General features: G+C 59.6%; 50 protein-coding genes and 2 tRNA genes (2 of these 52 cut by a window edge). 30 read left to right on the forward strand and 22 right to left on the reverse strand.

Annotated elements, in window-relative coordinates; translation table 11 throughout:
* The 7 genes from BEQ56_03475 to BEQ56_03505 all read left to right on the forward strand — a co-directional run.
* A protein-coding gene (locus BEQ56_03475) for a dehydrogenase (protein ID AOH42618.1) crosses the window boundary here: on the forward strand, positions 1-3 show its 3' end. 840 nt of this gene lie to the left of the window's left edge; the window shows 3 of its 843 coding nt (coding positions 841-843); the start codon falls outside the window, past its left edge; it ends in the stop codon at positions 1-3.
* A gap of 65 nt (positions 4-68) precedes the next feature.
* A complete protein-coding gene (locus BEQ56_03480) occupies positions 69-1,085 on the forward strand; it encodes a 3-dehydroquinate synthase (GenBank protein ID AOH44386.1) in 1,017 nt (338 codons plus the stop codon).
* Positions 1,086-1,112: 27 nt separating this feature from the next.
* Positions 1,113-2,390 (forward strand): 3-phosphoshikimate 1-carboxyvinyltransferase, encoded by a 1,278-nt coding sequence (locus BEQ56_03485; protein AOH42619.1) that lies wholly within the window; start codon positions 1,113-1,115, stop codon positions 2,388-2,390.
* A complete protein-coding gene (locus BEQ56_03490; protein AOH42620.1) occupies positions 2,371-3,462 on the forward strand; it encodes a chorismate synthase in 1,092 nt (363 codons plus the stop codon). The genes BEQ56_03485 and BEQ56_03490 overlap by 20 nt, the downstream gene beginning before the upstream one ends.
* A 6-nt stretch (positions 3,463-3,468) precedes the next feature.
* Positions 3,469-3,777, forward strand: coding sequence for a hypothetical protein (locus BEQ56_03495; GenBank protein ID AOH42621.1), 309 nt, complete (start codon positions 3,469-3,471; stop codon positions 3,775-3,777).
* Positions 3,765-5,006 (forward strand): hypothetical protein, encoded by a 1,242-nt coding sequence (locus BEQ56_03500; protein AOH42622.1) that lies wholly within the window; start codon positions 3,765-3,767, stop codon positions 5,004-5,006. The genes BEQ56_03495 and BEQ56_03500 overlap by 13 nt, the downstream gene beginning before the upstream one ends.
* A complete protein-coding gene (locus BEQ56_03505; GenBank protein ID AOH42623.1) occupies positions 5,003-5,473 on the forward strand; it encodes a 3-dehydroquinate dehydratase in 471 nt (156 codons plus the stop codon). Before BEQ56_03500 ends, BEQ56_03505 begins: the two co-directional genes overlap by 4 nt.
* A gap of 17 nt (positions 5,474-5,490) precedes the next feature.
* On the opposite strand, the gene BEQ56_03510 is transcribed toward BEQ56_03505, so the two are convergent.
* The 9 genes from BEQ56_03510 to BEQ56_03550 form a co-directional block, all read right to left on the reverse strand.
* Positions 5,491-6,540: a nicotinate-nucleotide--dimethylbenzimidazole phosphoribosyltransferase gene (locus BEQ56_03510; GenBank protein AOH42624.1), complete on the reverse strand. Its 1,050-nt coding sequence runs from the start codon at positions 6,538-6,540 to the stop codon at positions 5,491-5,493.
* A 76-nt stretch (positions 6,541-6,616) separates the two neighbouring features.
* Positions 6,617-8,371 (reverse strand): hypothetical protein, encoded by a 1,755-nt coding sequence (locus BEQ56_03515; protein AOH42625.1) that lies wholly within the window; start codon positions 8,369-8,371, stop codon positions 6,617-6,619.
* A gap of 21 nt (positions 8,372-8,392) precedes the next feature.
* Positions 8,393-9,460 (reverse strand): hypothetical protein, encoded by a 1,068-nt coding sequence (locus BEQ56_03520; GenBank protein ID AOH42626.1) that lies wholly within the window; start codon positions 9,458-9,460, stop codon positions 8,393-8,395.
* Entirely contained in the window at positions 9,453-11,285 is a 1,833-nt protein-coding gene (locus tag BEQ56_03525) for a hypothetical protein (protein AOH42627.1), read from the reverse strand. Before BEQ56_03525 ends, BEQ56_03520 begins: the two co-directional genes overlap by 8 nt.
* Positions 11,282-12,010, reverse strand: a complete 729-nt coding sequence (locus BEQ56_03530; protein AOH42628.1) for a hypothetical protein — start codon at positions 12,008-12,010, stop codon at positions 11,282-11,284. Before BEQ56_03530 ends, BEQ56_03525 begins: the two co-directional genes overlap by 4 nt.
* The gene (locus BEQ56_03535; protein ID AOH42629.1) at positions 12,007-14,625 is read right to left on the reverse strand and encodes a hypothetical protein; all 2,619 of its coding nucleotides are present in this window, start codon (positions 14,623-14,625) and stop codon (positions 12,007-12,009) included. Before BEQ56_03535 ends, BEQ56_03530 begins: the two co-directional genes overlap by 4 nt.
* Positions 14,622-15,269 carry a hypothetical protein gene (locus tag BEQ56_03540; protein AOH42630.1) on the reverse strand — a complete coding sequence of 216 codons (648 nt, stop codon included), beginning with the start codon at positions 15,267-15,269 and terminating at the stop codon, positions 14,622-14,624. Before BEQ56_03540 ends, BEQ56_03535 begins: the two co-directional genes overlap by 4 nt.
* A gap of 4 nt (positions 15,270-15,273) precedes the next feature.
* Positions 15,274-16,038, reverse strand: a complete 765-nt coding sequence (locus BEQ56_03545; GenBank protein AOH42631.1) for a hypothetical protein — start codon at positions 16,036-16,038, stop codon at positions 15,274-15,276.
* A gap of 307 nt (positions 16,039-16,345) precedes the next feature.
* A tRNA-Leu gene (locus BEQ56_03550) sits at positions 16,346-16,429 on the reverse strand.
* A gap of 56 nt (positions 16,430-16,485) precedes the next feature.
* Between BEQ56_03550 and BEQ56_03555 the strand changes: the two genes are divergently transcribed.
* A complete protein-coding gene (locus BEQ56_03555) occupies positions 16,486-17,562 on the forward strand; it encodes a redox-regulated ATPase YchF (protein ID AOH42632.1) in 1,077 nt (358 codons plus the stop codon).
* On the opposite strand, the gene BEQ56_03560 is transcribed toward BEQ56_03555, so the two are convergent.
* Genes BEQ56_03560 through BEQ56_03575 form a run of 4 tightly spaced genes read right to left on the reverse strand, consistent with a single transcriptional unit; the run spans position 17,555 to position 22,897 of the window.
* On the reverse strand, positions 17,555-18,364 hold the full coding sequence (locus BEQ56_03560) for a hypothetical protein (protein AOH42633.1): 810 nt from the start codon (positions 18,362-18,364) through the stop codon (positions 17,555-17,557). The genes BEQ56_03555 and BEQ56_03560 overlap by 8 nt on opposite strands.
* Complete coding sequence (locus tag BEQ56_03565; protein AOH42634.1) at positions 18,361-18,996, reverse strand: hypothetical protein; 636 nt, start codon at positions 18,994-18,996, stop codon at positions 18,361-18,363. Before BEQ56_03565 ends, BEQ56_03560 begins: the two co-directional genes overlap by 4 nt.
* A gap of 28 nt (positions 18,997-19,024) precedes the next feature.
* Positions 19,025-21,823 (reverse strand): DNA polymerase I, encoded by a 2,799-nt coding sequence (locus BEQ56_03570; protein ID AOH42635.1) that lies wholly within the window; start codon positions 21,821-21,823, stop codon positions 19,025-19,027.
* Positions 21,824-21,826: 3 nt separating this feature from the next.
* The gene (locus BEQ56_03575; protein ID AOH42636.1) at positions 21,827-22,897 is read right to left on the reverse strand and encodes a GDP-mannose 4,6-dehydratase; all 1,071 of its coding nucleotides are present in this window, start codon (positions 22,895-22,897) and stop codon (positions 21,827-21,829) included.
* Positions 22,898-23,185: 288 nt separating this feature from the next.
* On the opposite strand from BEQ56_03575, the gene BEQ56_03580 reads away from it, so the two are divergent.
* Positions 23,186-23,512 (forward strand): hypothetical protein, encoded by a 327-nt coding sequence (locus tag BEQ56_03580; protein ID AOH42637.1) that lies wholly within the window; start codon positions 23,186-23,188, stop codon positions 23,510-23,512.
* A gap of 271 nt (positions 23,513-23,783) precedes the next feature.
* Here the strand turns inward: BEQ56_03580 and BEQ56_03585 are convergent, their stop codons facing one another.
* The 5 genes from BEQ56_03585 to BEQ56_03605 all read right to left on the reverse strand — a co-directional run bounded on the left by BEQ56_03585 (position 23,784) and on the right by BEQ56_03605 (position 30,509).
* Positions 23,784-26,066, reverse strand: a complete 2,283-nt coding sequence (locus BEQ56_03585) for an alpha-galactosidase (GenBank protein AOH42638.1) — start codon at positions 26,064-26,066, stop codon at positions 23,784-23,786.
* A gap of 333 nt (positions 26,067-26,399) precedes the next feature.
* Entirely contained in the window at positions 26,400-27,758 is a 1,359-nt protein-coding gene (locus BEQ56_03590; GenBank protein ID AOH42639.1) for an adenosylmethionine--8-amino-7-oxononanoate transaminase, read from the reverse strand.
* Between the two features lie 40 nt (positions 27,759-27,798).
* Positions 27,799-28,494: a dethiobiotin synthase gene (locus tag BEQ56_03595; protein ID AOH42640.1), complete on the reverse strand. Its 696-nt coding sequence runs from the start codon at positions 28,492-28,494 to the stop codon at positions 27,799-27,801.
* On the reverse strand, positions 28,487-29,458 hold the full coding sequence (locus tag BEQ56_03600) for a biotin synthase BioB (protein ID AOH42641.1): 972 nt from the start codon (positions 29,456-29,458) through the stop codon (positions 28,487-28,489). The genes BEQ56_03595 and BEQ56_03600 overlap by 8 nt, the downstream gene beginning before the upstream one ends.
* A 16-nt stretch (positions 29,459-29,474) precedes the next feature.
* On the reverse strand, positions 29,475-30,509 hold the full coding sequence (locus BEQ56_03605) for a biotin--[acetyl-CoA-carboxylase] ligase (protein ID AOH42642.1): 1,035 nt from the start codon (positions 30,507-30,509) through the stop codon (positions 29,475-29,477).
* Between the two features lie 133 nt (positions 30,510-30,642).
* Between BEQ56_03605 and BEQ56_03610 the strand changes: the two genes are divergently transcribed.
* Genes BEQ56_03610 through BEQ56_03620 form a run of 3 tightly spaced genes read left to right on the forward strand, consistent with a single transcriptional unit; the run spans position 30,643 to position 34,957 of the window.
* Positions 30,643-32,439: a hypothetical protein gene (locus BEQ56_03610; GenBank protein ID AOH42643.1), complete on the forward strand. Its 1,797-nt coding sequence runs from the start codon at positions 30,643-30,645 to the stop codon at positions 32,437-32,439.
* A 39-nt stretch (positions 32,440-32,478) separates the two neighbouring features.
* Positions 32,479-33,951 carry a hypothetical protein gene (locus BEQ56_03615; GenBank protein AOH42644.1) on the forward strand — a complete coding sequence of 491 codons (1,473 nt, stop codon included), beginning with the start codon at positions 32,479-32,481 and terminating at the stop codon, positions 33,949-33,951.
* A gap of 1 nt (position 33,952) precedes the next feature.
* The gene (locus BEQ56_03620; protein ID AOH44387.1) at positions 33,953-34,957 is read left to right on the forward strand and encodes a hypothetical protein; all 1,005 of its coding nucleotides are present in this window, start codon (positions 33,953-33,955) and stop codon (positions 34,955-34,957) included.
* 25 nt (positions 34,958-34,982) lie between these two features.
* Here the strand turns inward: BEQ56_03620 and BEQ56_03625 are convergent, their stop codons facing one another.
* Together BEQ56_03625 and BEQ56_03630 are read right to left on the reverse strand one after the other, a co-directional pair.
* Positions 34,983-36,302, reverse strand: a complete 1,320-nt coding sequence (locus BEQ56_03625) for a transcriptional regulator (protein ID AOH42645.1) — start codon at positions 36,300-36,302, stop codon at positions 34,983-34,985.
* A gap of 156 nt (positions 36,303-36,458) precedes the next feature.
* Complete coding sequence (locus BEQ56_03630) at positions 36,459-37,010, reverse strand: TetR family transcriptional regulator (GenBank protein ID AOH42646.1); 552 nt, start codon at positions 37,008-37,010, stop codon at positions 36,459-36,461.
* A gap of 171 nt (positions 37,011-37,181) precedes the next feature.
* Here BEQ56_03630 and BEQ56_03635 point away from each other — a divergent pair, with 171 nt between their 5' ends.
* From BEQ56_03635 to BEQ56_03655, 5 genes are all read left to right on the forward strand, one after another.
* A complete protein-coding gene (locus tag BEQ56_03635) occupies positions 37,182-39,077 on the forward strand; it encodes a copper-translocating P-type ATPase (protein AOH42647.1) in 1,896 nt (631 codons plus the stop codon).
* Positions 39,078-39,247: 170 nt separating this feature from the next.
* Positions 39,248-41,407, forward strand: a complete 2,160-nt coding sequence (locus tag BEQ56_03640) for an alpha-glucan phosphorylase (protein AOH42648.1) — start codon at positions 39,248-39,250, stop codon at positions 41,405-41,407.
* Between the two features lie 230 nt (positions 41,408-41,637).
* Complete coding sequence (locus BEQ56_03645; protein AOH42649.1) at positions 41,638-42,339, forward strand: hypothetical protein; 702 nt, start codon at positions 41,638-41,640, stop codon at positions 42,337-42,339.
* Entirely contained in the window at positions 42,336-43,421 is a 1,086-nt protein-coding gene (locus BEQ56_03650) for a nucleoside triphosphate pyrophosphohydrolase (protein AOH42650.1), read from the forward strand. Before BEQ56_03645 ends, BEQ56_03650 begins: the two co-directional genes overlap by 4 nt.
* Entirely contained in the window at positions 43,408-44,076 is a 669-nt protein-coding gene (locus tag BEQ56_03655) for a hypothetical protein (GenBank protein ID AOH42651.1), read from the forward strand. The genes BEQ56_03650 and BEQ56_03655 overlap by 14 nt, the downstream gene beginning before the upstream one ends.
* 7 nt (positions 44,077-44,083) lie before the next feature.
* On the opposite strand, the gene BEQ56_03660 is transcribed toward BEQ56_03655, so the two are convergent.
* Positions 44,084-44,156 (reverse strand) — tRNA-Met (locus tag BEQ56_03660).
* A 97-nt stretch (positions 44,157-44,253) separates the two neighbouring features.
* Here BEQ56_03660 and BEQ56_03665 point away from each other — a divergent pair.
* The 6 genes from BEQ56_03665 to BEQ56_03690 all read left to right on the forward strand — a co-directional run bounded on the left by BEQ56_03665 (position 44,254) and on the right by BEQ56_03690 (position 51,928).
* Positions 44,254-45,426 carry an N-acetylglucosamine-6-phosphate deacetylase gene (locus BEQ56_03665; GenBank protein ID AOH42652.1) on the forward strand — a complete coding sequence of 391 codons (1,173 nt, stop codon included), beginning with the start codon at positions 44,254-44,256 and terminating at the stop codon, positions 45,424-45,426.
* A gap of 82 nt (positions 45,427-45,508) precedes the next feature.
* A complete protein-coding gene (locus BEQ56_03670; GenBank protein ID AOH44388.1) occupies positions 45,509-46,774 on the forward strand; it encodes a UDP-N-acetyl-D-glucosamine dehydrogenase in 1,266 nt (421 codons plus the stop codon).
* Complete coding sequence (locus BEQ56_03675; GenBank protein ID AOH42653.1) at positions 46,771-47,748, forward strand: nucleotide sugar epimerase; 978 nt, start codon at positions 46,771-46,773, stop codon at positions 47,746-47,748. Before BEQ56_03670 ends, BEQ56_03675 begins: the two co-directional genes overlap by 4 nt.
* An 8-nt stretch (positions 47,749-47,756) precedes the next feature.
* A complete protein-coding gene (locus BEQ56_03680) occupies positions 47,757-49,136 on the forward strand; it encodes a hypothetical protein (GenBank protein ID AOH42654.1) in 1,380 nt (459 codons plus the stop codon).
* Positions 49,133-50,269 carry a hypothetical protein gene (locus BEQ56_03685; GenBank protein ID AOH42655.1) on the forward strand — a complete coding sequence of 379 codons (1,137 nt, stop codon included), beginning with the start codon at positions 49,133-49,135 and terminating at the stop codon, positions 50,267-50,269. The genes BEQ56_03680 and BEQ56_03685 overlap by 4 nt, the downstream gene beginning before the upstream one ends.
* Before the next feature lie 57 nt (positions 50,270-50,326).
* On the forward strand, positions 50,327-51,928 hold the full coding sequence (locus BEQ56_03690; GenBank protein ID AOH42656.1) for a hypothetical protein: 1,602 nt from the start codon (positions 50,327-50,329) through the stop codon (positions 51,926-51,928).
* A gap of 295 nt (positions 51,929-52,223) precedes the next feature.
* On the opposite strand, the gene BEQ56_03695 is transcribed toward BEQ56_03690, so the two are convergent.
* Positions 52,224-52,727, reverse strand: coding sequence for a hypothetical protein (locus BEQ56_03695; protein AOH42657.1), 504 nt, complete (start codon positions 52,725-52,727; stop codon positions 52,224-52,226).
* Between BEQ56_03695 and BEQ56_03700 the strand changes: the two genes are divergently transcribed.
* The 7 genes from BEQ56_03700 to BEQ56_03730 all read left to right on the forward strand — a co-directional run.
* Positions 52,708-52,995 carry a hypothetical protein gene (locus BEQ56_03700; protein ID AOH42658.1) on the forward strand — a complete coding sequence of 96 codons (288 nt, stop codon included), beginning with the start codon at positions 52,708-52,710 and terminating at the stop codon, positions 52,993-52,995. The two genes, BEQ56_03695 and BEQ56_03700, sit on opposite strands and share 20 nt — an antisense overlap.
* A 53-nt stretch (positions 52,996-53,048) precedes the next feature.
* Positions 53,049-54,005 carry a manganese transporter gene (locus BEQ56_03705; GenBank protein AOH42659.1) on the forward strand — a complete coding sequence of 319 codons (957 nt, stop codon included), beginning with the start codon at positions 53,049-53,051 and terminating at the stop codon, positions 54,003-54,005.
* 6 nt (positions 54,006-54,011) lie between these two features.
* A complete protein-coding gene (locus BEQ56_03710; protein AOH42660.1) occupies positions 54,012-54,764 on the forward strand; it encodes a hypothetical protein in 753 nt (250 codons plus the stop codon).
* Positions 54,764-55,675, forward strand: a complete 912-nt coding sequence (locus tag BEQ56_03715; GenBank protein AOH44389.1) for a zinc ABC transporter permease — start codon at positions 54,764-54,766, stop codon at positions 55,673-55,675. The genes BEQ56_03710 and BEQ56_03715 overlap by 1 nt, the downstream gene beginning before the upstream one ends.
* Positions 55,672-56,826, forward strand: coding sequence for a zinc ABC transporter permease (locus BEQ56_03720; GenBank protein AOH42661.1), 1,155 nt, complete (start codon positions 55,672-55,674; stop codon positions 56,824-56,826). Before BEQ56_03715 ends, BEQ56_03720 begins: the two co-directional genes overlap by 4 nt.
* Complete coding sequence (locus tag BEQ56_03725) at positions 56,823-57,032, forward strand: hypothetical protein (protein AOH42662.1); 210 nt, start codon at positions 56,823-56,825, stop codon at positions 57,030-57,032. Before BEQ56_03720 ends, BEQ56_03725 begins: the two co-directional genes overlap by 4 nt.
* Before the next feature lie 84 nt (positions 57,033-57,116).
* A protein-coding gene (locus BEQ56_03730) for a molybdate ABC transporter substrate-binding protein (protein AOH42663.1) crosses the window boundary here: on the forward strand, positions 57,117-57,671 show its 5' portion. Its footprint extends 288 nt past the window's final position; 555 of the gene's 843 nt are visible here — the first part of the coding sequence; its start codon is at positions 57,117-57,119; the stop codon falls past the right edge of the window.

Below are 57,671 nucleotides of genomic sequence, written 5' to 3' on the forward strand. Positions count from 1 at the left end.
TGAGCGCGGGCGGGGAAGAGGCCCGGACGCGGCGGGTCCCGGTCGAAACGTCGCAGGGGGCTTATGAGGTGACGATCGGGCGCGGGTTGACCGCCCGGCTGGGCGCAATGATCCGAGAGCGGTTCGGCGCGCCGCGGATCGGCGTTATTTCCGATTCGACGGTCGCCTCGCTGTATCGGGAAACGCTGAGCGCGTCGCTGGCGGAAGCGGGATTGGACGTCCGGTTTTTCGATTTTCCTGCGGGTGAATCGCGAAAGACGTTTGAAACGGTCGGCGCGGCGCTCGATTTCCTGGCGCGGGAGCGGTTTACCCGAAGCGATTTCGTTCTGGCGTTCGGCGGCGGCGTCCCGGGCGATCTGGCTGGCTTTGCCGCGGCGATTTACCTGCGCGGGGTCCGTTTTCTTCAGGTCCCGACGACGCTCCTGGCCGCGGTCGATTCGTCGGTCGGCGGGAAAACGGGCGTCGACCTTCCGCAGGGTAAGAATCTCGCCGGCGCATTCTGGCAGCCGTCGGCGGTGTACTGCGATCCGGATTTCTTCCGGACGCTTCCGGACGAACGGGTCGCCGAAGGTTACGCCGAGATGATTAAGCATGGCCTGATCGCCGACGAAGCGTACCTGCGGCGTCTGGAGACGCTCGGTCCGGGGGATGGGATCGAGGAGATAATCGCGCGATCTGTCGAGATCAAGGCTTCGTTCGTCGCCGCCGATACGCGCGATACCGGGCTGAGGCAGACGTTAAATTTCGGTCATACGTTCGGTCACGCGATCGAAAAGGTTTCGGCCTACAGCGTCAGCCATGGCTCGGCGGTGGCGATCGGGATGATGATGGCGTGCCGGGCGGCGGATCGGCTTGGGCTTTCCGAATCGTCGATGACGGCGCGGCTGGAAGCGCTGCTGCGGCTGTACCGCCTCCCAACCGGGACGGCTTACGGGGCGGAGGAGCTCGCCGGCGCGGCGCTTAGCGATAAAAAGCGGAGCGGCGAGACGATTCAATTCGTTTTTCCGATCCGCGCCGGGGCGGCCGCGCTCGTTCCGGTCCCGGCCGCCGATATCCCGCGGGTTTTCCGGCTGGGGCTCAGTTAGAGGAGAAGGACGATGACAGCTTCTGTGATGGTTATTCAACCAGAATATTTATCCGGTTCGGTTCAGGCGATCCCGTCGAAATCGGACGCTCACCGGCGGCTGATCTGCGCTGCGCTCTCGGATAGCGAGACGGCGATTACGATCGGCCCCGATCCGCTTGGCGATGATATTCAATCGACGATTCACTGCTTACGGGCGTTGGGCGCGCGGATCGTTCGTGCCGACGACCGTCGGATCGTCGTTTATCCGGTCCGTCACGACTTGAGCGAGCATGAGGAAGTGATTCTGGACTGCGGCGAGAGCGGGTCGACGCTTCGCTTTATCCTTCCGATCGCGGCCGCGTTGGGCCAGAGGGCGACGGTTATCGGGCATGGCCGGCTCCCAGAGCGTCCGATCGACGAGCTGATAGCTTCGCTGGCAGGGAACGGCGCGGTTTTTTCCTCGGATCGGCTTCCGCTGAAGATTGGCGGCCAGCTTCACGCGGGGTCGTTCCGGCTCTCGGGGGGTGTTTCTTCGCAATACGTTTCGGGGCTCCTTTTCGCGCTGCCGCTCCTTTCCGGACCGTCCCGGATCGAGCTGACGACGCCGCTGGAATCGGTGGCATACGTCGATATGACGCTCAGGACGCTTCGCGAGTCCGGCGTCCGAATCGAAGTTGACGCGAACGATTACCGGATCCCGGAGGGTCAGAAGTTCGACATGCCGGAGCAGGTCATGATCGAAGGCGACTGGTCCAACGGGGCTTTTTTCCTGGCGGCCGGGGCGATGAATACGCCGGTTAATGTCGCGGGGTTGTCTCCGACGTCGGCACAGCCGGACGTGAAGATTATCGAGGCGATTAACGATTTCGGTTCGGACGCGATCCGGGTCCGAAATGGCTATTCGGTGTTCTCCAGGCCGATGCGCGGGATCGTTTTTTCGGCGCGCAATACGCCGGATCTGGTCCCGATCATTTCGGTTTTAGCCTGCGCGGCGCAGGGGACGACGCGGATTATCAACGCCGGACGCCTTCGGTTTAAAGAGTCGGACCGGCTTCGGACCGTCAGCGTGAACCTCCGGGCGTTGGGCGCGGAGATTGAGGAGGACGCCGATTCGCTGACGATCCGTGGCGGGGGGACGCTCCGCGGCGGCGAGGTCGACGGAAGCGGGGACCATCGGATCGTTATGGCGATGGCGGTTGCGTCGACGATCTGCGAAGAGCCGGTTGTGATCCGGGGGTGGGAAGCGGTCGAAAAGAGTTATCCGACCTTTTTTGAGGATTTTAGGAGTCTGGGCGGGGTGGCTGATGTTCTCGATCGGGAGTAGGTTCAGGCTGACGATTTTCGGTCAGTCGCATTCGCGGGCGATCGGCGGCGTCGTCGAAGGGATTCCCGCCGGGACGCGGCTCGATCTGGACGCGATCCGCGCTTTTGCGGCGCGCCGGGCTCCGGGCCGGGAGCTGACGACGCCGCGAACGGAAGCGGACGAACCGGTTCTGCTGTCGGGGGTCGATGAGCGGAATGTCTGCTGCGGCGCGCCGCTCGCGTTCCAGATCGAAAATACAGATACGCGGCCGCGCGATTACGCCCGTCTCCGGGACGTCCCGCGCCCGATGCATTCCGATTACGCGGCGGCGGTCAGGTACCATGGGTTTAACGATATCCGCGGCGGCGGCCAGTTTTCCGGACGGCTGACCGCGCCGCTCTGTTTCGCCGGGGCGATCGCGGCGGGGCTGTTATCCGAACGCGGGATCGCCGTCGGTTCGCATGTGGCTTCGGTCGGGCCGGTCGACGACGAGCGCTTCGATCCGCTGAACGTCGGCGCGGAACAGTTGGCGTCGCTGCGGAAGATGACGCTGCCGGTGCTGTCGGAGAGGGCGGGGAACGCGATGCGCGCGCTGATCGAGGAGGTCCGCGCGGACGGGGATTCGGTCGGCGGGACGATTGAATGCGCCGCAGTGGGCCTTCCGGCGGGCTGGGGCGATCCGATTTTTGACGGCGTTGAAAATCTTCTAGCTCGGGCGCTTTTCGCGATTCCGGCGGTTAAAGGCGTCGAATTCGGCGCGGGGTTCGACTCGGCGCGGATGCGCGGGTCGGCGCATAACGACGCTTTTGAGATCGGCGATGCCGGTTCGATCCGGACGCGTTCGAACCGGCATGGCGGTATTTTGGGCGGGATCACGACCGGAATGCCGCTCGTTTTCAGGGCTGCGATAAAGCCGACGCCGTCGATCGCGATCGAACAGGATTCGGTCTCTCTTTCGCGGCGGGAAAACGTAAAGCTGACCGTCGCGGGGCGGCACGATCCCTGTATCGCGCTGCGGGCTTATCCGGCGGTCGAGGCGGCCGCGGCGCTCGTTTTAGCCGACCTGATGACAGACGGCGGAAAGGCGGGGTAGAGGAAAATGGACCTTCAGCGCACGCGATTGGCGATCGACCGGATCGATCGTGAAATGGTCGGGTTGATGTGCGAGCGGATGCGGCTTGCGGCGGAGATTGCCGCCTATAAACGGGAAAATGGCCTTCCGGTCGGCGATCCGGCGCGGGAGCGGGAAATTCTGGAGCGCGCCGCCGCGCAAGCCGGGCCGGAGCTGGCGCGGTATATCGAGGCTTTTTACGCGGCGGTTTTTGAAATCAGCAAGGGCTATCAGACGGAGCTGATCGCCGCGGCTCCGCCGCTCAGCGGCCCGGAAAAGGGCGCATGTACGGATTAATCGGGCGCCGGCTGGGGCATAGCTATTCCGCACCGATCCATCGCGCGCTGACGAACGGCGCGTACGATTACCGGCTGATCGAGGTCGAGCCCGACGCGTTAGCGGATTTCCTCAGGTCGCGGGAATTCGACGGCCTGAACGTGACGATCCCGTATAAGCGGGCGGTGATCCCGTTTCTTGACGCGCTGACTCCGGACGCGGAACGGATCGGCGCGGTGAACACGATTTTCCGCCGCGGCGACCGCTGGATCGGCGATAATACCGATGCCGCCGGGCTGCGGTACGCGTTGGAGCGGATCGGTTTGGATCCGGGCGGGAGACGCTGCGTTATTTCAGGGAACGGCGGGACGTCGCGGACGGCGGCTGTGGTCCTGAGCGAGCTGGGCGCGGCGTCGGTTCGGCTTGTCTCCCGGCGGGAGGGGACCCCGTTTGAACGGGCGGGGACGCTTGATGATACCGAGCTGATCGTCAACGCTACGCCGCTCGGCATGTCGCCGGAAACGGACGGCGATCCGCTCGATCTGACGCTGTTTCCGAAGCTGATCGGCGTATTCGACGCGATTTATAATCCGCTTTCGACCCGCTTTTTGCAGCGGGCGCAGCGGCTGGGCCTGATCCAGGGCTGCGGGCTGCGCATGCTCGTCGCGCAGGCGAAGGCGGCGGCGGAACGGTTCCTGGACGCTCGGTTGGATGACGGGGCGATCGAGCGCGTTTATCGGGAGCTGCGCGCCGGGACGGAGAACCTGATTCTGGTTGGAATGCCCGGGGCGGGGAAGACCGCGGTCGGACGCGCTCTGTCGGCGCTGTCGGGGAAGCCGTTCGTCGATCTGGACGCGGTTTTTGTCGAGCGCGCCGGGATGCCGATCCCGGAGTATTTCGCGCGTTTCGGCGAAGCCGCTTTTCGTCAGGTTGAAGCTGAGCTCTGCGCGGAGGTTGGGCGGAAGACCGGTCAGGTCGTCGCGACCGGCGGCGGCGTCGTTCTTCGCGAGGAGAACCGGATTCATTTGCGGCTGAATGGGTATGTCGTTTTTTTGGAACGCGAGCTTTCGAAGCTTCCGACCTCGGGACGTCCAGTGTCGCAGGCGGCCCCGTCGCTGCGGGCGTTATACGAAGAGCGGCTGCCGGCGTATCGCGCCTGCGCCGATGTCAGCGTCGTGAACGATGGATCAAAGGCGTCCGTCGCGGCGCGGATTCTTGAACTTTATCGGGAAAGGCTGGGAACGCTATGAAAATACTGGTGATCAACGGACCGAATCTGAATTTTCTCGGGATCCGCGAGCCGGAAATCTACGGCGCGACGCGTTATGAGACGCTGGTTGAGATGATCCGGGCGCGGGGCGCGGAACTGGGGCTGGAGACCGTTTTTTTTCAATCGAATCATGAAGGCGCGCTGATCGATCGGATCCAATCCGCGTATTCGGACGGAACGGACGGGATATTGATCAATCCGGCCGGGTTCACGACGACGAGCGTCGCGATCCTGGACGCGCTGAAAGCGGTCGGGCTTCCCGCCGTCGAGATCCATCTCAGCAATATTTTTGAGCGGGAAGCCTTTCGGCAGGATTCGCTGATTCGGCTGGCCTGTTTCGCGACGGTCGTCGGGAAAGGAATTCCCGGTTATTTCGAGGGACTTGCGCTGCTGAAAGAGCGGCTGACCGAAGGGAAGGCTCATTCGGAAACGCCCCGGACTTCGTAAAGGGTCCTCTGACGGCGTTATCCGTTCCTGCCGCTGACGTTCGCGGATTCGAACGTCGCCATGTCGCGCAGCACGTTCAGCGCCGCGTCGATCAGCGCGAACGACAGCGCCGCGCCGGTGCCTTCGCCGACGCGCATCTTCAGGTTTAACAGCGGCTGCCGCTCCAGCAGGGTGAGCAGCGCGGCATGGCCGACTTCAACGGATTGGTGCCCCGCGATCAGGTAGTCGCGAACGCCTGGGTTGATTTCGGCGGCGAGCGCGGCCGCGACGGTTGAGATCAGTCCGTCCATGACGAGCGGGACGCGGTTAGCGGCGGCCGCCAGCGTTACGCCGGTCATCCCTGCGATTTCGAATCCGCCGATTTTCATCAGGATATCAAACGGGTCGTTCCGGTCGGGGCGATTCACGGCGAGCGCGCGTTCGACGACGGCGATTTTCCGCGCCAGTCCGGTTTCGTCGACGCCGGTCCCGCGTCCGGTGACTTCCGCGGCGGGTTTCCCGGTCAGGACCGCGGTAATCGCCGCTGAAGGGGTTGTATTCCCGATCCCCATTTCGCCGGTCGCGGCCAGCTGGACGCTGGAACGGAACGCTTCTTCGCCGATCTCATATCCGACGGTCAGCGCCTGATCGAGCTGCGCGGCGGTCATCGCCGGTCCGATAGCAATATTCATCGTTCCGCGGGCGACTTTGCGGTGGGTAATGGGGAGCGACGGATCGAAGTCGTACGCGACGCCGATATCGGTAATCCGGACTTCGGCGCCGAGCTGCCGGGTCAGTACGTTAATCGCGGCTCCCTGGTTCAGGAAGTTCATGACCATTTGCGGCGTGACGGACTGCGGATAGGGGCTGACCCCCTCGGCGCAGACGCCATGGTCGGCGGCCATCAGGAAGACGGTTTTCCGTTTCAGGTCAGGGAGCGGGTCGCCGGTCATTCCGGCAATCTGAATGGAGAGCGTTTCGAGATCGCCCATGGATCCGAGCGGTTTAGTCAGGGTTTGCTGCCGCGCGGCGGCCTGATCGGCCGCTTTGCGGTTGAACGCGGGGATATGGACGTTTTTGAAATTCATTCTATCTCCCTTTTCTGGAGTGGATCTGATTTGTTGATCTGTCTTTTGCTCTCCGGCACGAACCGCCGTCGGCGTTTTACTTCCGTTGGCGCCGCGTTCGTGCGGCGATCATGATCAGGAATAGCAGGAGCAGCAGCGCGCCCATCCGCCAGAGCTGGAAATCGTCGCCGATCCCGGTATTCGGAAGCGCGGTAGGGATCAGGTGCGCCTGATGATCCGGAAGCCCCGGATCATCCTCGCTGTCTCCGATCAGCGGCGCTTCGAACGTCGCGGTTGCGGCCTGAAGGGGCCGCTGCGTTGGGATTTGGGCGAGGGCCTTCGTTGCGGTCGCGCGGTTGAACGGGAGCGGGAGAATCGGGCGCGTCGGGACCGCCTGCGTCACGATCGGGAGACCGATCGACTGGGTCGCAGTGACGCTGAGCGGCGGGGCGGGCTGAATCGGCTGATTCCCTGCGGGGATCAGCGTCGGAGGGTTTGGGATTTCCGAGGTCACGAGGTAAAACGGTTCTTCGCCGTTTTCAGCGTACATCGGCTCGTCGTCTAAATCGCTCTTCGCCGTCGGCGCAGCGTTTTTCGCGTCCGCTTCTCCCTGAGACGGGAGCGGCAGGACGGCTTCCGGCGTCCGCGTTGGAAGCGGGGTTTCGGTGGGTGGGAAGAAGAAATTCGCGATAGACGCGAAAAAACCGCCGTTCGGTTCGGCCGTCGGAGAAACGGGAAGCCCGTCCGGGAACGCGTTTTCGGCGAGCGGGATCCCGTTTCCGTTCGCGCTCGTCGGAACGGAGACGGATGGCGTTTGAGTCGCTGGCGGGCCGGCGAAGAAGATACGGATCGATTCGAAAAAGCCGGGCGTGTCGGTCTCGGTCGGTTGGAGCGCTGGCACGTCCGGTTCTCCGCTCGTCATGAACGGATCGGACGCGGCGGTTGGAAAATCGGTATGGGCCGCGTCTATGAGCGGCGCGGCTGCCGTGGTTGGATCCTCCGCCTGCGTCGCGCTCGGACTTTCGGCGAGGCTGCCGGTCGGCGCGCTGAACTCGGCCGCCGCCTGAGCGGTCTGGCCGGCGGGCTCTTCGGACGGGATTTCGTCTGGATCCGTTTCGTCCAACGTCCCGTTGACGGTCTTGTTGCCTGAGAAAAAAGCGGCGATCCGTCCGAAGAAGCCGGGTTCCTCGGTCGCGGTCGGGACTGGGTGGGCTGCGCCGTCGGCCTTCGCCGCGTCGATGCGTTCCGGCGCGTCGGTCGCTTCGTCCGGAACCGGTTCGGATGGGAACGGTTCGGAAGGCAGCGTTTCGGAAGGGAGCGCGACGGTCGGATTCGCGATCGAGACAGGCCGCGCGGTTCCGTTCAGCGGGTTCGGGTTGGCGTTGACCGGCGCGTTGGTCGGAACGGCCGGGTCTCCGGCGAACTCGAGCTGGGTCGGAAGGAGCGGCCGAGTCCCCGCGGATTCGGTTCCGTCCGCCGGGGCTGCTTCGGTCTCGTCCGCTGCCGGTTGGGGCGTAGCGGTCGGATGCGCCGCGCGCAGGGCGGTAAAACGATCAAAAAACGACGGAAGCGCTGTCGCGGGGACGCTCGTGACCGTCGCTTCGGGCGCGGATTCGGTTCCGTCGGCATCGAGTTCGCCAAATGGGGCGGCGTCGCTCGCGATCGGGACCGCGGACGTTTCTTCCGGCGTACGGATGTCCTGGCGCCGGGTCCCGAAATAAACCGCGGCGCAGCCGATCAGGACGACCGGAATGACCCACCATGGGAATCGGTTCCCGGGCCGTTTTTTATTTTCCTTTCGGTTAAACTCGTTTTCAAACGTTTCGAAAACCTCATTTTCGTCATAGCTCATGGTAATCCTCCGGTTTGCGCCTTATCGCTCGGAATCGTCGAGGCGAACGCGCTCAACGTTATGAATCGGCAGCGCCAATTCGGTATCCTGGTCCAATCGGACGCGGACCTGCTCAAATTCGGCGTTCTGCGCGTCAGGATTGACCAGCTCGCTGATCACGCCGATTTCGCCGCCGTAAAAACCGTCGATAATCCGGACCGTGTCCCCGATTTCGAGCGGCTCGACGGGGCTGCTTTTCTGCGGTGTGTATTCGTCTTTGGGGATGACGATTTCCGGTTTGCGCGGATTTCCGTAACGGCTCGACAGTCCGGTCAGATAGGCGAACCTGATAATATTTTTCCCCAGCGCCAGCTGCGCCGGCGTCGCCATCCGGCCGCTGCCGATTCGATCGGTCAGGATGACCGGGATCGGCAGCGATTCCGCAATCGGGAGAAGATCGGCGGGGAGCGACCCGAGGATCAGTCCGCCCATCGATACCTTGACCGCGCGCTGGAGCGCCTTGGGGTCATGACAGGTATTCGCGAATACGACCGCGCCGGCGAAATCGAGCGTAATCGATTCGTTCGTGAGCGTTCCTTCTTCGCGATTGAAATCAACCGACATCAGGATACCCTGACCAAATTTCCCGTTCCCCCAGACGCCGCGGACGAGCGTCCCCTCCGTTTCGAGGCGGGCTCCGCGGTATGGGAGGATTTCGGTTACGATCCCGGGAAATCCGGCGACGCAGCGTTCCCGGTCGCGCGGAACGAATTCGAAGATCAGCTTGTTCGCTGAAAGGCCGAGGAATCGGCCCGACTTTTTCGCCAGAACGGTCCGCGTTTTACGTCCTTCGCGTTGGGCGACCGTGTCGCCGATGGAAACGAAGTCGCCGTCCTTAATCGTCAGGCAGGGACGAATGGGTTCGCCCGGGCTGAGTCCCAGCGCGTCGGAAAGCGAAAGCGCTTCATGCCGCGTCCAGACTTTCCGGTATGCGATAACGGTCGACGGATCGGTCGCCTGGCCCGGGTAGGCGACGACGGTCCCGTTTTCGGAAAGCGCGCGCGCCGTCCGGATCGTTCCCTGATGAATCGCGTCGCTTACGTTAGCCATCCAGTCTTCCTCCTTCGCCGATACGCCAGTCGCCGAGCTGTTTCTTTTCCAGTCGGAGGCGTTCGATTTCCGCCGCGCGGTCGTCTTTTTTATCAGTTCCGCGCTCGCCGCGCAGGTCGAAAATCAGGCCGAAGCTCCCACTTTTGAAGCCGAACGGGAGAAACGGCTGAATTCCCGGCGTGTCGACGCCGCGCGGAATCGAGAGCCATTCCAGCCGGTAGTTCTGACCGTAGTTCAGCGGGATCCGGTAGATTTCGCCAAACGGGATCAGGTACTCTTTTTTATCGCCGCCGGTGTTCTGGATACTGATCCGCATGGGAGCGGCGTTCTTCCGCGTCCAAAGCGAACGGTCGAGGACTCTCGGGCGGATGACCTTTCCCAGGTTCAGGTAGGTTGAGCTGTCCATGATATCCGCGGCGAGCTTCGGGTTGACATGCATGACGGTTCCGATCACGGCGGCGAGCCCGTTCATGTCGAGCAGGTAATCGATCGCGCCGTACGGACGAATCGCGTTCATCGCCGCCCGCAGCGACGCGCCCGGATCTTCAACGTTCCGCAGCCCTGATCCGGTCAGCAGGACGGCCGATAACCGGCCGGACGGCGGGAGCGAGAGGAAGCCGGAACGGAAAAGCGCGATTCGGATCAGCTCCTCCTTCAGCGCGATCTCGATCTCAGCGGCGTAGCGGTTCGCTGGGACGAGCTCGGGATAGAGCGATTTATTCAGGATATAATCGCGAATTTCGCCGGTTCTGATCTGGAAATCGATATGGGCCCGGATCGATTCGGCGTCGGTTTCCGAAAGAATTCCGGGAAGCGTTTTCCCCAGTCCGATCGGAACGGTTTTCAGCTTCAGCCTCAGGTCCATCGCCTGGGCGATCAGCGTCCGGTCGGCGCCGATATTGACGCCCAGAACGACCTGATGTTTCCGGATCAGGCGCGACAGGAGGCGGACGGAACGCCCGAACGCGAATTCGCCGGGAATGAACGAGGCGTTCGTCTGTTTTCGGAGCGTCTCGAATCCCGGGGCGCGGAGCGAAGCGTCCTTCCGGATCGTTTTCAGCAGGCAGTTCAGCGCGGGTTCGTCGCCGGGCTCGGTTTCCATGACGTTCGAGCCGAACGCGATATCGGAGATTTTCGCGAAGACGCGTTCGATTTCGACGCGCGTTTCGCTGTTTCCCAGGAAGAGGAGCAACGGCCGCTGTTCCCTGGTCAGGCTTTTACAGTACAGGAGGATCGTTTCGCCGATCCGATAGACGGCCCGACGCGCGCCGTTTTCGGTCCCGCCCGCGAAGACGATGATCCGCGGAGCGGCGGCGGTCAGGCGATCGAGCTGCTTCGCGGTCGAATATCCGTCGTCCAGCGCGCATTCGAGGATCGGGGTCGTTCCGAGCCGTGCGCAAAGCGAACGCAGCGCCGGGAGGCTCCCCGCCTCGCTCAGTCCGAAAATCGCGATCGCGGGATCGGCGATACAGGTATAAGAGGCGGCCGCCTGGTCGATCCCGCTGAAATCCGTCGCCATCGGCAGGATAAAATTCCCATCCGCGTCGAGGATTCTCTTTTTGACGTTTTTTTCGAGCTTTCGGACCGCGGCGGCGATCCCGACGAATTCGGAACGCTCGTGGTTCAGGTGCGTCGTTCGATCCGAGGCGGACCCGATAAAACGGTATTTCCCGGCACGAATCTCGAATAAGCAGGCGCGCGTATTGACCGTTCCGATGTCGATCGTCAGGACCGATTGCGGCAATGCGTTTGCAGCCGCCGTTTCGGGGTTTTCGACCGATTCCGGCGGTTGCTTCAGGACTCCGGGGCTCATGACGCGCTTCATGGCAGCAGGCCTCCCAGGATCGTTCGTCCCTCGCTCAGGAGCAGGTCCAGCCGATCGATCAGAACGATCGCCGACGAGATAAAAACGCCGGCGAAAATCGCGCCGAAAGCGGCCGCGACGAAAATTTCGCCGATCCGCTCCAGTGCAAAAAGCAGCTTGCCGCCGAAAGGTTTCCCTTTCAGGTTCGAAAAGACGCCTGGCGCGTCGCTGCGTTCCGACGCGACTTCCCGCGACCAGATCAGCGCGGTTATGACGCCAGCGAACGCGGCGATCGCTTCCGCCCATTGAACGCCGTTCCCGGCGGCGCTCGGCCCGCTCTTCGCGAACGGCGCGATCGTCGCCCCGAGAAGCGGAAGGAGCGTCCCGCTTATGGCGCCGGCTGACGCGACCGCGGTCAGCGCGAAAAAGCCGATTGTCAGCCATGGCGGATTCGCCGGCGCGTTCCTGTCGCGGTAGTGGGTAAAAATCAGGATCAGGATAAGCCCAACGCAGATTACGCTGACGATTCGCAGCTCAGGCTCAGCCCGATCGTCCAGCAGCGGCAGGATCAGGTACGGCGAGAAGACTTTTTCAATCAGGATCAGGATCAGCCCTGCCGCGATCGCGCCGCTTAAGATCGAACCGGCGAAGCGGAAAAGTCCGTTGTCGCCGAAGATCAGGCTGAAAATCAGGATCGACAGGATAAAACCGGCCAGGGTCATTATCCATTCCGCGGAGATCATCATTCGGCTCGATCCTCCTTCGATGGATTGGGTTTCTCGTCCGCCGTGTCGGAAAGGGCGTCGCCAGGCAGGTTCCGTTCGTCGGAATCGACGGTAATCGCGGAGGTCAACGGGATGCGGGCGGCGGAACCGATGAGGATTGCGCTCAGCGCCAACGCGATCAGGAACCACAACGCTGTCAGGCGCGCCGCGTTCGGATCCAGTTCGCCGCGGTAGGCGGCTTTCTCTTCCGGCGTCAGGAGCGACGCGGTCAGGACGCCGGCGCGTTGGAAGGGCCGCAGGATCGGCGCGGCCTGAGCCGAGCCGACGACGAGCAGTTTCGTTTCGGGTCGAAAGATACGGAATGCCTCGATCCAGCGCTGCGCGCGGGCCGCGTCCGCGACGATCAGGATGGCACCGGTCGCCGCGCCCTGACCCAAGTAGTCGCCGGAAGTCAGCGTCATCGCGCCGAGCGCCGCCGGGACGTACGAAACCGGAAGCGCGACGCCGTCGTCTGAATTCATGAAGAACGAGCGCGCGATCAGATACGCCGAATCGTTCGCGGCGATTAACGTTGGAAAAGTGTCTTTTCCGGTCAGCTCGTTGATGATCGACTGCGTTGTTGCGTTCAGCTCCGCCTCGTCGGCGAATCCGTAATCCAGGATGATTTCAAGGCGGCTCCCCGCGGGAAACGCGTTGAGCGCGTCATGAAAAGCGGCGCCGGCGGCGGCCCGTTCCGGCCGAATCGCCGGGAGTTCGATTTTCCCGCCGGAAACCCCGGATAAGATCAGCAGGACCCCGGCGATCGCGATCAGCGCGAACAGAACCATTGCCAGTCGGTTTTTCGTTCGGATCCGCGGACTGACGAACCCGCGGGTCCGCCGCTCTGAGTAAAAAACTTTTTGCAGGATAGACGCGACCATACGCTGCTGATAATCGGAGGGAACGGCGGTCGATTTGGGGACGCTCGACGCGAACGAAACGCCGACCACGCCCGGAACCGTCGGAAATTTCATGTCGCCGGTTTCAAAGAGGTTCCAGGGGATTTCTTCGCGGCTGTCGTTCGCCGGCGGCATGGGGATAAACGAATCGGGTTCATCCGGCGTTCTTCCGGGCGAAGTCAGCGGTTCCGGCGAACTGACGCGGTTTTCGTTTTCGATTTCAGCGCCGCGTTCAACGAGAACGCCCGGGCTCAGCGATTCGGCGTCGTTCAGGCTTGTCGAATCCGACGACCAGCTTTCCGCGATCGAATCGTAGACGGTCGGAGTGTTGTCGTCCGTGTCCGCCGCCGTTTCATGGAAAACGGCTGAAAACGGCGCGGCCGGTTCGACGGGACCGTCGTCTGGTGAGGACGCCGGCTCGTCCGCTTTGTCGGAGAATCCTGGTGTTTCGGTCGTTTTTTCGCCCGTCAGGCTGTCCAGGAAATCGTTGACGAGCGACGGCCCGTCGGAAGCGGCCGCCGGCTGCGCTGGACTCATCATCGGATCGCTTTCCGTTTCGGCTTTCGCCGAAACCGCCGGTTCGGGTTCGAGTTTGTCTTGCGGACGGTGGACGCTGAAATCGACAAATTCGCGTTCCTCGCCGCGCGCTTCCGCGGCGTCCCCGGCGCTTTCTCCGCTTCCATTTTGGAGCTCGCTCTGACCGTCAAGAAGCTTGGCTTCGCTTTTCGTCCCGGCTCCGGGATCGGCGTCGTCCCATTTCCGCTGAGGCCGGTAGCGGGAAAAGTCTTCGTAGTCCGCTTCCGGCGCGGCCGGATCCGGAGGCTGCGCTTTCGGCGCGGGCGTTCGATCGTTTCCCGCCGCGTGCGCCGGATTGAAGCGCGATTCGGAAACGGGTTTCAGCTTCCATTCCGGCTTTTTAGCCGGAGCGGAAGCGCTCGCTGACGGATTCGCGGACGCGTCGTCCCATTTCCGCTGCGGACGGTGAAGCGTGAAATCCGCGTAGTCGTCTTCGGACGACGCCGTTTTTCCGTCCAGCCGGACTTCCGCCTTGATTGTCTCGGACTTCGTTTCAGGTGTCGGATCGTCCTCCGGAAGATCTTCGCTCTTGCCGGCGGCTCCGTCAGGCCCGGACGTCTGGCCCGGCGGCGAAGGGATCGGCGTGTCGTCCCATTTCTGCTGCGGGCGATGCGTTTCGAAGGTCCCGAATTCGTCTTCGGTTTCGAGTTCGGCGATTTTCCGGTCCTCTTCTTCGATGTCTTCCGGGGAGGCGGCCGCGATTGGCGCCGCGTCCGGCGCGTCGGCGTCCTGAGGCGCGGCGGTTTTCTCGTCAGACGCGCTCGGCGCATGAATCGGACGGTTGAACGGCTGGTTGATCGTTTCCTTGATTTCCGGGAAGAGTTCGCCGAGGAGATCCGGCGCAGCCTCGCCGGAATCGCTCGCGGGAAGCTCCTGCACGGACGTTTCGCCGTCCGGTTCGGCTTCGGATTCAACGCCGGCGTAAAATTTTTTAAGCCAGTCAGGCGGCGAGCTCGCCGCTGACGACGAGGCCGGGACAGCGGAAGCGGCGGCAGGTTCCGAGCCGTTTCCGGTCGGGCGGAGGTCTTCGGGGAGCGTCTCAAAATTCGCGCCGCAGGTGGAACAGCGCTGCGCGCCGGGATCGTTCGTGCCACCGCAGACGCGGCAAATTAGTTTCATCATTCCCGTTCTCCGTATCGGCGGTTTTCCCCGGCCGGCGCGTTGGCGAAGAAGAGAACGCGGACTGAGCTGACGATCGCGCCGATCGCTAATCCGATCAGCAGCCCGGTAACTGCGCCGGTTGGCAGTGAGATCATGAACGACAGGGCTTTTTCGACCGGCTCCGGAAGCGCGAACCGGTCAAAGACGCCGCTGAAAAGGATCAGGAAGACGGCAGCGCTGATCAGGAACGTGGTTCGGAAGAGATTCGGCCTGGACTTCGCCGTGACGAAGAGGCCATAGATGAGCGACAGGCAGATCATTCCGGCGCAAACAGGTTCAATCGAGCGCCGGAGTGTCAGCAGGACTGACTGCAGGCCCGGATGATCGAACTGTTTTGTCAGCCCAATGATCAGGATGACAGTAAAAACGGTCAGCGTCGTGAACCGGTGAAGGAAGTTGGCGTTGCGTTCGCCCAGTTCGCGGACCTGAAAGCGCAGGAAATCGAGAACGCGCAGGAAGGTTACGGCGGCGATCAGCAGCGTTACGCCGCGAAGGAAGAGCTGGCGCGCGGCGACGACTTCCGGCGCGGCCGCGTAAAACGACGCCAGCGTCAGCAATCCGGCAGCGCCGCAGAGAAGAAGGCCGAACGAAGCAATTCTTTTCATGCGCTTATCCGAAGACCCGGAGAAAGACGACGCCGATGATCAGCGCGGCGATGACGATCCAGCGCATCGCGTCCATGACGATCAGCGTTCGCAGCGCGAACGGTCCCGCCGTCCGGTCAGCTTTCCGGACCAGCGCCGGCAGCGCGTAAACGCGTTCGCCGATAAACGTTTCTTCCGCGGCGACGATGCCGGCTGCCTGCGCCTGAAGGTTGTCTCCGGCGATCAGGACGCTTTCATTCGCCGCGAACGAAAAATCCTGAAGCGCGATTTCCGCGCCGGCGCTCCCGACCGACAGGTGCATCGGTTCATGCGTTTCGTCGATCGCGGTCAGCGTCACGGCCTGATGGCTGATCGCGTCGTTCCCGGCGGTCCGGACAGTCGTCGGCTCATATTCGGCGTCTGATTCAACGGCCCGGTATCCGGAACGCACGGCGCGTTCCAACAGCGCGCCGCCGAAACCATCGTCTGCGGTAAAGACCGGCGCGCTGTCGGCGGCGGCGACGCGGCGGGCGATTTGGTTCGCGCTTTCCAGCCCCGGAATCGCCGTCGCGGAGAACATTGTCGACGAACCGGAGCTCAGGTCAAAATGCGCTGCGTCGCCGCGTTCGAGCGATTCGGAAAGCGCGCCGGTCAGCGTTTTCCCGCATGCGCGCGCGGTAAACGAAGAGCCGCGGCGGCGAAGTTTCGCGAGCGTAGAGGTAAACGTCAGCGCCCCGGTCAGCAAAGCAGCCGTAAGAATGATAATGATTGAAAGCGCCGATAGTACCATGCGATTTTTAAGCTCCACAGGTTCCAACGGATTTTGAAACCTTGTTAATTATAAAGGGAAAGTATAGCATATCCTGACTGGAGCGACTTTGACAGGAATCACGGGTTCAGTATCCGTCTTGAGGGAAATGGCGGAATGTAATCAAAAAGAACTGACGCGTCCGGTATTTAAGATGATATTCGGTCTTCGGGCGATTCGCGTAGCCGGGATTGAAGAAGACAAAAAAAAGAACCCCGTCCGATTCTTCTCCGCTTTGAGCCGCGATCTCCGCCGGATAGACGAGGAAAACTGCCCGTGTTATAATTTTTTGTGCCGAAGGTGGGAATCGAACCCACATACACAAGGTACACGATTTTGAGTCGTGCGCGTCTGCCAGTTCCGCCACTTCGGCTCTGATTTTTTATTGTACACAAAAACCGAATTCGGGTCAAGGAGATTTGTCGTTCCATGAGATTAGGGATTATCGGATTGCCGCAGAGCGGAAAAACAACGTTATTCAACGCCGTAACCCGCGGATCACAGCCGACAGGCGCAATTACCGGGAAAATCGAGATCCACGACGCGGTCGTCGACGTCCCGGACGGACGGGTCGACGCTCTGACGGAGATGTTCAAGCCGAGGAAGAAGATTTACGCGAAGGTGAATTATGCCGATATCGCCGGGCTCGACGGGAGCGCCGGGAAGAGCGGGATCTCGGGCGAGCTCCTGAACAAATTGGCGCAGATGGACGGGTTTATTTTAGTCGCGCGTGCGTTCGAAAATGATCAGGTTGTCCATCCGGCCGGTTCGGTCGATCCGGAACGCGATATTCGGACGATGGAGGGGGAGTTTATCCTGAACGATCTGGTCGCCTGCGAAAAGAAGCTGGAGCGGCTGAGCGACGAGCGTCGAAAGGGCGGCGGCCGGGATAAGGCGCTGATCGATCGGGAGATCGAACTTTTCGGACGGCTCCGCGGGACGCTTGAGGAGGAGAAGCCGCTGCGCGGATTGACGCTGACCGCGGACGAGGAAAAAACGATTTCGGGCTACGGACTGCTGTCGCGGAAGCCAGTCCTGATTCTTGTTAATTTGGACGAAACGCAGCCGGTCCCCGTAATTTCTTATCGTCAGGATCAGACGCGGATCGACTTTTTCCGCGCCAAGATTGAAATGGAACTGGCCCAGATGGCCCCGGAGGACGCGGCGATTTTTATGAACGAGTATGGAATTGCTGAACTGGGGCTGGATCGGGTGATCAGGCTGTCTTACGACCTGCTGGATCAGATGTCGTTTTTCACCGCCGGTGAGGATGAGTGCCGTGCCTGGACGGTCCGGAAGAACGCGACCGCCCCGGAAGCGGCCGGCGTGATCCATACGGATCTCCAGAAGGGATTTATCCGCGCGGAGGTCCTGGCGTACGACGACCTGATGACGCTTGGGAGCTACGCGGAAGCGAAAGCGAAAGGAAAACTCCGGCTGGAGGGAAAAGAGTACCGGGTTAAAGACGGGGATATCCTGAATATCCGCTTTAACGTATCTAAATAGGGAGTTTCCTTCTCGACAGCGTCAGGATCGTCCAGACGAGCGATACGGCGAGAACGCCGAACAGGATCTTCCGGATCGTATCTACGGGCAGCGGCTTCGGATTCGGAACAAAAGCGCGTTCGAGCTCGGCGGCCATGATTTCCTCCTGATTTGAGGCGTTTAATTCTTTTTCCGCGAGCTCGACGGCCGCGGGATCGTCCGCTCCGTTAGGGCCAAGTCCGGTCCGGTCGTCCGGAAATTTCCGCTCCGCGAGGAGGAGAACTTCCATTTTCGGCGTTCCGCCGCGGACGCCCTGGGATGAAAAGTATTGCGGTTCGGCGGCGGTTGGTTCAGCCGCGTTTTCGATCGCGGCGGAGACAGCCCCGGACGCGACGCTTTCGAGCGAATAATCGACGACGTCGTCGTCAGGCGGATCGATTGATTTGGAGACAAGTTCGACCGGTTCGCCGGCGAACGGCAGTACGGTTTCCCTCGGGGAATTTCCCGCGAATGGGAAAACGGTCAGGATGACGATCGCCAACGCCGCCGCAGCCGCGCTGGCGCGGAAGAGCGGGAAAAGCCGTTCGAGAAGGTTCGGTTTCCGGGCCTGCGCCGCTTCGGCGCGCGTCAGGATATATTTCCTCGGCGCTTTGGTTTCCCTGAGCGCGGCAAATTTGGATTTGACCGCGATCAGTTCGTCCAGTTCGGCGGCTAACGACGGATCCTGAGATAAACGCTGCGCAAAGGTTAACATTTCCGAATCGTTCAGTTCGTGATCCAGATAGCTGTTCAATAAAATCAGGTCTTCATCTTTGCGTTTCATATCGATCCATCCGTCCTCTCATGATTCAGACGTTCCTCGCGGTCAAAAAGTTCCCCTTTCGTTTTCAGGCAATCGCGCATTTTCCCGCGTGCGCGGAAAAGCCGGCTTTTGATCGTCCCCAGCGGGACGGAAAGGATCTCGGAAACGTCCTGATAATCTAATTCCTGAACGTCGACCAGCGTTAAGACAGCGCGGTAATCGGTCGGAAGACCGTTCAGGCAGTCCTCCAGCGCGGATACGACTTCGCGCCGCTCGCTCAGCGTTTCCGGCCCGTCCGTTTCGTCGGCCATCCATTCAGCGTCTTCGATCGTTTCGCCCTCCTCGTTTGGAGCGGCCGGTTCTAACGGGATCGCCTGACGGCGGCGGGCCCGGCGGAGCTCGTCATAGGCGGCGTTGGTCGCGATCCGCAATATCCAGGGCTTGAAAACTTCGCCGCGGAAGGTTTCGATTTTCTGCCAGGCGGAGACGAAAGCGGTCTGGGCGACGTCGTCGGCAGCGGCCCGGTCCCGTACGATCCGAAGCGCGGTATTATACACGGCGTCCTGGAAACGCAGCACGAGTTCGTTAAACGCGTCGAGGTTCCCGCGTTTGGCGCGGAGGACGAGGGTCAGGTCGTCGCTTTCAAGTCTCATGAGTCGCTTCCGGCTCTCTTCGTTCGTTTCAATTGCCGAGAGCTTCGAGCGCGCCCCAGTTCGGGCCGCTTCGGGCTTCGGTTGTCAGCGGGATCGAAATCGATACCGCGTTTTCCATCGTCTCCTGAACGAGGCGGCGGGTGTCTTCGAGCTCCGCAGGAGGACATTCCAGCATCAGTTCGTCATGCACCTGAAGAATGAGGCGCGCTTCGAGGCGGGATCCTTTCAGCCGCTGAGCCAGGTCGATCATGGCTTTTTTCATGATATCGGCGGCGCTTCCCTGGATCGGGGCGTTAATCGCTTCGCGTTCTTCGCGGGCGCGGAGGTTCCGGTTCATTTCCGTCTTCAGGTTCGGGAAGTAACGCCGCCGCCCCATCATCGTTTCAACGAAGCCCTGTTCGGCGGCCTGCGCCTTGAGCCCTTCGAGATAGGCGTTGATCCGGGGAAACTGCGTGAAGTAGATTCTGACGAATTCGGACGCGTCCTGACGCGAGAGGTTCGTCGACCGGCTCAGCCCGAACGAGCTCATCCCGTAAATCAGCCCGAAATTGATCGCTTTGGCGTGCCGGCGCATGTCTTTCGTGACGTCGGAGAGGGGAACGCCGTAGATCGCCGCCGCCGTCGCCGCGTGAATATCCTGACCGGCGCGGAACGCGGCCAGCATGTTTTCGTCCTGCGACAGGTGCGCGATGATCCGGAGTTCAATCTGACTGTAATCGACGGAAAGGAGCGTCCAACCCTCCTCCGGAACGAACGCGCTTCGGACTTTTCGTCCCAATTCGGTCCGCGTCGGGATATTCTGTAAATTGGGGGAGGAGGAGGCGAGCCGTCCGGTGACAGTCCCCGTCTGGTTGAACGAGGTATGGATGCGTCCCGTGCCCGGAACGACTTCAAGCGGGAGGGCGTCGACGTACGTGCTCTTCAGCTTGGCGATTTCGCGATTTTCGAGAATCAGCTCGATGACTTCATGCGTCCCGGTCATTTCTTCCAATACGTCGGCGGCGGTCGAATAGAGCCCGGCGGTCGTCTTTTTCGCCGCCGGCGGCGGATCCAGCTTCAGGTCCTGAAAGAGCGCGACGGAAAGCTGCTGCGTTGAGTTAATATTGAACGAATACCCGACGCAGTCGTAAATCGCGTTTTCGATTTCGATCAGGCGGGCGCTGAAGACGCGCGAGAGGTCGGAAAGCGCGCTGACGTCGACGCGGATTCCGTTCCGTTCCATTTCGACCAGCACGGGGATCAGCGGCGTTTCAAGCGTCCTGTACAGCCCGGCGGCGTTCCGGCCGTCGAGCGCTTCGCCGAGCGACTTTTCGAGCTGGAGCGTCTGATCGGCGTCCGCCGCGGCGTACGGCGCGGCCGCCTCGATCGCAACGTCGGCCATCGAGATCTGATTTTTACCCTTTCCGATCAGCGCTTCGATCGGCGTCATTTCCGAATCGAGAATGACGCGCGCCATCGCTTTCAATCCTAACGAGGTTGATCCGGGATCGAGGACCCATCCGGCGATCATCGTATCGAACAGCTCACCGGCGACGGTGAAGCCATGGTTTTTCAGGACGATCAGGTCATATTTGATATTGTGGCCGACCTTGCGGATCGACGGATTGGCGAGAATCGGGTTGAGGACTTCGCTGACCCGTTGGATCGACAGCTGCGGATCGGGGCTGTGATGCCCGACCGGGATATAGTATCCGACGTTGGGCTCGACTGAAAAGGAAAGTCCGACCAGCTCCGCCGCCATGGCGTTCTTCGCCGTCGTTTCGCTGTCGAGCCCGATCGTTTCCGCTTTGGAAAGGCGGCCGGCGAGTTCGGCTAATTTTTCTTCGTCGTCGACGACGATCGTCCGCGTGGCGCAATGTTCCAGTTTCGCGCCGTTCCCCTCAGGCGTAGACGCGTTTTCGATTCCGAAGAGCCCGAGCTGGCCGTCGGGCTGCGGCTGGAAATCGCCGGCGACGGCTTTCAACCGCGGGATCAGCGTCCGGAATTCCATCATGCGGAAGAATTTATCGGCGGCTGGATAGGCGGCCCGGGTCACGTCGGCGGCGTTGAAGTCGATAACGACGTTGAGGTCGGTTTTAATCTGCGCCAGTTCGCGGCTCAGCGTCGCACTCGCGCGGTTTTCTTCGAGTTTTTTACGCGCCGCGCCTTTTATTTCTTCGAGGTTTGCGTAAACGCCGTCGAGCGTTTCGAAGCGGTCGAGGAGGGCGACGGCGGTTTTCGGTCCGATCCCGGGGACGCCGGCGTAATTATCCGAGGGATCGCCGACGAGCGCTTTGTAGTCGACGACCTGATCCGGACGAACGCCGAGATAGGCTTTGACGTCCGCCGGCCGGTACGCCTTCAGCTCGGTCAGCTTTCCGCCGGAAAGGTCGACGGTAATCCGATCGGAAACGAGCTGGAGGAGGTCGCGGTCGCCGGTAATGATCTTGACGTCGATCCCACTTTCGGCGGCCTCAAACGCTGCCGAGCCGAGGAGATCGTCGGCTTCGAAGCCCTCGCGTTCGAGCCGCGGGAAGCCGAAAACGTCGACAAGCTCGCGCATCCGGTCGACCTGCGGGCGCATGTCGTCGGGCATTTTGGCGCGCGTGCCTTTATATTCGGGATGCAGCTCGTTTCGGAAGGTTTTCCCTACGTCAAACGCGACCGCTAAATAGTCCGGCTGGTCCCGTTCCAATACGCGGAGCAGGATGCTCGCGAAACCGTAGGTCCCGGCGGTCGGTTCGCCGAACGACGTTGTCCAACGAGAATTGCCGCCGCCGGCGGTCAGGGCAAAATAGGCGCGGTACGCTAACGCGTGTCCGTCGAGTAAGACCAGACGCTTCGTCATCGGTCAGCGTTCCATGCTGATTGTCTGGTCTTCCCACCGGTGCCAGGTTGAAAACTTTTCCAGGATCACTTTTCGTCCTTCGCCGGGATAATCGAGCCCCATCGCGGCGAGATCGGCGTCGACCATGATCCGAACGAGGTCGTGGAACTTGATTTTCGGTTCCCAGTTCAGGACCTTTTTCGCTTTCGCCGGATCGGCCAGCAGGTAATCGACCTCGGTCGGGCGGAAATAACGGCTGTCGATTTTGACGTAATCCTGCCAGTCGAGGTCCATGTAGCCGAAAGCTTCCTGAAGGAATTCGCGGATCGTGTGCGATTCGCCGGTTCCCAGGACGAAGTCGTCGGGATGTTCCTGCTGAAGGATCAGGTGCATCGCTTCAACGTATTCCGGCGCGTAGCCCCAGTCGCGTTTCGAATCGAGGTTGCCGAGGTAGAGCGTGCGTTGGAGCCCGGCGACGATCATCGCCAGCGCGCGGGTAATTTTCCGCGTCACGAACGTTTCGCCGCGCCGCGGGCTTTCATGGTTGAAAAGGATGCCGTTGGTCGCGAACATGTTGTAACCGTCGCGGTAGTTTCGCGTGATCCAGTAGGCGTAAAGCTTGGCGGCGGCGTAGGGGCTCTGAGGCTCGAAGGGGGTCAATTCGCTTTGCGGCGGTTTCGCCGAACCGAAGAGCTCGCTGGTCGACGCCTGATAGAAGCGGGCGCGCGAATTCGTTTTACGCATGGCCTCTAAGATCCGGATGGTCCCGAGGCCGGTCGTGTCGCCGGTATATTCCGGGATGTCGAAGCTGACGCGAACCTGCGACTGGGCGGCCAAATGGTAGATTTCGTCGGGCTGGACCGAGTAGATAATATTATGAAGCGCTTCGCTGGTAGCGATATCGCCGAAATGCAAAAAGAAGGGGATCGGCGCGACCGGATCCTGCGACAGGTTATATAAATGATCGATGCGGCGCGTGTTGAACGAGCTGGCGCGGCGAACGATGCCATGGACCTCGTAGCCCTTCGCGATCAGGAGTTCGGATAAATACGAGCCGTCCTGGCCGGTGATTCCGGTGATTAACGCTTTTTTCATAAGGTTTGGTCTCCTTGCCGTCGAAATCCGCGGCGTTTTTTTACGTGTTCCTCTCTCAGCTGATTCGAATTGTATCATAAGCGCGGCCGGCGTTCCTCGCCGGAATCGCGCCTTAAAAACGGCGAAGCGCCGACGCGCCGCGTTAACGATTTGTAAGAACCTCTGGAGAGGCGGTTTTCCCCCGAACTTTTGATATAATTATATCGATTAAAAATCGGGCCCTCCCGATCTTTTAAAGTATGAAGGTCCGCAAGGGCAATGGGAAGGGCTGCAATTTAAGGATTTTATATGCCGGTATATCAGTATCATTGTGAAAACTGCGGATACGCGTTCGATCAATTTCAGCATTTTACGGACGACGCTTTAACGGTCTGCCCGAATTGTCATCAGGAAAGACTGCGCAAGGTTTACAGTACGGTCGGGATCGTTTTTAAGGGGAAGGGCTTTTACGCCACGGATCATCGCTCTCCTTCTGGCCAGATTAAATCGCATGATCATGCGTCGCCGGACGCGGTCGAGGCGAAAGCCGGAGCGTCCGCGAGCGAAGCTCCGAAGACTGAAACGAAAGCCGCCGAGCCGGCCAGATCGTCGGAAGCGACCGCTTCAGCGGCATAGAATACGGAGAAGGGAGAGAGAATCATGGCTCAGTCAAAAAAAACGCAATCCATCAGCAGGGATGACGCCGCCAGCCGGCAGGCGCAGAACCAGAAGAAAAAGACGCGCCGGACGTTGAGTATTTTGGGTACGGTTATCGCCGTCATCCTGATCGTCAGCATGGTTTTATCGATGGTCCGGTTCGGCGGGTAGGGCGGCCGTTCCAAGGAACAGAAGCGCAACGCCCCATCTGACGACAGTGGGGCGTTGCAGTTCTGTTTAAAGTCTTTTTTTAATCAACCGCGGCCAGCTCGATCAGGAGCGAGGTAAAGTCGCAGCCCTGGACGACGAAAAGCATTCGATTCAGCGCGACGCCGGCGTACATCAGCTCGTCGCCGCCGGCCTCGAAGCTTTCGTTCAGCTGCGCCAGCATGAGGTTCAGGTTCGGAATCCGCGCGATCAGGTAGCGCGGATCGACGTCGACGCGGAGCTTTACCCGGTATTTCCGCTCCGGGTCCAGCCCGGCGAGCTTAAAGCGGAGCCAGCCGAGATTCGCGAAATTCAGGCATTGATAATATCCGGCGATCGCGCGTTTCCAGTCTTTTCCGACGACGATCCAGCCGGCGTCGTTCCCTTCGAACGGACTCAGGAGCCGGTAGAAATCGCCGCCATGGAGAAGCTCGCGGTTCGCTTTCATGAAGCGGACCTGATCTTTAACGCGTTCGAATTCCTCGGGCGTGAGGTGATTCAGGTCCAGCTCATACCCGAACGTTCCGAAGCAGGCGACGTTCGCGCGCGTTGAGAGCGGGACAATGCGTCCGGTCTGCTGATTCGGGACGGCGGAAACGTGCGCGCCGATCGAGCTCAGCGGGTAGCCGTAGCTCGTGCCGTACTGGATCCGCTGGCGTTCGTAGCCGTCGGTGTTATCGCTGCCCCAGGTCTGCGGCGCGAAGTAAGTCATTCCCAGGTCGAAGCGGGCCCCGCCGCTCGAACAGGATTCGAAGAGAATTTCCGGGAACTCGGTCGTCAGCCGCGTATACAGGTCGTAGATGCCCAGGATATTTTTATGGAAGACCTTTCCCTGATCCTCCGGCGCGGTCTGATTCGAGTAGCATTCGGTGATATAGCGGTTCGAATCCCATTTGATATAGGAAATTTTTGATTCGCGCAGGATCGCGGCCAGCTGCGCATGGATCGCATCGACGACTTCTTTCCGCGAAAAATCGAGGACGTATTGGAAACGGCTGGGAGAGCGAAAGCGGTTGGGCGCGCCGAGAACCCAGTCCGGATGGGCGCGGTAGAGATCGCTGTCCGGATTGACCATTTCCGGTTCGATCCATAACCCGAACTTCAGCCCCATCGCTTCGATCTTTTCCGATAGGCCCTTGATCCCGGACGGGAGTTTCTTCGTATTGGCGACCCAGTCGCCCAGCCCGGCATGTTCGTCGTTCCGGGCGCCGAACCAGCCGTCGTCAAGGACGAAGAGTTCGATTCCGGCTTCTTTCGCTTTCTCCGCGATTTTCAGGATCCGTTCCTCGTCGAAGTCCATTTCGGTCGCTTCCCAGTTGTTCAGCAGGATCGGCCGCGGCCGGTCGCGCCAGACGCCCCGGACGATTCGCGTCCGGATCAGGTCGTGGAACGCCTGGCTCAGTCCGTTCAACCCGGCGCAGCTGAACGCGATCAGCGCTTCCGGCGTCTGGAACGATTCGCCGGGCTGGAGCCGCCAGTCAAAATTATCCGGGTGGATCCCGAGTAAGACGCGCGTCGTTCCGTCAGTGGCGCATTCAACCTGACCCAGATGGCTGCCGCTGTAGACGATATTGAACCCGAGCGCTTCGCCGAGATGCTCGGTTGTTTCCGGGCGTTTCAGGATAAAGAACGGGTTCATTTCGGCGCTGCTGGACCCGCGCATGCTGTAATTCGCCTGGATCCCGTGTTCGAGCCGGCGCGTCCGGACGCTGCGTTCGCGCGCCCAGGCGCCGGTAAACGTCAGCATCTCATAATTCATGTCGGGAAGATCGAGGGCCATCGATAACGCCCGGGTCAGCGTCACCGCTTCCGCGCCGCCGTCCAGCTCGAATTCAGCGTTCCGCGCCAGGATCGGCAGCTCGGCGTAAATCGAATAGGATAACTTCAGCGTCAATCCGGTTACCTCATCGTCGAGGTTTAAAATCAGCGTTTCTCCTTCGCCGTCGCTCTCCATTGTCGCGGCGGGAAGCGGCGCGAGGCTCGGTTTCCCTTTCAGGATTTTGTAAGAACTGAATTTGAACGCGCTGATCCGGCTGCCGTTCTGCTGTTCGACTTCGAACGCGGGCGAACGGAAATCGGTCGTTCCGTACGATGGATATTCCTGCCGGGTCTGGTTCAGGCAGAGGCGCGACGGTTCGGGCGCGTTAAACGCCGTCATTCCGCGGATCGCCTCTTCATGAAGATGGGCGAACGAGGGACGGTCCTGGATCGCTTTCCCGAAATACAGGTTTTCGATCTGACCGTTTTCCATAACGGTCAGGATATAGCTGAAGAACCGGCTGCGGAGATGGAAGGTTCTGGCGTCGGGAGATACGTTGATGAGCATGGGTGGGGTCCTCCTTTAATTCTTTATCACGAGGCGAACGGTTTAGGACGGAAATAATACGTTTATTGTACCATTCACGAGGCGTCAATGGACGATTGACGAAGTTCAGGCTATGCCCTGCGACTGTGCGTCCCCGATTTTTTGCGGTGGGTTTCCCTGATTTAAGAGGATTCAACCGCCGCGGGCTTTACAGGATGAAACAATTCTATGAGCTATAATAAGAATAATGAAAAAGTGTCGTCACTGGCGACACAATTGAGATGGGCAAACCACCTCAAGATTATGTCTGCATGCAAGATATTCGCACGCAGCGTCTTGACGGGCTGGGCCGGTTCAGCGTCCTAAATTTTCCCGGATCGCCATTGCGCAGATTTCAACCGCTTCCGTCAGCTCCGATTCTTCGATAATCAACGGCGGGTTGAAGTACAGGACGTTCCCCAGCGGCCGGAGGAGCAGCCCGTTTTCCAGCGCGGTTTGATAAATCTGGTATCCGACGCGTTCTTCCGCAGGGAACCCTTCCTTCGTCTCCCGATCCTGAACCAGCTCCAACGCGTGGACGAGGCCGAGATGGCGGATTTCGCCGATATTCGGATGATCGGAGAAGGTATCGTTCATCAGTTCGGTCAGGAAGCGGGCGCGCCGGGCGGCGTTCTCGAGGATCGGTTCTTCGCGGAAGATGGACTGCACGGCGAGGGCGGCGGAACAGCCGAGCGGGTTGCCGCTGTAGGTATGGCTGTGCATGAAGGCTTTCCCTTCGTTATAATCGGCGTAGAACGCGTTATAAATTTCGTCGGTCGTAATCGTGATCGCCATGGGCATATAGCCGCCGGTCAGTCCTTTCGAAACGCACAGGATATCGGGACTTACGCCGGCATGGTCAAACGCGAACATCTTCCCGGTTCGGCCGAATCCGGTCGCGATTTCGTCGGCGATCAGGAGGACGCCGTACCGGTCGCAGAGCGCGCGCAGCTTCGTCAGGAACTGCGCCGGATAGATGCGCATGCCGGCGCTGCCCTGCAGCAGCGGTTCGACGATGATCGCGGCGGTCTCGTGCGCATGTTCCGCGAAGGCGGCTTCCGCTCCGGCGAAGCATTCCGTTTCGCAGCTTTCGCGCGTTTTCCCATAGCGGCAGCGGTAGCAGTCCGGCGCTTCGACCTGGATCGTATCCATCAGCATCGGCTGATAAATCTTCGCGTACAGGTCCATCGCGCCGACGGACAGCGCGCCGATCGTTTCGCCATGATATCCCTCCTCGAGGCACATGAACCGGGTTCGTTCGGGACGTCCGGTCTGGTACATGTACTGGAAGCTCATTTTCAGCGCGCATTCGACCGAGGCGGACCCGTTGTCGGAAAAATTGAACTTCGTCAGTCCGGACGGAATGATCTCCAGGAGCTCTTCGCAGAGGCGGATGACCGGTTCATGGGTGAAGTTGGCGAAGATGACGTGTTCGAGCTGGTTCAGCTGGCGCTGGATCGATGCGTTAATTCTGGGGTGGCAGTGTCCCAGCAGGTTGCACCACCAGGAGCTGACGATATCGATATAGGAACGGCCTTCGCTGTCGTAGAGGCGGACGCCTTCGCCGCGGTCGATGACGATCGGTTTCAGCAATTCATAATCTTTCATCTGCGAACAGGGGTGCCAGATCATGGAAAGGTCTTTTTGAACGAGCTCTGTGGTACGTGGGTTCATCGGTTCTCTTTTCGTTCTCAGCTTTGATACGGTATTTCGTTTATCCTACGACCGGAGCGAACGCGGCGAGGAGACCGTCGAGCTCCGCCTCGATTTCGTTTGCGTTCGGGGCGATGGTCCCGATGACCCGGACGCCGGTTAATTCCTCGATCATCGCGCGATTGTCGCGCGTAAACGGCGAGGCTTCATAGCGGTTCAGGATCATTCCGCGCGGGTCGAGCCCTTTTGAACGGGCGTAGGCGACGGTCAGCACGGTATGATTAATCGTTCCCAGCCCGGCGTCGGCGACGATCACGATCGGAAGCGCGAGCGCATGGATAACGTCTTCCAAGAGGATTCGCTCCCGATCGTCCCAGCGGATCGGGCAGACGATCCCGCCGCTCCCTTCGGCGACAAGGACGTCGAAACGGCGCGACAGCGCGGCGAAATCGGCGGCGACTTTTTCGAGCGAGACCGGTCCGCCTTCGAGCTTTGCGGCTAAATGCGGCGAGACCGCGGTTTCGTACAGGTACGAGATCAGCGATTCGGGACGGTCCGGAAGCCCGCTCAATCGACAGACCTCGCGCGCGTCGCCGGCGGCGATCGTCCCGTCTTCGAGCCGTTCGTTCCCGCTTGCGGCCGCTTTATAGTAGCCGGCGTTTCGCCCGCTTTCGCGAAGCTTTTTCAGCAGCAGCCCGGCCGCGTACGTTTTCCCGACGTCCGTACCGGTCCCGGTGATAAAAATGCCCTTAGTCATGGCAGAGCTCCGGTTTGTATCCGAGTTCATCGATCATCTCCATATCAGTTTCGATTGAGTATCCCGCCGTCGTGAGCATGTCGCCGGAGATCACGGCGTTCGCGCCGGATCGGAAACAGGCGCGCCCCTTATCGGCGATCAGTCCGCGGCCTCCGGCGAGCCGGATCGCGGCTTCGGGGTTGATAAAACGGTAAACGGCGACGATCCGCATCCGCTCTTCATCGTCGAGAAGCCGGTTCTTTTCGAACGGCGTCCCGGGAATCGGGTTCAGGAAGTTGACGGGAACGGAGCGGACGCCCAGCTCGCGGATATCGATCGCCATGTCGATCCGGTCCTCGACCGTTTCCCCCAGCCCCATGATCCCGCCGCAGCATAAGCTCAGCCCGGCGGCGCGCGCCGCCTTGAGCGATTCGATTTTCTGGTCGTAGGTATGCGTGGTGCAAATCTGCGGAAAGAAGCGGCGCGACGTTTCTAAATTGCAGTGAAAGCGCGTCAGTCCGGCGGCTTTCATCCGGTCGAACTGGTCCCGGGTACAGAGGCCGATCGAAGCGCAGACGTTAACGTCGGTCTTTTCATGGATCGCGCGGACCGTCGCACAGATATGATCGACGTCGATCGGCCGGAGCTTCCGTCCGGAGGTGACGATCGAGAAGCGCAGCACGCCTTTCGAGGCGTCGGAAACGGCGGCGCCGACGATTTCCTTCCTTCCCAGCATCGGGTATTCTTCGGCGCTGGTATGATAGAAGGACGACTGCGCGCAGAATTTACAATTCTCGGAACATTTTCCGCTGCGCGCGTTGATGATCGTGCAGATATCGAACCCATTGCCGCAGAAAACCTCGCGCAGCCCGTTCGCGGCGGCGGTCAGCTCCGCGAGCGGTTCGTCGTAAAGTCGGCGCGCGGCGGCGGCGTCAATTCTTTCGCCCCGTTGAATCCGATCGGCGACGTCGTGAGAATAGGTCATTCGCAATAACTCCTTTTTAAGGATTGTCTGGGCTCTCGGTTCCCGTCCGGGATTCGTCGGAGGGAAGCCGGATCGAAACTTCGCCGGTCGATAAGGCGGCGGTTTCGTTTCCGGCGGAATCGTCGTAGCGGACGATGAGCCGGAAATCGTCGTCGATCGCGAGCGCGGTCGCCGGGCGTTGGGTCCGGCCGTCGTCGGTCAGGATGCGTTTCCCGATCAGGAGCGAGCGTTCACGGTACGCGGCGAGGTACGCCTTCGCGGGAAGGTCGTCGTAGTACGTCCGGAAACGGGCGAGGAACGTCCCGGCGATCCGGCTCCGGAGTCCCTGGAGCCCGGTTTTCCGCGCCAGCGCGCTTCCGGCGATTTCTTTCAGCTCGTCCGGCCAGCCGCCTTCCGGCTCGGTAAGGTTGATCCCGACGCCGAGAACCGCGTAATCGAGACGTCCGCTTTCGAGGTTCAGCGACGCTTCGGTCAGGATCCCCGAAACTTTTTTCCCGTTCATGAAAATGTCGTTGACCCATTTTATCTTCGTTTCCCCGCCGCAGCATGTCTCGAGCGCTTCGGCGACGGCGACGGCGGCCGCCGTCGTTATCAGGAGCGACTGACGTGGGTCGATCGTCGGGCGCAGCAGTAAGCTCATATAGATACCGCTTTGTCTGGGGGAATAAAAAGAACGATTGAGGCGTCCGCGGCCGCGCGTCTGCGTCTCGGCTAAGAGGACGGTCCCTTCCGGAGCCGCTTCCTCCGCCCGCCGGCGCAACCCGTCGTTTGTCGAATCGATCGATTCCAGGACGACGACGTTGTAATCGGCGCGGATCGGCCCGGGAAGCTCCGCCAGAATCGCGCTGACGGAGAGACGGTCAGGCTCGCCGAGGAGACGATAGCCGTTATTCGTAATCGCGTCGATTTCGTAACCGTCCGCGCGCAGCTTTTCGACCGCTTTCCAGATTGCGCTGCGGCTGACGTTGAGTTCGTCCGCGAGTTCGTTCCCGGAAAAATAAGAATCCGTCCGGGCGCGGAGGCAGCTTAAAATACGTTCGGAAAGTTTCAAGGGGCCCTCTTTATTCTTCACCTGTTATACACTCATTTTTTAAGATTGTCAACCTTCGAAAAGGCAGAGTTGACAATCGTGGCTTTATTTCTATAATAGGGGAAGCTTTTTTGCGGCGCTTTTTTCGCCGGGGGTGGATTTTATCGTTCATGAAGGGACGTTTCATATGCGAAGAGTCCGGTTCAGCCTGAAGGCTGCCGTCGTTCTGACAGCGGCGCTGTCATTTTTATCGGCATCTGTCCGCGTTTCCGCGCGCCCGATCGTTTTTCGGACGTCGTTTCCGGGCGGCGATATTCCGTCGATCGATCCGTCGCTGGTTGAGGAGCCATACGGGATTCAGCTCGTCGACGAGCTGACGGTTGGGCTGCTGCGGATGAACGAGGAGACGCTGAAGCTCGATCCCGGAATTGCGGAGCGATACGAAATCAGCGAGACTGGCAATACGGTAACGTTTTACCTGCGGACGGACGTTCCCTGGGTCCGGTATGATTCGGAGCGCGGCGCGGTCGAGCGGGTTGTCGACTGCCGCGGGGCGGCGAGGTTCGTGACCTCGGCGGATTTCGTCTATGGGATCGAGCGGACGCTCCGGCCGGAGACGGCGGCTCCGTTCGCGTTCCTGCTGAATAAGGTTGTCGCCGGGGCGGCGGCGTATAACGATGGGTCGAATCCGGACTTCGGCGCGGTTGGGATCCGGGCGATCGACGAACGGACGCTGACCGTCGATCTCGTCAGCGCTTCGCCGTACACGCTGAATATCCTGAGTCTGTGGATGTTCCGTGCGGAACCGGGATGGCTGATCGAAGGGGACGACTGCACGGAGGCATACGGCGACCGCTGGGCGGAAACGGACGCGTTCCAGGGCTATGGGCCGTTTACGCTGAAATCCTGGACGCATGACGCCGAACTGACGCTGATCCGGAACCCGTTCTGGCCGGCGAGCGAAGCGATCCCATCGGCGCGGATCGATGAAGTGACGATGTTGATGATCAGCGAGACGAGCGCGATCGCCGAATATGAAGCGGGGAATCTCGATTACGCGATCGTCGGATATTCAGACTACGATCGGCTGGAGAGCGATCCCTGCTATGCGGACGCGCTGGTCGGGAAGCCGCTGAACGTCGGGACGGAGGCGGTTTTATTCAATCATCTGCTGCCTCCGACGGACGACGTCCGCGTCCGCCGGGCGCTGTCGCTGGCGATCGACCGGGCGGCGGTTGCGGCGGCGCTGAAATCGGGAACGCCGGCGCGGTACTGGATTCATCCGAGCGCGATCGGCGCGCCGGACCCCGGGACGGCGGACGAATTCGGCGCGGAGACCGACGTATCGCGGGCGAAGGCGCTGATCGACGATTATTGCGCGGAAAAGGGTATCGAGCCGGGCGAGCTGACGCTGACGTATTATTACAGCTCCAGCGATTTGCATCAGATCCGGGGGCAGGTTTTAGCGGAGATGTGGCGCGGCGCGCTGGGGATTAACGTCGTCCTGGAGAACAGCGACTGGGGCGTTTTCAAGGATGTCCGGAAGGAAGGCCGGCACCATATTTACCGGACTGCCTGGAACCAGGATTATCTCGACGCGAATAACTTTACTGCGGACGTATTCCTTTGTCCCGGCGGGTATTACCAGCCTTCGACCGATTGGCCGATGGAGGGCTGCGCGGAACCGTTGGACGCGGATCCGCTGTATACGGCGTACGCGGAGCTTCTCGATTCGGCGGCGTCCGAGCGAGACCCGGCGCGTCGGGCGGAGCTTTACGCGCGGAGCGAAAAAATCCTGATCCGCGAGGCGGCGATCCTGAGCCCGATCAGTTATAACGACGCGACGTACCTTCTGAATCCGATTTTTCAGGTTCCGACGACGCGAACGGGGTACGACCGCTGGGAAAAATGGGGCGTGGTCCCGGAACGCGAGCCTTTTACGGAGGATTGATTCCCGGCGGCGTCCGGGGCGGGCTGATATAATTCTGGCATGAGACGCGATCGACGGTTTTTTTCGCATGGCGCGCGCGACGCCGTCTGGTATGGGGCATGGTTCGTTCTCGGCTGCGCGCTCTGGGTTTTCTTCCTTAACGGCGGCGATATCCCGTTCGATTTCCATGATTGGGCGGAGGTCAACGCGCCGCGGCTGGCTTTCGTTCAGGACGCGCTCCGGAAGGGCGTTTTTCCGCTGCACATGCCGGACGCGAGCGCGCTGCGCGGGGTCACCGATCGTTATTTTTCGCTTCCCGACGTCTTTTTTACGCCGCAGCTGTTCCTGATGAAATGGCTGAGCGTCGGCGAATTTGTCCTGGCGCATTTCCTGATCCTGTACGCGGCCGGGTATATCGGTCTGGTTCGCCTGTCGCGGCGGCTGAAGCTTTCGCCGGCGGCTTTCGCCGTCCTTTTCCTGATTTATAACGGGAATGGTCATCTGCTTTCGCATGTCGCGGTCGGGCACGCGACCTGGGGCGGGACGCTGCTGTTCAGCTGGTTCATGCTTTGGGTGTATGAGCTTTACGAGGAAGGCGAACCGCCACGGGGCTGGCCGCTGAAGATGGGCGTGCTGCTGTTCGCGATCTTCCTGCAGGGCTCGTTTCATCAATTTGTCTGGTGCCTGCTCTTCCTTTGCGCGGCCGTGCTGACGTTCTGGACGCGGCGCGGTCCGGATTGGGCGCGATGGAAAGCGATTTTTTCAGCCGGCGTCTGCTCGGTCGGACTGTCGGCGGTTCGGATCCTCCCGGTCGCGATTCAGCTCGACGGCTTCGACGACGATTTTCTTGGCGGTTACCGATCCCTCCGGCAGTTGGTCCGGGCCTTCCTGATTCACGTTGCGCCGGCGGACGCGCTCGACCGTACCGTCACCGGCGGGACGCTCGGCTGGTGGGAGTATGACATGTATATCGGGTTCGCGCTGGCGGCGCTGTTGCTGACCCTGACGGTGCTGCGCGCGGGCGAGCTCGTTCGGGCGCGGCGGTTCCCGCGGATATTGATCCCGATTGTGGGGATGAGCTTTCTGGCGGTCGGGAACGTGTACGCGCTGTTCAGGGCGCTCCCGGTCCCGCTTTTTTCCGGGGAACGGGTCAGCTCGCGTTTCCTGATCCTGCCGTTCCTGTTTTTTATGGTCGAGGCGCTTCGAGCGCATGGGCCGGAAGCGGGAACGGAGGGGCGCGGCGCGAAGGTATGGTCTGGGGTCTCCGCGCTGCTGGCGGCGATCGGCGCGGGCGAGCTTTTCGCCGAGGCGCGCGCCTGGCGGGTCGGGGAAGCGGTCCGGGCGTTCCCTGTGACCGTGACCGATCTGTCAATTAAGATCGTCGCGAATCGCGCTGATCCGGTTTATTTCCGCGCGCTTTGGATCGGCGCTGGGATTACGCTGCTGACGGCGGCGGTGATGACGTTGAGTTTTTTCGTTGATCCGTCGAGAAATAAATCTGTAAGGAGTATTCAACCGAATGAACAGGCCTGAAATCCGTCATGAGCCGCTGGTATACGAGTATCGCGGCGATATTCTGGATAATGTTCACATGGGCTGTCTGGCTCTTGTCGACGAAGCGGGAAAGGTCGTCTTTTCTGTCGGCGATCCGCGGTCCGTCGTTTACATGCGCTCGTCCGCCAAGCCGATTCAGGCGCTTCCGGTTATTCAGCGGCGGCTGGACGAAGCGTATGGGCTGACGCCCGAAGAATCGACGATTTTCGCCGCGTCGCATAGCGGCCAGCCGCACCTGATTGCGGCGCTGGAATCGATTTTCGTCAAAACCGGTTTCAGCGAAAGCGACCTGATTATGAAGCCGACGGTCCCTGCCGACCCGGACGCGGCCTTCGCGCAGCGTTTGGCCGGGGATCCACCGCGGAAATTCAATCATAACTGCGCCGGAAAACATGCCGGGATCCTGCTCCTCCAGCGGGCGCTGGGCGGGGCGATCGAGGACTACTGGAGGCCGGAAGCGGCGGCGCAGCGGGAAATCCTGCGCGCGGTCTCGATCGTCAGCGAAACGGATCCGGAGCGGATCGGGATCGGCGTGGACGGCTGCGGCGTTCCGGTCTTCGGAATTCCGGTCGCGAGCTTCGCGACGGCGTTCAGGAATCTGGCCGCGCCGGATCGGATCCGCGACGGTTCGCTGGCGGAAGCGGCTTCGCGTTTCGTTCCGCGAATGCATCAGTACCCGTACATGATCAGCGGTTACGGGCGTTTCTGCACGCTTCTCAACGGCGATCCGAACCTGGTCGCCAAAGGCGGAGCGGCGGGCGTTTACGGCCTCGGCCTGAAACGGCAGCGCATGGGGCTGGCGTTCAAAATGACGTCCGGCAGCTCGAAGGTCTGGGGTCACGTCATTCGGCAGGTCCTGACCGATCTGGACGCCGCCGACGAAGCGACGATCCGCGGGCTGGAAGCGTTGGATCCGGTCGAGCTGCGGAACGATAACGACCGTGTCGTCGGCGAATTCAGGACTGCGTTCGCGATCAGCGCCTGATCCCGGAGGGGCAGGCAGAGGAAATCTATTGCGGCATGCAGATGGAATATCGCTTCCTGGCGCCACGCCCCTGGACCGTGACGAGTCCTGCTTCCTGAAGATGGCGCATCAGCAGATAACTGCGGGTGCGTTTTACATTTAGCAATTCCTGAATTTCGGTTTCCGTAGCTTCTCCGTTGCGCTCGAGATAATTGATCACGTTTTGCAACTGTGCTGCGCTTTTCCTGGGCTCTTTTTCTGCTTTTGGTTCTGGGGCCTTTTCCGGGTTGGTATTCCTGTTCGGCAGGATGATTTTGAAAGTGTTGGGCGTGACTTCAATTTTGGGCTGCATAACGTATCCGGAATATAAGCTCCATATTTTACGGATTCCTGTCCCGTAGGATTCGATAAGCCGGAGGCGATGAAAAACCTCTGCAAGGCGATGATTTCTCGGCTGCGAAATACCGCTTTTGATATCCTCCGTAGAAAGTCCCTGCAAAAGGCCGCCGATTGAAATAAACTCGATTTCAGAATCGTTAATGTTAATGATGATGCTGCCACTGAAGCTGTAATCGCGATGAATCAGCGCGTTTAGCAACGCCTCCCGGATGGCTTCCTCCGGATAATCCTGTTTTTCAATCCGTTCTAAGCCCTGAAAAGTCGAGATCGTACGGTTGTTGAGCGCTAAATATTGAAACGTCTTCTCCATCTGATTAAAAATGGAGCCGCTAAACTCTTTATTATCTTTGAAGATCGTTTTGCCGTCATCTCCAAAAACGGCCACTTTTGTCGTATGCTGGCATTGATCGGAAAGAAGCCACGCAAGGTTTGTGAAAAGCGAATCATCCACGTTCTGAATCCCGAGGGCAGCGTATTTCGTTCGATCGAACGCGACGCCGTATTTTTCGAAAGTTTTTTTCGCTTCATGGAAGGTCAGGTCCTGATCCAAAGAACGCATCGCTTCAAAATTGTCTCCGTCCGTTTCCTTTATTAACCGTCGGATCTGATCCTGCGAAGCCTGGACGGAGGAGGTTCCCTGGCGGACGAAAACGCCTGATGGTTTCAGGCCCTTCTTCCTGAGATAGTATGGTTTGGAAGCCCCCTCCCCGACGGCGATTCGGATGACCCTGTTTTCCAGCACTGCATATTTAATGAAAATCGTTACGTCTGGCTGGATCGCGTCCCTGATACCGTTGGCGAGACGTGTATATGTTTCATCAATTTGATCCACTCCAATAACGTTTCCCTTGTCGTCGATCCCGATATAGATTGTCCCGCCGTCTGTATTTGCGAAAGCGATGACTTCTTTATATATTTCGTCAGTACCTGTCAGCTTGAATTCGACGCGTTCTGTTTCAAAATCCATAGGAAAACTCCCTGATCTGTTTTCTGAAATTATACGCCGAATATTCACTTTACGTCTCTCAGAGAGTGAATATTCATGTTCTATTGGCGCCGGCAATGAATTGTAAAAGTAAACGCGGTTTGTTGTGATTTCTTCTCAGTCAGCGCAAGGTGAGGTTTATTTCTTTCGATTTACGACGGTTAAGTAGAATCCGGCGACTTCCTCCGGCGTGTATCTCGTATTTTCTGCCAGCCACCATTTGACCGTTTCGGCGAAGCTCCAGACCAGGTGGCGCAGGAGGTAGCCGGACGGGACGTCGGTTTTGAAATCGTCCCGGTACCGGGAGAACAGTTCGTTCAGATATTCCCGGAAGTATTTCATGAACAGGTCGCCGCTTTCGCCATGCAGGATCCCGTTCAGGTCGTTCCGGTGCGCTTTCAGGTGATACAGGAGATGGGTCAGCTTCAGATCGACGCTCCCGCTTCCCGCGGAATAATCGTGATCCGCTTCCTGGGTGAGGTCCTCGTTGAAGATGTGGTGAAAAATATCGGTGCACATCGATCGCAGCAGCTCGTCTTTGGTTTCGAAATGCGCATAAAAGGTGCTGCGGCCGATATTGGCGGCGTCGATAATTTCCTGAACCGTGATATTCTCGTAGCGTTTCTTCTCCAGCAGGCTGCTGAGGGCTTTAAAGATTGCGTCGCGGGTTTTGATTTGCCGCCTGTCCATGGTCCGCCTTTCGGTACAGATGATGCGAATTGTTCAATATCTGACATTCGGGATTTTTTTGATTCTTGAAAAAAATCCCCCGCCTGGTAAAATCCCAATCGAACAGAATGTTCTGTATTGAATGGATTGTACGCTGATTTTCGTCGGCGTCAAACGAAGCGAGGCAGGATCATGATTAAAAGGATCAGCGACTTTTTAGCGGGTCTTCCCGCGACGATCGCCGCCGGGGTTTTTCTCCTGATGGATCTCATTCCGCATCTGGCAACGGAATTCGGTATTACCGAGGTTCCTTGGATCGCGTTTCCGTTCGATCCGGGGTGGGTGACCGTCCTGATCAGCGGCACGCCGCTCGTATACCTGGCCGTGTGGCGCATGATTCATCATTCCGGGATCGGGAAAATCTCGTCGGCGTTATTAATCTCGATCGCTATGTTCGCCGCAATCGCGATCGGCGACCTGTTCGCGGCGGGGGAGGTCGCCTTTATCATGGCGGTCGGCGCGATTCTGGAAGAACGGACCGTCGAGCGCGCTAAGAAGGGCCTGAAGAAGCTGATTTCGCTCGCCCCGGCGCAGGGTCGACGGATCGCGAACGGGAAAGAGGAGATGATCCCGGTTGGGGAGGTTCGGATCCAGGATACACTGCGGGTTCTTCCCGGCGAGACGGTTCCGGTCGACGGCGTCATTGTTCGCGGCGAAACTTCGATCGATCAGTCGGTCATGACCGGGGAATCGCTCCCCGTGGATAAGCGCGCCGGAGACGAGGCGTACAGCGGTACGATGAATTGTTTCGGTTCGATCGATCTCCGGGCGACGCGGGTTGGGGAGGATAGTTCGCTGCAAAAGCTGATCCGGATGGTCCGGGAGGCGGAGGATAAAAAAGCGCCGATGGCGCGGGCGGCGGATATCGCCGCGAGCTGGCTCGTTCCCGCCGCTCTCCTGATCGCGATTCTGGCTGGCGTGATGACGCGCGATATCGTTCGCGCCGTGACCGTTCTGGTCGTTTTCTGTCCCTGCGCGCTGGTCCTCGCGACGCCGACCGCGATTATGGCCGCGATCGGGCAGGCGACCCGGCACGGCGTCATTATCAAATTCGGGGAAGCGCTGGAACGGATGGGGAAGGCGGATACGGTCGCGTTCGATAAAACGGGAACGCTGACGTACGGCCGGCTGGAGGTCAGCGACGTCATTTCGTTTGATCCCGCGCTCGACGAGATGGAGCTGCTTTCGCTCGCCGCTTCCGCCGAAGCGAAAAGCGAGCACCCGCTGGCGAAGGCGATCAGCGCTTCTGCACGCAGTTCGGGGGTCCGGATTTCGGATTCCGAAGCATTCCATATGATCCCCGGGCGCGGGATCGCCGCGACGGTTCAGGGGAGGGAACTGCTCTGCGGAAGCGAAGACTTCCTGACCGGGAGCGGCGTTGAACTGGACAGTGGGGTCCGCGAAACGGTTGCCGCGCTCCGGCTTCAGGGGAAAGCGCCGATTCTGGTGGGAGAAGGCGAAGCGTGCGTCGGGGTGCTGGCGATGTCCGACACGCTCCGCCCTGAAGTCGGGGACATCATCGCCGCGCTTCGCGAGATGGGGACCGAGGTCGTGCTGCTGACCGGGGACCATCAGCAGACCGCCGATTATTTCGCCGCTCAGGCCGGGATCGAGCGGGTCGAAGCGCAGCTGCTTCCGGAAGAAAAGGTTGAATGGATTCTCGCGCTTCAGGAGAAAGGCCGGCTTGTGTGCATGGTTGGGGACGGCGTAAACGACGCGCCCGCGTTGAAAACGGCCGCCGTCGGGGTCGCGATGGGCGGGTTGGGAAGCGATATCGCGGTCGGCGCAGCCGATATCGTTTTAATGCGCGACGATATTTCCCGGCTCCCGTACCTGAAACGGCTTTCCGACGCGACCCTCAGAACGATCCGGGCGAGTATCGCTTTATCGATGGGGATTAACCTGTTCGCGGTGACGTTATCGGTTCTGGGCGTTCTGACGCCGACGACCGGCGCGCTGGTGCATAACGCGGGCTCCTGCTTCGTCGTATTGATCGCGGCGCTGCTTTACGATCGAAAATTTGAATAAGGATTCTTCGGCGGGTGAGAGCTCTGTCTTTTTAACGCGAATGTCCCTGAAAACGTACTATTTCTTACAGAGCCGGGCGGAATCGTTTATCATTATTTTGACTTATGTCATTTCTCATAGACGATAGTATTCGGGGATGAAAATTCAATAAAAAAGGGCAAGGGAAAGAAATGAGCTTAGCGAAATTTAATAAGGACATGCCGGTAGCGGCGGCTCTTCCGAAGCGAATCGAGCGACTGAACGATTTAGCCTATAACCTGTGGTGGGCATGGAATCCGGACGCGGTCGACCTGTTCAAGCAGATCGATCCGGTTATCTGGAATTCGGTGACGCATAGTCCGATCGAGATGCTGAAACGGACGTCGCGCGCCGTTTTCAACCAGAAAGCCAACGATAAAGAATTTATCGCAGCTTACGACGCTGTGCTCGCTGCCTTCGACGCGTATATGACCCGGAAAGATACCTGGTTCGCGACGCATTATCCGAATATCCAGGACAAAACGATCAGCTACTTCTCGTTTGAATTCGGGCTGCATGAATCGATTCCGGCGTATGCCGGCGGGCTGGGGATTTTAGCGGGGGACCACCTGAAGGAATCCAGCGATATGGGACTGCCGCTGGTCGCGATCGGGTTTATTTACAACGAGGGCTATTTCGTCCAGAAAATTACCGAGGACGGCTGGCAGGAGACGTCGAATTTTCATCTCGATTTCTCGAGTCTGCCGATGATCCCGCTGACGGACGAAAAGGGGAAGAACATTATCGTTTCCGTTTCGCTCCCGGGCCGCGATATTTACGCGCGCGCCTGGATGATGCAGGTCGGGCGGGTTCCGCTTTATCTTCTCGACACGTCGATCGATGAAAACTCGCCGTACGACCGGCAGCTGACCGCAAAGCTATATACGTCGGACCTGGAAACGCGGATTTCGCAGGAGATTCTTCTCGGGATCGGCGGCGTGCGGCTGCTGCGCAGGCTTGGGTACAACCCGACCGTCTGGCATATGAACGAAGGCCATGCGGCGTTCCTGGCGCTGGAACGCTGCCGCGAGTACGTTAAGGGCGGGAAGAGCTTCGACGAAGCCGTCGAACTCGTCCGCAAGGGCAACGTTTTCACGACGCATACGCCGGTCCCGGCAGGGAACGACAAGTTCCCGGTCTGGTTGATTGAAAAATACTTTAATCAATACTGGGCGGAACTGGAGCTGAGCCGCGATAAGTTTATCGATCTGGCGCGCGAAGCCAGTCCGTACGGCGATCAGTTCACGATGCCGATTTTAGCGCTCAAACTCTCCGAACGCTCGAACGGCGTTTCCGAGCTTCATGGCGAGGTCTCCCGATCCATGTGGCATTTCTTATGGAAGGACAAGCGCGTCGAGGAGGTTCCGATTACCTCGATCACGAACGGCGTCCATACGTTCAGCTGGACATCGCGGCGGATGGGGCTGCTCTTTGATAAATATTTAGGGAAAGAATGGCGCGAGAATCCGGATCATCCTGACGTCTGGGCGAAGGTTGACGAAATCCCGAACGAGGAACTCTGGGCCGTCAAGCGGCACCAGAAACGCAAGCTGGCCCGGTTTGTTAACGACCGCGCCCGGGCGCAGTGGCTCGCGGGATCGATCCATCCCATCCAGACGCTGGCCGCCGGCGTTCTTCTCGATTCTGACGCGCTGACGATCGGATTCGCGCGCCGGTTCCCGACGTATAAGCGCGGGAACCTGATCTTACGCGATTATGAACGGCTGCTGCGATTGATTAATGATGTTCATTGCCCGATTCAGATTATTTTTTCCGGCAAGGCGCATCCCGCCGACGAGCCGGGAAAGCTCATCGTCCAGCAGATTTACCGGGCGATCAAGGATCATCGTATGGGCGGGCGCATGGTTTTCGTCGAAAACTATGATATGGATATCGCGCGGCACCTGGTTCAGGGCGTCGACGTATGGATGAATACGCCGCGGCGTCCGAACGAGGCGTCGGGAACGTCCGGGATGAAGGCGGCGATGAACGGCGGGCTGAACTTCTCGATCCTCGACGGCTGGTGGCACGAGGGCTACAACGGAAGTAACGGCTGGGCGATCGGCACGGACGCGACGTTTGATTCGAACGAACGTCAGGATGAGGTCGACGCGCTGAGCCTGTACGAGACGCTGGAAGACAAGATCGTCCCGATGTTCTACGAGAACCGGGATGAAAACGGGATCCCGGCCGGATGGATGACGATGGTGAAGAACGCGATCCGAACGCTGTCTCCTGAATTTTCGATGCGCCGGATGGTCAGCGAGTATGCGAACCGGATGTACCTGCCGTCGATTTCAGAGCAGCAATAAGCCTGGACGAAGGATGTTTTTCATGCGAAGAGGAGAGCGCCGCTCTCTTCTTCTTTTTTAGTATGTCGGGTTTTCGATTATCCGGAATTGGGAAGCCTCGTTGGTCCGGATCGTGGCAGGCTTCGGCGATCGCGGCCGCCGTTGTCATTTTCTTTCCGGATTCTTTTTCGCGGGAACGGTTTTGTATTTTATAAAGAGGACGGATAACGATTTTAAGGGGAATGCTGCGAATGGAAGCTGAATTCAGGCCGAAGGGAATGGTATTCGATTTTAATGGGACGCTGATCGACGATACGCTGATTCAGCGGGAAGTCTGGCGGCGTTTATTCCCGGTCTTCATGAAGCGCGAAATGGCCGAGGGCGAATATGAGGCGCGGATCCTGGGGAACACGAACAGCGTTATCCTGCAATTCTATTTCCCGGGAATTACGCCGGAACGCGAGTATGCGATGCTGACGCGGAAAGAAGCGCTTTATCGGGAGGTCATGCGCGAGGATCCGGCGCGGCGGATCGTTTTTTATCCGGGGGTAACTGAGACGCTGGACGGGCTTCGCGAGCGGAGAATCCCGTTTACGATCGCGACCGCTTCGGAGATTACGAACGTTGAATTTTACTTTTCCGATTTCGGGCTGGGTCGCTGGTTCGCGGGTCCCGAAGAGATCGTTTTCGACAACGGGACGTTCCCGGGAAAACCCGAACCCGATATTTACCGGATCGCAGCGAAACGATTGGGACTGACGCCGGCGGAGTGTGTTGTCGCCGAGGACACTCTGGCGGGGATTACCGCGGCGAAAGCGGCCGGGATGGGGCGGATCTTCGCGATTAATCCGATCCTGAACCGCGCGGAGATCCTCAGCGATCCGGAGGTTTACCGGGTCCTTCCGGATTTCGTCGGATTTATCGACCGTTGGGACCGCAACGATTTTCAATGAAAATGAAACGAGATAAAATCATGACTTTTATGGATTCGATGCCGACGGGGATCATCGTTCTGGATTGGAGAAAACTAAGCGACGCGTATCATCTCCCCGTACCGCCGACGATAACAGTTTGGATACGCGCTCCGAAGGACGCGGCGCGCTTAGCCGGGATCTTGAAAACGGAATACCCGGGCGATCATCCGCTGAAATTCCTGGATGAGGACGGCGTGGCGATGGGCGGAACGACGGTCGACGGTTTGGCTGACAGCGCGATTTTGCTTGAGAGCTGCGCCGCGGTCGATATTCCGCCGCTTCCCGCTAATCACGGGTTTGAGAATTTTCAGGACATTGTCGCGACGCTGCGTTCGCCGGGCGGCTGCCCCTGGGACCGGGAGCAGACGCATCAGTCGATCCGGGACGATTTCCTTCAGGAGGCGTACGAACTGATCGACGGTCTCGACCGTCTCGATCTGGAAATGATCCGCGAGGAACTCGGCGATATCCTGCTGCATGTCGTCATGCAGGCGCAGATGGCGGCCGCGGACGGCGAGTTCACGATGGGGGACGTCATCGACGGGATCAGCGAGAAAATGATCTTCCGCCATCAGCATATTTTTAACCGGCAGGAAACGCTGACGTCGGACGAGGTTGTCGATCGTTGGGAAAAGCTGAAAAAAGCGGAACGGGAAAAGAAGCGGAAACGGCAGGGGCTTCTCGACGGAATTTCGATCGCGATGCCGGCGCTGTCGATGGCGTTCGGGTATCAGAAACGGGCCGCGCGCGCCGGGTTCGACTGGGATTCGGTCGACGGCGTCTGGGATAAGCTCGCGGAGGAGATCGCTGAATTTAAGGCGGCCGCGACGGACGAAGCGCGGAGCGCGGAATTCGGCGATATCCTGTTTACGCTGGTCAACCTGGCCCGGCGGCTGAAGATCGATCCGGAAACGGCGCTGCGTTCGACGAACCGCCGCTTTTACGACCGGTTCCGTTATATTGAAAAGCGGGCGGAGGCGCAGGGAAAGACCGTTTTTGACCTGACGCTCGCGGAAATGGACGCGCTCTGGGAAGAGCGGAAAGCCTGTGAAGAAGGCTGACCGGATTCGCATCCCCCTTCATATTGTCCCATGGATCGCGGCGTTCCTTTTTTCAGCTCTCGCCGTCGCGTTCCGCTTCAGCTCGGAAATCGTCGAACGGCGCGAAACGATACAGCAGCGGATCCCGGCGGTCCAGGCCGAAATCGCGGGTCTCTCCGCGGCGGTTCGGCTCCCCGAAATCGACGTATCGATCGAGCGTCCGCTTCGGCTCCTCGCCGGATCGGAAAGCCATCTCGATTTTACGCTGTCGGCGGAGGATCCGGGCGAGATTCCTGGGCTGGAAACGCGCCTGGTCAGCGAGACTGCGTTCGCCGGCGCGGAGGTCATGGACGGAACGGCGTTTTTCCCGGTTCGGTCCGAACCGTTTCAGGGAAACGCGCACGTCCGGATATGGGCCTGGCCGAACGAATCCCGCCTGACAGGCGAATGGACGCTGACCGCGCTTTTTTTTGATCCGGATCGGACAGCGCTCGATTCGTCCGGCGCGATCGACCGATGGGTCCGCGTTTCGAAGCCGATCGAGATCGAGACCGTCCGTTTTTTTGGACTGGACGCGGCGGCGATAAAGTGGTTTTTTCGAGGAATGATGACGGCGGCGGGATTGTCGCTGATTTGGGGCTGGGTGCTGCTGATACGGAGACGGTCCGTTCATTAAGAAGAAGTGGGCCTGGCAGGATTCGAACCAGCGACCAAGAGGTTATGAGCCCCCTGCTCTAACCGCTGAGCTACAGGCCCCACGGTTCTCTATTATAATTGAATTTATGAGAAAATAAACCCTGAGGCTGTTCGTCGATTAATATTGACGTATCGTCGTTCTAAGGAGATTTCACCGATGAATAAACTTTTAATTACGAATGCGCGGATTTATACTCCGCTGCACCCTGTTTTTACCGGCTGGTTACTCGCCGAGGATAAAAAAATCTTTTCATTCAGCAAGGGTCAGCCGAGCGCTGAGCTGGCCGCGGCGGCCGATCGGACGATCGACGCCGGTGGGAAGGCGCTCCTTCCCGGCTTTATCGATATCCATACCCACGGCGGGTTAGGGTATTGCACGATGGACGCGGATCCGGTCCGTCTCCGCGCGATCGCCGAACGCAACGCTCAGCACGGCGTTACCGGGTTCTTACCGACGACGCTCACGGCCCGGTATAAACCGACGGTCGCCGCGATCGAGGCGGCGACGTCGATGATCGGGGAGCGCGGGAAAGGGGCGAAGGTTTTCGGGGTCCATCTCGAAGGCCCGTATTTTAACCTTGCGAAGGCGGGGGCGCAGGATCCGGACAGCATTCGCCGCGCCGACCCGAAGGAGGTCCGCGATTTTATCCGCGCCGGGAAAATCCGGTTGATCGCGATGGCGCCCGAGTATCCGGAGAACCTCGCCGCCGGCGATATTTTCGCGTCCGAAGGAATTACCGTTTCCGCGGGCCATACCGATTCGAATTATGTCCACCTGGTCGAGGCGGCGAAGCACGGTTTTTCCCTCGTGACGCACCTGTTCAACGGCATGAAGGCGTTCAGCCATCGCGAGCCGGGGACGATCGGCGGCGCGCTGACGCTCGACGATTATACGGTGGAGATGATCTGCGACAACGTGCATTCGCATCCGGCGGCGCAGAATTTAGCCTATCGCGCGAAGGGGAGCCGTGGAATTATCCTGATTACGGACTGTATCCGGCCGTCGGGGCTTCCGGACGGGTCGTACCCGTTTACCGACACGGTCAACGTCACGGTCTCTGAAAATGGGACGAATTTACGGCTTCCGGGCGGGAATCTCGCCGGTTCGGCGCTGACGATGGATCGGGCGCTCAGGAATTTCTCCGCCAATACCGGCGCGTCGCTGGACGAGATCTGGCGCTGTTCGAGCCTGAACGCCGCGATTAAAATCGGCGTTTCCGGCGAAACGGGCAGTATCGAAAAAGGCAAGCTTGCCGATCTGGTCCTGATGACCGACGAATTCGACGTCACGCATACGATTATCGACGGGCAGGTCGTCTACGAACGATAAGGAGCGGTCTCTGTTGAATTCATCGCAATCCGTTTCTCAGTTTGAGCGGTTGAAAAAAAAGATCGCCGAAAACCGGGCGAAGATGGCGATCATTGGTCTGGGTTACGTCGGACTTCCGCTGGCGATCGTTTTCGCCGAAGCCGGGTTCGACGTAACCGGGCTGGAAATCAATCCGGAAAAGGAAGCCAGCGTCAATCGCGGCGAAAGCTATATTCCCGACGTCCCGTCGGAAGCGGTTGCGAGGCTCGTCGGCGCGGGAAAGCTTCGCGCGAGCGGAGATTTCGCCCGGCTGCATGAGATTGATCTGGTGACGATCTGCGTTCCGACGCCGCTTCGCAATACCGGCGATCCGGATTTATCGTTTATTATCGATGCCGCCGACCAGATCGCCCCCTACCTGCATCCCGGAATGGCGATTACGTTCGAGTCGTCGACGTACCCGGGAACGACGCGCGAATTGATCCTGCCGAGGATTTCAGGCGGGCGCGACTGGGTCGTCGGCGAAGATTTCTTCCTGATTTTCTCCCCGGAGCGGATCGATCCCGGCCGGAGCGATTATTCGACGAAGACGACGCCAAAGGTGATCGGCGGCATGACGGCGCGCTGCACCGAGATCGCGAAGCTCTGGTACGGGCGGGCGATCGACCGGATCGTTCCGGTTTCGTCGCCGGAGGTCGCCGAAATGGCGAAGCTGCACGAAAACACGTTCCGCATGGTCAATATCGCTTATGTTAACGAGCTGGCGCAGATTTGCGACCGGCTCGAACTGGACGTTTGGGAAGTCATCGACGCGGCGGCGACGAAGCCGTTCGGTTTCATGAGGTTTACGCCCGGCCCGGGGCTGGGCGGGCATTGTATTCCGGTCGATCCGCATTACCTGTCCTGGAAGATGAAGTCGATGCACTATAACACGCGCTTTATCGAGCTGGCGTCGGAGATCAATACCAACATGCCGCGGTATACGGTCGGCCTGATTCAGGACGCGCTGAACCGGGATCGAAAGAGCCTGAACGGCGCGAAAATTCTGGTTATGGGCGTCGCGTATAAGGCGAATATCGACGACATGCGCGAAAGTCCGGCGCTCGACGTAATTCATCTCCTGATCGGAAAGGGGGCGGAGGTCGAATATTACGATCCGTACGTCCCCTCCTTCCGCCTGGATAACCGGACGCATTTTTCGCTCGACGATCCTTCCGCCGCGATGGCGGACGCCGATTGCGTCGTGATCCTGACGGATCATCGCGTCTTCGATCGGGCGCGGATCCTCCGCGACGCGAAGCTTATCGTCGACACGCGTAATTTCCTGGGCGAGGACGGTAAAGGAAATTCGAAGGTTGTTCGCTTATGAACGGGAAGAATATTTTTGTGACCGGCGCCGCCGGGTTTATCGGTGCGAGACTGAGCGCGATGCTGCTGGATCGAGGGTATAACGTAACCGGGATCGATAACCTGAACGATACGTACGATCCGGAGATGAAGCGGTACCGGTTATCGGCGATCGAAAAACGGGCGAATTTCCGCTTTCTTTATGGGGATATTACCGATTTGCCGCTGCTCGAAACGTATTTCGCCGCGAATCAGACCGACGCGATCATTAATCTCGCCGGGATTCCCGGCGTTCGGCGGAGCGTTGAAAATCCCTGGATTTTCCTCGACTCGAATATGAAGGGGAACGTAAACCTGCTCGAATCGGCGCGGAAGTACTCGGTCCCCAAGTTTATTCAGGCGTCGACGTCGTCGGTATATGGGGCCGAGGCGCCGTATCCGACGCCGGAGACCGCCGACACGAACCATCCGCTTCAGCCTTACGCCGTGACGAAGAAGGGCGCGGAGATGATGGCCTACGCGTATCACTACCTGTATGGGATCGACGTCACCGTGTTCCGATTTTTTACTGTGTACGGTCCGAAGGGACGCCCCGACATGGCGATTTTCCGTTTTGTAAAATGGATTTCGGAGGGAATGCCGCTGAAGCTTAACGGCGACGGACGGCAGACGCGCGGATTTACTTTCGTCGACGATATCGCGGCGGGAACGATTCTGGGGCTGGAACCGGTCGGGTACCAGGTCTTCAACTTAGGCGGTCACGAATCGATATCGATGAATGCGCTGATTGCAAGGCTGGAGGCGCTGATCGGGAAGCGGGCCGTGATCGAGCGGGGACCGTCCGAACGCGCCGACATGGCGGCGAATCTCGCCGATATTTCGAAGGCGCGCCGCGAGCTGGGCTGGGAGCCGGAGGTGAACCTTGACGAGGGCCTGAAACGGACGGTCGACTGGTACCTTCGGGAACGGGAAATCCTGAAGCATATTCGGGTTTAACGATTGCGATGCGACGGTTTTTCGGCCGGTATGAAAACGCTCCGTTCCTGAACGTCCTGAAGAATTCAGGTTACCTGATTTTAAGCAACCTGATCAGCGTTTTCCTGACGGTCTATATTACGCGTCTTCTCGGCGCGTACGCTTACGGCGTCCTCGGGATTATCACGAGCTACGTTACCAATATTAATAAATTTTTTTCGTTCCGAATGAACGAAATGGTGGTGCATTTCGCCGGCGATCCCTACGCCAGGGGCGAGACCCGGAAGACGGGCGCGCTGATTAAGTTCGCGGCGGGACTGGAGGCGGGGACGTCGCTGTTCGCGTTTCTGGTCCTGATGATCTCGGCGAAGTTCGGAGCGGAGCTTTTCCTTGAGGATCCGACGCTGTCGAATCAGGTGATCCTGTATGGGCTGTCGATTTTGGCCGGCGGGTGTATCGAGACGGCGAACGGGGTCCTCCGGATTTTCGGCGAGTACCGTTCGATCGCCTGGATCAACCTGCTCCAGAACGGCGTCGTTCTGGCGTTCGTCCTGATTTCCGGGAACCGCGGGTTCGGGCTGACCGGAATCCTGACGGCGTACCTGATCGGGAAGGTCCTGCTCTGCGTCGCGCCGGTCGTTTTCATGCTGAAGCTGCTGCCGCGGAGGCTCGGGGCGGACTGGTTCCGCGCGCCGCTGTCGCTCCTGGGCGAGAAGCGCGAAATTCTCCGCTTTACCTTTTCGACGAACGTCTCGAACACGATCAACCTGATCGCCCGCGACGGCGAGGTTCTCTGGATCGGGGCGCTCCTGTCGCCGCTTTACGCCGGCTATTATAAGACGGCGATGACGATTATCAATATGGTCCTGCTCCCGATTAATCCATTCATCGATACGACGTATCCCGCCATGGTCCGGCTGATCGGCGAACGGAAATGGCGGGACGTGAAGCGGCTCCTGACGAACGCGACGACCGTTTCGGCCGCCTGGACGGGCGCATGCCTGATCGGGCTGGTCGCGTTGGGGAGGCGGCTCCTTTTTCAGCCGGTCGCTTTTTTCGGGCTGAGTTTTCAGGTTTTCTCCGCCGAGTTTCTTCCGAGTTACGCGCTGATTCTGATCCTGATGATCGGGTATGGGGTCGCGAACGTGCTGTTCTGGAATCGGACGCTGCTGCTGTCGTTTGAGAAGGCGGATACCGCCATGTGGATCAGTCTGGCTGGGATGGGGCTGAAGGTGATCCTGACGCTGACGCTGGTCCCGAACGCGGCGTATCCGGCGGAAGCGGCGATCCTGTCGGCGTATCTGGCCGGGACGGTCCTGTGGATGACCTGGGTGGGACTGAGGACGCTGAACCGCGCCGAACGTTTCAGCGCGCCGGAACGGAACGGAATGGACGGAGGCTTATCATGAGGCTCGCCGTAAGCGCTACGTCGAGGATTCCGTCTGAAACCGCCAACTCGATTCAGGTTCTGATGGCCTGTCAGGGGCTGGCGGACGCGGGCCACGAACTGACGCTGGCTTTTCCCGGGACGGCGACGCCCGATTTTGACGCGATCCGGGCGCAGTATGGGCTGCATTGCGCCGCGTTCCCGATTTCCGCCGTCCCGTCGGTCCGGGCGTTGCGGCGGCTGGATTTCTGCGCCCGGGCGCTGATATCCGGAGCGCGGACGCGTCCGGACGCGATTTATACCTGGACGCTGCAGCTGGCGGCGATCGCGGTCCGGCGGCCGTTCTCCCGCGTTCCGGTGATTTATGAGGCGCATGACCTGCCGTCCGGGCGGTTCGGGGCGTTCTGGACGCGACGGTTTATCGCGTCGGGCCGGCCGAAGCTGCTGGTTTTTATTACGCACGCGCTCGAAGCGCGTTTCCGTGAACGGTTCCCGACGCTGGCGGAAGCGGAAAGCGTCGTCGCGCCGAACGGGATCAATCTTCAGGATTACAGCGCGCTCCCGCCGAAGGGCGAAGCCAGGCGGAGGATGGGGTTCCCGCCCGACCGGAAAGTGATCAGCTGCTCGGGTCATTTGTACGCCGGGCGCGGGGTTCCGCTTTTCCTCGACCTGGCGGCCGATTTCCCTGAAGCGGATTTTTACTGGTTCGGGGGAACGGCGGAGAGCGTCCGCGCTTATCGGGAAACGGCGGCCGCGCGCGGGCTCTCCAACGTCCGTTTTACCGGCTTTATCCCGAAGCGCGATTTGCCGCTGGCACAGGCGGCTTCGGATATTCTGCTGATGCCGTATGGACGGGCGATCGCGGGAAGCAGCGGGGGGAATTCCGCCGCGATCTGCTCCCCGATGAAGATGTTCGAGTACATGGCGGCGCGGAGGCCGATTGTGACGTCGGATTTGCCGGTTCTCCGCGAGGTCCTCGACGATCGTTCGGCGCGTTTTTGCGAACCGGAGGAGCGGGAGTCCTGGCGCGCGGCGCTTAAACGGCTGCTGGACGACGAGGCTCTGGGGGAGGCGCTCGCGGAAGCCGCGTTTGCAAAGGTTCAGGATCTGAGCTGGGAGTCGCGCGCGCGGCGGATCCTGGCTGCGCTTCCGTGATCTTCCGTCCGTAAGGTTGACCGCGCGATATATCATCCAAGAAAGCGAGAAAAATCTATGAATCGATCCTCTTCCAACTCAACGGCGGTTTCCCGGAAATTTCGCGTGGGTACGTATCTTACGGCCGCGGCGACGGCGACGGCGGCTTCGCTGGCGATCGGATTCGCTTCGCCCGGCGATTTCGCGCGGGGATTTCTCGCGGCGCTGGCGCTGGCGCTGCCGACCTGCTTCGTCGGAGCGATCGCGTTTCTCCGTCTCGACCGCCGCGCTTCGACCGGCGCGTTGATGATTCTTGCGTTTGCGCTTCGGCTGGGGTTTGGACTGGCGACGGAGAACCTTCTCCCGGTATACGGGTATCCTGACGAGCCGCAGCAGCAAAACGGCTATCTTTTCGACGACGCCTGGCGGCGCGATACGGAGGCGCGGCTCCTTGCGGTCGACCCGAGGAATTCGATTCCGCTCAGCGAAACGTTTACCCACGTTTATCATAACGATCAGTACGGCGGGATCGCCGCTCTGACGATCTGGATTTACCGGCTGCTCTCCCCGGACGCATGGCGTTTCGCGCTGGTGATCCTGTTGGGGGCCTGGGCGACGGCGATCGGCGTTCCGTTTTTAAGGACGGCGATCGAGCGGCGCGCCGGCGGGCGGGTGGCGCTGATCGCGTCGCTGATTTTCGTTTTTTATCCCGACGCGATCGTTTACGCCGGCGCGCCGATGCGCGAGCCGTTCCTGATCGGCCTGATCGCGATTGCGGTCTGGGCGATGTTCACGATGCGCGAGAATCTGCTGCGGTCTGCGCTCGTTTTTGCCGGATGCGTCGTGGCGATGATTCCGCTGTCGCTGTTCGTTGTCGGCGCAGCGTTGATCTGCGGCGCGGTCTGGGTCTGGGCGGAGTTCCTGATCCCGCGATCGAAAGCATGGCTGACGGTCGGGATCCTCGTGATCGCCGTCGGCGGGACGGCGGCGCTGCTGACGACCGGCGGGTTGATTGAAACGTATATTCATTTTGATCTTCATACGACGGAAAATCAGTCGGGTTGGGTCGAAAAGGTCGTTGGCGAGGTTGGCGGCCAGTTTCGGACGCTTTTCCTGGGCGTGTACGGCCTGACGCAGCCGGTCCTTCCGGCGATCCTGTTTTATCAGCCGACGACGCCGTACTGGAAGGCGGTCGGGATCTTCCGAGCTGCCGGCTGGTACCTGATTGTCGCCGTGCTGTTTTACGCGCTGTTCTCGACGCGGAGGATCGAGGATCGGGAGAAGCGGACGACGATGACCGTTGGGGCGCTTTTTCTTGCGGGCTGGATCCTGGCGAGTTCGATCCGCGCCGGCGGGGACCAGTGGGACAATCCGCGTTACCGGCTGATCTTTTTGCCGCTGATCGCGTATTATTGCGCCTGGGGCGTCGATTTCGCGCTGCGGACGCGGGACGCCTGGCTGGCGCGCTGGGTTGCGATCGAGGCGGTTTTCGTCGTTTTCTTTTCGCAATGGTACTATTCGCGCTATTCCGGCGACGCGATCCGACGTTTCCCGTTCTGGCGCACGGTCGTTTATATTTTCGTCGCTTCGGGGCCCATTTTCGCGACCGGCCTGATCCGCCCGATTCGGGCGCGGCTTGCCGCGCGCCGGACCGAAAAGGACGCGGAAGTCCGGAAATAAGCCGTTCGAGCGCGGCCTTATCAAGCGCAATCAACCGCTGCGACGCTGGGCCGCAGCGGTTGATTCATTCGGTGCGCAGTGTTGATGCGGTGTTGACAGTTGATCCGGATCAGGGCTGCGCGGCGGTTCGGACGCCCCCTAATTCGAACCGCGTCTGATTGATTTCTATGATAGCGAAAAAAAACGATAATTTTGGCTCTTGATGAGTTTCGTAATGCCTGAACAGGAGTTTCGTCCTGCCTGGCAAGCCGATTGATTCAACGATGGAAAATATGGACGGATCCCGCCGCGCGGCCTACTTTCGCCAGAATCCAGTCTGGCGGACCGGGAAAAAGTCGTCGATGGTCAGGAAGGCCTTTTTATCGTTGCTGAAAACGATCGATTCGACGTCGTCGACCTGCTTGCGCTTGCAGTTGACATGCAGCATTGTGACTTCGCCGTCGCGCCCGTATGCCTTGACTTCGGTCACGCCATAGCCGGCTTTCCGGAGCGCATCCGCCATTTTCCCGTCGTCATGCGGGATCGTGATCGTGACGCGCTGGAATCCGATCGCCAACCGTTCCTCGATCATCATTCCGATCACGTTTCCGGTCGCGAAGCCGAACGCATAGCCGAGCGTCGTCAGGATATTGGCTTCGCCGCGGAGCGCCTGCGATACGGCGAGAAAGAAGACGGTCGACTGCGACGCGCCTAAAATCCAGACGATAATCCGCTTGCCGCGGATCACGAAGAGCATGCGCATAGTATCAATCGACATGTCGATCACGCGGAGGAAAAAGATGACCGCCGCGCTGATCACGAAAGCCTGGGATACGGAGAAAAAAGTTTGTAAATTCAAATGGTGCCTCTTTCCGGCGGACGCCGCGTCTTTTTCTGGTTCCCGGACGAAAGACTTCGCCCTTTCAGGTAGATTATACCCGTCAACCGGGCGGCGTTTGGAAAGAATGACCGCCGCCGGGTATTCGGCGCCGGCGGACGCGCCGGAAGCTGATCCCGGTTTTCAGGGTCATGTTAGTCTATACAAACCAAATTTGACAGATCGGCGAAAGGGATTATACTGTCTTTAGTTAGCTAACGCTAACCAAAGACTTATATAAATTAAGGATGAGAAAAAATAAAAATGAACCATTCTTGTATTTCAAAACGATTGTCGACAGTCGCTTACGCGGCGGTCCTTCTGGCGGTTGCGATAGCGTTCCTGACGTTCGGGGCGGCCCGGGCGGAAGGCAAACCGATAAAAATCGTCGCGACGACGACGATGCTGGCCGATCTGATCGATCGGATCGGCGCGGATCATGTCGACGTCAGCGCGCTGATGGGTCCCGGCGTGGATCCGCACCTGTACCAGGCAGGGGCCGGCGCAGTCGCGAAGCTTCAGAATTCAGACGTTGTCGCGTATCATGGGCTGCATCTTGAAGGTAAGATGGGCGAGGTTTTTGAATCGCTCGACGCGCAGAACCACAAAACGATTTGTCTTGAGGACGGGATCGAGAAAAAAGGTCTTTTATCCGACGAAAATAATCCGGAAATTTTCGATCCGCATATCTGGTTCGACGTTTCCCTCTGGAAGCAGGCGGCTGTTCACGTCTCTGCGGCGTTAGCTGAACTGGACGAGGCGAACGCGGCGGATTACGAAGCGAACCTCGAGACTTACCTGAAAGAATTGGACGAGCTCGAAGTTTATATTAAGGCCCGCGTTGAAGAGCTCCCGGAAGATCAGCGTGTCCTGATCACGGCGCATGACGCGTTCCGTTATTTCGGCCGCGCGTATGGGATCGAAGTTCGCGGTCTTCAGGGGATCAGTACGGACGCCGAGGCGAGTACTTCGGCGGTCAGCGATTTAGCTGCGCTGATTGCGGCGAAAAAGATCCGCGCGATTTTTATCGAATCGTCTGTCCCGGTGAAAAACGTCGAAGCGCTTCAGGACGCGGTTAAAGCGCGCGGTTTCGACGTCGCGATCGGCGGCGAGCTGTATTCGGACGCGCTGGGCGACGCGGATACGGACGCGGGGACGTATATCGGAATGGTCCGGGCCAACGTCGACACGATCGTGAACGCGTTGAAAGGAGGTATGTAAGACTAAATGGAATCGGAAGCGGCTATTGTTATTGAAGATCTGACCGTCGCTTATGACGTAAAGCCGGTTCTATGGGATATCGATCTGGAAATTCAGGCCGGTACGCTGACCGCGGTTATCGGTCCGAACGGAGCGGGAAAAACGACGCTGCTGAAGGCAATTTTAGGTCTGGTAAAGCCGATTTCCGGTTCTATTAAATTCCCGACAAAGACGGCGAGCGCCGGAAAAGATTTTATCGCGTACGTACCGCAAAACGGGAGCGTTGACCGGGATTTCCCGGTCAACGTCCTGGACGTTGTCATGATGGGCCGGTATGGACGTCTGGGATGGTTTCGGCGTCCTCGAAAAGCGGATCGGGCGGCGGCGGTGGAAGCGCTGCACGCGGTCGGAATGGAAGAATACGCAAAACGTCAGATCGATCAGTTGTCCGGCGGTCAGCAGCAGCGCGTCCTCCTGGCGCGCGCTTTGGTTCAGAACGCGGATATTTACCTGATGGACGAGCCGTTCAAGGGCGTCGACGCCAGGACCGAAAAGGCGATCGTCACGCTGCTGAAAGGGCTGATCGCGGACGGGAAAACGGTCGTCGTTGTGCATCACAACCTTCAGACGGTTGAAGGAACGTTCGACCATGTCGCGCTGATCAATCTGCACCTGATCGATAGCGGCCCGGTCCAGTCGGTTTTCTGCGAAAAGAACCTGACGCGGACGTACGGCGGGAAGGAGTTCCTTACGCCGGCTTTCAAAGGCGGGCTGGCATGATCGATGCGGTTCTTGAGATCTTTCATGATTATACGTTTCAGGTCGTCGCGCTGGGCTCGGCGATGCTGGGGGTGATCAGCGGGGTCCTGGGAAGTTTCGCCGTCCTCCGGAAACAGAGCCTATTGGGGGACTGCGTTTCGCATTCGGCGCTCCCCGGCGTCGTTCTGGCTTTTTTGACGACGGGCGAGAAGAATGGCGGGATTCTCCTGCTCGGCGCGCTGATCAGCGGTTTCCTCTCCGCCGGGATCGTTACCCTGATCGGGCGGCATTCCAAAGTCAAAGCTGACGCGGCTCAGGCGATCGTGCTTTCCGTTTTCTTCGGGCTTGGAATGGCGCTGCTGACGTTTTCGCAGAATCTTCCGAACGCGAATCAGGCGGGGCTGAAACGGTTCATCTATGGGCAGGCGTCGACGATGCGCCGCGGGGATGTCGTGCTGATGCTGATTGTCGGCGGGATCCTGATTGGGACGGTCGTTTTGCTTTGGAAAGAGTTCCTGCTCTTCACGTTTGACAGCGCGTATGGCGAGACGATCGGGTTCAGCTCCGCGAAGATCAACGCGATCCTGACGTTCCTGATCGTTTGCGCGATCCTGATCGGGCTCCAGACGGTCGGCGTGATCCTGATGAGCGCGATGTTGATCACGCCGGCGGTCGCGGCGCGGCAGTGGACGAACCGGCTTCCGAAGATGGTCGCGCTGGCGGCGGTTTTCGGCGCGGCCGCCGGCGTTGGCGGGACGCTGATCAGTTCAATCGTACCGGAGATGCCGACCGGGCCGGTGATTGTCGTCTGCGTCAGCGCGATCGCGGTTTTCAGCGTCTTTTTCGCGCCGCGGCGCGGGATCCTCGCGCGGCTGATTGAGCGGGCGCGGTTTCGGAGCCAGCTGCGCGGGGAGGTTGGAGGCGGGAGATGAGCGCGAGCGCGGAAATTTCTCTGATCGCGGCGCTGATATCCGCGGCCTGCGCGCTCCCGGGCGCGTTCCTCGTCTTCCGGCATATGTCGATGATGACAGACGCGATTACGCATTCGATCCTGCTGGGGATCGTTCTGGCTTTTTTCCAGACGCGTGACCTGAGTTCGCCGTGGCTGATCGTTGGGGCGACGCTGATGGGGGTGTTTACGGTTTGGCTGACGGAAAAGCTGGCGGATACCAACCTGGTTAAGGAAGATGCGGCGATCGGGGTTGTTTTTTCGACACTGTTTTCGGTCGCGATTATCCTGATCGCGATGAACGCGCGTTCGGTCCATATCGATACCGACAGCGTTCTTCTGGGCGAGCTGGCGTTCGCGCCGTTCGACCGCCTGGTCCTGTTCGGACGGGACCTTGGGGCGCGCTCGCTTTATACCTCGGGCGCGGTGCTGCTGATCAACCTGTCGGTCATCGGGATTTTTTATAAAGAACTCCGTCTGACGACGTTTGATCCGGCTTTCGCCGCCGCGATCGGATTTTCGCCGGTCACGGTACATTATGTCCTGATGCTGCTGGCGTCGATGACGTCGGTCGTGGCGTTCGAGGCGGTCGGTTCGGTTCTCGTCGTCGCGTTCATGATTATTCCGCCGGTCACGGCGACGTTTCTCACGAACAATCTCAAGGCGCAGTTTGCGCTGAGCGCGCTGATCGGAGCGCTGTCCGGTGTCTTCGGATACGCGGCGGCGGTCTGGCTCGACGTTTCGATCGCGGGCTGCATGGCGGTTGTCTGCGGGCTGATGTTCCTGCTGGCGTTCCTGTTTGCGCCGAAGCGCGGGATGATCAGCGAGCTCATCCGCTACTGGACGCGAAAGGTCGAGTTCGACCGTTTTACGCTGCTGACGCATTTGATGAACCACGCGGGAAGCGCGATCGAGGAGCGCGAAAACAGCCTGTCGTCGCTCCCGCTGCATTTGGGCTGGGCGCCGAAGCGGGTCGAACGCGCTTCGAAGTATCTCCTGAATAAGGGGGCGCTGCGTTCGTTCCATGAGGTCCTCTTCGTGACGGATCAGGGGAAGGCCGATTACCTGCGTTACTGCGAAGAGCTGTTCGGCGAAGCGGAGGAACGCTTGGCGGCGGCGTTGGCGGAGGGTTGATCCGCTGGTTTTCACGGCTTGGCTTCAAAAACCCCTGCGTGGCGATCTGCTGCCAGCGCGGGGGTTTTCGTTTAAATCACGGCCGGCGCGGTTTACGGCGTTTGGAACGGTTCAGCCGGCGGCGGGCTTTCGCGTGGGTCATGGAAAAAATGGTCTTAGTTGACGGAAGCTCAAAAAATAAGTATTCTTATTATAAACAGGGTTGATGAATCGCCATACCCTGTCGCCGGTCTGATTTTCATGACAGGGCGGGAATCTTATTTTTTTACCTGGAGGAGTATATGAAGTCTATGCTGTATCTGTTTGGCGTTATTCTGGCGGCGGTATTTCTTTTCGCGGCCGCCGCGGTTTCGGTATCCGCTCAGGAGGCAGAAGACGACGCGGAGCCGGTTGAATTAATCGTGTTCGGCGCGGCGTCGATGACCGAGACGTTGTCGGAGCTGGGTGAACGGTACATGGAGCTGCATCCGAACGTGAAGATCGTTTTCAATTTTGATTCGTCAGGTACGCTGAAAACCCAGATTCAGGAAGGCGCCGACGTCGATATTTTTATTTCGGCGGGGCAGAAGCAAATGAATCAGCTCGATATCAGCGCGGCGAAGGACGCGAATCCGGATGAGCTGGATTTCGTTCTGGAAGGTTCGCGGTTCAATTTTCTCGAAAATAAAGTCGCGTTAGCCGTCCCGGAGGGCAATCCCGCTGGAATTTCCTCGTATGACGACCTGAAAGCTAAGCTCGAAGCCGGGAAGGTTCTTCTGGCGATCGGGAATTCCGACGTTCCGGTTGGTCAGTATACGCAGAAAATCCTGGCTTTTCTTGAATTGGACGAGGAGGCCCTGGGGAAA

The sequence above is a fragment of the Anaerolineaceae bacterium oral taxon 439 genome (assembly GCA_001717545.1).
Taxonomy (GTDB): Bacteria; Chloroflexota; Anaerolineae; order Anaerolineales; family Anaerolineaceae; genus Flexilinea.

Coding starts and splice junctions, on each gene's coding strand:
- BEQ56_03675 (AOH42653.1), top strand. CDS start 46,771: ATGAACGGGAAGAATATTTTTGTGACCGGCGCCGCCGGGTTTATCGGT.
- BEQ56_03670 (AOH44388.1), top strand. CDS start 45,509: ATGGCGATCATTGGTCTGGGTTACGTCGGACTTCCGCTGGCGATCGTT.
- BEQ56_03595 (AOH42640.1), bottom strand. CDS start 28,494: ATGACTAAGGGCATTTTTATCACCGGGACCGGTACGGACGTCGGGAAA.
- BEQ56_03500 (AOH42622.1), top strand. CDS start 3,765: ATGTACGGATTAATCGGGCGCCGGCTGGGGCATAGCTATTCCGCACCG.
- BEQ56_03565 (AOH42634.1), bottom strand. CDS start 18,996: ATGAGACTTGAAAGCGACGACCTGACCCTCGTCCTCCGCGCCAAACGC.
- BEQ56_03490 (AOH42620.1), top strand. CDS start 2,371: ATGTTCTCGATCGGGAGTAGGTTCAGGCTGACGATTTTCGGTCAGTCG.
- BEQ56_03685 (AOH42655.1), top strand. CDS start 49,133: ATGAGGCTCGCCGTAAGCGCTACGTCGAGGATTCCGTCTGAAACCGCC.
- BEQ56_03590 (AOH42639.1), bottom strand. CDS start 27,758: ATGAACCCACGTACCACAGAGCTCGTTCAAAAAGACCTTTCCATGATC.
- BEQ56_03665 (AOH42652.1), top strand. CDS start 44,254: ATGAATAAACTTTTAATTACGAATGCGCGGATTTATACTCCGCTGCAC.
- BEQ56_03560 (AOH42633.1), bottom strand. CDS start 18,364: ATGAAACGCAAAGATGAAGACCTGATTTTATTGAACAGCTATCTGGAT.
- BEQ56_03495 (AOH42621.1), top strand. CDS start 3,469: ATGGACCTTCAGCGCACGCGATTGGCGATCGACCGGATCGATCGTGAA.
- BEQ56_03630 (AOH42646.1), bottom strand. CDS start 37,010: ATGGACAGGCGGCAAATCAAAACCCGCGACGCAATCTTTAAAGCCCTC.
- BEQ56_03520 (AOH42626.1), bottom strand. CDS start 9,460: ATGGCTAACGTAAGCGACGCGATTCATCAGGGAACGATCCGGACGGCG.
- BEQ56_03690 (AOH42656.1), top strand. CDS start 50,327: ATGAATCGATCCTCTTCCAACTCAACGGCGGTTTCCCGGAAATTTCGC.
- BEQ56_03505 (AOH42623.1), top strand. CDS start 5,003: ATGAAAATACTGGTGATCAACGGACCGAATCTGAATTTTCTCGGGATC.
- BEQ56_03540 (AOH42630.1), bottom strand. CDS start 15,269: ATGAAAAGAATTGCTTCGTTCGGCCTTCTTCTCTGCGGCGCTGCCGGA.
- BEQ56_03645 (AOH42649.1), top strand. CDS start 41,638: ATGGAAGCTGAATTCAGGCCGAAGGGAATGGTATTCGATTTTAATGGG.
- BEQ56_03525 (AOH42627.1), bottom strand. CDS start 11,285: ATGAAGCGCGTCATGAGCCCCGGAGTCCTGAAGCAACCGCCGGAATCG.
- BEQ56_03635 (AOH42647.1), top strand. CDS start 37,182: ATGATTAAAAGGATCAGCGACTTTTTAGCGGGTCTTCCCGCGACGATC.
- BEQ56_03575 (AOH42636.1), bottom strand. CDS start 22,897: ATGAAAAAAGCGTTAATCACCGGAATCACCGGCCAGGACGGCTCGTAT.
- BEQ56_03650 (AOH42650.1), top strand. CDS start 42,336: ATGAAAATGAAACGAGATAAAATCATGACTTTTATGGATTCGATGCCG.
- BEQ56_03555 (AOH42632.1), top strand. CDS start 16,486: ATGAGATTAGGGATTATCGGATTGCCGCAGAGCGGAAAAACAACGTTA.
- BEQ56_03600 (AOH42641.1), bottom strand. CDS start 29,458: ATGACCTATTCTCACGACGTCGCCGATCGGATTCAACGGGGCGAAAGA.
- BEQ56_03510 (AOH42624.1), bottom strand. CDS start 6,540: ATGAATTTCAAAAACGTCCATATCCCCGCGTTCAACCGCAAAGCGGCC.
- BEQ56_03515 (AOH42625.1), bottom strand. CDS start 8,371: ATGAGCTATGACGAAAATGAGGTTTTCGAAACGTTTGAAAACGAGTTT.
- BEQ56_03710 (AOH42660.1), top strand. CDS start 54,012: ATGGAATCGGAAGCGGCTATTGTTATTGAAGATCTGACCGTCGCTTAT.
- BEQ56_03720 (AOH42661.1), top strand. CDS start 55,672: ATGAGCGCGAGCGCGGAAATTTCTCTGATCGCGGCGCTGATATCCGCG.
- BEQ56_03640 (AOH42648.1), top strand. CDS start 39,248: ATGAGCTTAGCGAAATTTAATAAGGACATGCCGGTAGCGGCGGCTCTT.
- BEQ56_03680 (AOH42654.1), top strand. CDS start 47,757: ATGCGACGGTTTTTCGGCCGGTATGAAAACGCTCCGTTCCTGAACGTC.
- BEQ56_03530 (AOH42628.1), bottom strand. CDS start 12,010: ATGATGATCTCCGCGGAATGGATAATGACCCTGGCCGGTTTTATCCTG.
- BEQ56_03535 (AOH42629.1), bottom strand. CDS start 14,625: ATGATGAAACTAATTTGCCGCGTCTGCGGTGGCACGAACGATCCCGGC.
- BEQ56_03545 (AOH42631.1), bottom strand. CDS start 16,038: ATGGTACTATCGGCGCTTTCAATCATTATCATTCTTACGGCTGCTTTG.
- BEQ56_03705 (AOH42659.1), top strand. CDS start 53,049: ATGAACCATTCTTGTATTTCAAAACGATTGTCGACAGTCGCTTACGCG.
- BEQ56_03615 (AOH42644.1), top strand. CDS start 32,479: ATGAGACGCGATCGACGGTTTTTTTCGCATGGCGCGCGCGACGCCGTC.
- BEQ56_03585 (AOH42638.1), bottom strand. CDS start 26,066: ATGCTCATCAACGTATCTCCCGACGCCAGAACCTTCCATCTCCGCAGC.
- BEQ56_03700 (AOH42658.1), top strand. CDS start 52,708: ATGACCGCCGCGCTGATCACGAAAGCCTGGGATACGGAGAAAAAAGTT.
- BEQ56_03580 (AOH42637.1), top strand. CDS start 23,186: ATGCCGGTATATCAGTATCATTGTGAAAACTGCGGATACGCGTTCGAT.
- BEQ56_03570 (AOH42635.1), bottom strand. CDS start 21,823: ATGACGAAGCGTCTGGTCTTACTCGACGGACACGCGTTAGCGTACCGC.
- BEQ56_03625 (AOH42645.1), bottom strand. CDS start 36,302: ATGGATTTTGAAACAGAACGCGTCGAATTCAAGCTGACAGGTACTGAC.
- BEQ56_03485 (AOH42619.1), top strand. CDS start 1,113: ATGGTTATTCAACCAGAATATTTATCCGGTTCGGTTCAGGCGATCCCG.